Origin of the sequence: Streptomyces sp. NPDC058246 (assembly GCF_042881985.1) — a bacterium.
Lineage (GTDB): Bacteria > Actinomycetota > Actinomycetes > Streptomycetales > Streptomycetaceae > Streptomyces.
The window spans coordinates 1-55043 of sequence record NZ_JBHVWZ010000028.1; the positions used below are offsets into that span (position 1 = coordinate 1).

Annotated in this window: 54 protein-coding genes (1 of these 54 running past the window's edge); 22 read left to right on the forward strand and 32 right to left on the reverse strand. The window is 71.9% G+C overall.

Annotated features, from left to right (window positions below):
* Positions 1 to 99 precede the first annotated feature (99 nt).
* Positions 100 to 1239 (reverse strand): glycerate kinase, encoded by a 1140-nt coding sequence (locus tag ACFVXA_RS30955; protein ID WP_362025067.1) that lies wholly within the window; start codon positions 1237 to 1239, stop codon positions 100 to 102.
* Between the two features lie 194 nt (positions 1240 to 1433).
* Here ACFVXA_RS30955 and ACFVXA_RS30960 point away from each other — a divergent pair, with 194 nt between their 5' ends.
* Positions 1434 to 2510 carry an ADP-ribosylglycohydrolase family protein gene (locus ACFVXA_RS30960; protein WP_390027841.1) on the forward strand — a complete coding sequence of 359 codons (1077 nt, stop codon included), beginning with the start codon at positions 1434 to 1436 and terminating at the stop codon, positions 2508 to 2510.
* 193 nt (positions 2511 to 2703) lie between these two features.
* Positions 2704 to 3195, forward strand: a complete 492-nt coding sequence (locus tag ACFVXA_RS30965; protein ID WP_383743603.1) for an NUDIX domain-containing protein — start codon at positions 2704 to 2706, stop codon at positions 3193 to 3195.
* 134 nt (positions 3196 to 3329) lie between these two features.
* Here the strand turns inward: ACFVXA_RS30965 and pqqE are convergent, their stop codons facing one another.
* From pqqE to ACFVXA_RS30995, 6 genes are read right to left on the reverse strand one after another with little or no spacing between them, the layout of a single operon-like run.
* Positions 3330 to 4505: a pyrroloquinoline quinone biosynthesis protein PqqE gene (gene pqqE / locus ACFVXA_RS30970; RefSeq protein WP_390027844.1), complete on the reverse strand. Its 1176-nt coding sequence runs from the start codon at positions 4503 to 4505 to the stop codon at positions 3330 to 3332.
* The gene (gene pqqD / locus ACFVXA_RS30975) at positions 4502 to 4774 is read right to left on the reverse strand and encodes a pyrroloquinoline quinone biosynthesis peptide chaperone PqqD (RefSeq protein WP_390027846.1); all 273 of its coding nucleotides are present in this window, start codon (positions 4772 to 4774) and stop codon (positions 4502 to 4504) included. The genes pqqE and pqqD overlap by 4 nt, the downstream gene beginning before the upstream one ends.
* A complete protein-coding gene (gene pqqC / locus ACFVXA_RS30980) occupies positions 4771 to 5493 on the reverse strand; it encodes a pyrroloquinoline-quinone synthase PqqC (protein ID WP_362025053.1) in 723 nt (240 codons plus the stop codon). Before pqqC ends, pqqD begins: the two co-directional genes overlap by 4 nt.
* Positions 5490 to 6389: a pyrroloquinoline quinone biosynthesis protein PqqB gene (pqqB, locus tag ACFVXA_RS30985; protein WP_390027848.1), complete on the reverse strand. Its 900-nt coding sequence runs from the start codon at positions 6387 to 6389 to the stop codon at positions 5490 to 5492. The genes pqqC and pqqB overlap by 4 nt, the downstream gene beginning before the upstream one ends.
* A gap of 8 nt (positions 6390 to 6397) precedes the next feature.
* Complete coding sequence (gene pqqA / locus ACFVXA_RS30990) at positions 6398 to 6538, reverse strand: pyrroloquinoline quinone precursor peptide PqqA (RefSeq protein WP_362025047.1); 141 nt, start codon at positions 6536 to 6538, stop codon at positions 6398 to 6400.
* Positions 6539 to 6586: 48 nt separating this feature from the next.
* A complete protein-coding gene (locus ACFVXA_RS30995; protein WP_383743591.1) occupies positions 6587 to 7735 on the reverse strand; it encodes a PQQ-dependent sugar dehydrogenase in 1149 nt (382 codons plus the stop codon).
* Between the two features lie 426 nt (positions 7736 to 8161).
* Between ACFVXA_RS30995 and ACFVXA_RS31000 the strand changes: the two genes are divergently transcribed.
* The 3 genes from ACFVXA_RS31000 (at position 8162) to ACFVXA_RS31010 (ending at position 10590) form a co-directional block, all read left to right on the forward strand.
* Positions 8162 to 8569, forward strand: coding sequence for a YciI family protein (locus tag ACFVXA_RS31000; protein ID WP_383743588.1), 408 nt, complete (start codon positions 8162 to 8164; stop codon positions 8567 to 8569).
* A gap of 8 nt (positions 8570 to 8577) precedes the next feature.
* Positions 8578 to 9762, forward strand: a complete 1185-nt coding sequence (locus tag ACFVXA_RS31005) for an RNA polymerase sigma factor (RefSeq protein WP_390027931.1) — start codon at positions 8578 to 8580, stop codon at positions 9760 to 9762.
* A gap of 90 nt (positions 9763 to 9852) precedes the next feature.
* Positions 9853 to 10590, forward strand: coding sequence for an NAD-dependent deacetylase (locus tag ACFVXA_RS31010; protein ID WP_390027850.1), 738 nt, complete (start codon positions 9853 to 9855; stop codon positions 10588 to 10590).
* A 22-nt stretch (positions 10591 to 10612) separates the two neighbouring features.
* On the opposite strand, the gene ACFVXA_RS31015 is transcribed toward ACFVXA_RS31010, so the two are convergent.
* The 3 genes from ACFVXA_RS31015 to ACFVXA_RS31025 form a co-directional block, all read right to left on the reverse strand.
* Positions 10613 to 11095, reverse strand: a complete 483-nt coding sequence (locus ACFVXA_RS31015) for a methylated-DNA--[protein]-cysteine S-methyltransferase (RefSeq protein WP_362025037.1) — start codon at positions 11093 to 11095, stop codon at positions 10613 to 10615.
* Between the two features lie 17 nt (positions 11096 to 11112).
* On the reverse strand, positions 11113 to 12594 hold the full coding sequence (locus ACFVXA_RS31020; protein WP_390027853.1) for an AlkA N-terminal domain-containing protein: 1482 nt from the start codon (positions 12592 to 12594) through the stop codon (positions 11113 to 11115).
* An 82-nt stretch (positions 12595 to 12676) separates the two neighbouring features.
* A complete protein-coding gene (locus ACFVXA_RS31025) occupies positions 12677 to 14611 on the reverse strand; it encodes a heavy metal translocating P-type ATPase (RefSeq protein ID WP_389746021.1) in 1935 nt (644 codons plus the stop codon).
* Positions 14612 to 14646: 35 nt separating this feature from the next.
* On the opposite strand from ACFVXA_RS31025, the gene ACFVXA_RS31030 reads away from it, so the two are divergent.
* On the forward strand, positions 14647 to 15009 hold the full coding sequence (locus ACFVXA_RS31030; RefSeq protein ID WP_362025028.1) for a metalloregulator ArsR/SmtB family transcription factor: 363 nt from the start codon (positions 14647 to 14649) through the stop codon (positions 15007 to 15009).
* A gap of 87 nt (positions 15010 to 15096) precedes the next feature.
* Here ACFVXA_RS31030 and ACFVXA_RS31035 read toward each other — a convergent pair whose 3' ends face one another.
* On the reverse strand, positions 15097 to 16023 hold the full coding sequence (locus tag ACFVXA_RS31035; protein WP_362025026.1) for a M48 family metalloprotease: 927 nt from the start codon (positions 16021 to 16023) through the stop codon (positions 15097 to 15099).
* Between the two features lie 5 nt (positions 16024 to 16028).
* The gene (locus tag ACFVXA_RS31040) at positions 16029 to 16400 is read right to left on the reverse strand and encodes a BlaI/MecI/CopY family transcriptional regulator (RefSeq protein ID WP_362025022.1); all 372 of its coding nucleotides are present in this window, start codon (positions 16398 to 16400) and stop codon (positions 16029 to 16031) included.
* A gap of 115 nt (positions 16401 to 16515) precedes the next feature.
* Here ACFVXA_RS31040 and ACFVXA_RS31045 point away from each other — a divergent pair, with 115 nt between their 5' ends.
* The 4 genes from ACFVXA_RS31045 to ACFVXA_RS31060 are packed head-to-tail and all read left to right on the forward strand — an operon-like array spanning position 16516 to position 19933.
* On the forward strand, positions 16516 to 17187 hold the full coding sequence (locus ACFVXA_RS31045) for a DedA family protein (RefSeq protein WP_362025019.1): 672 nt from the start codon (positions 16516 to 16518) through the stop codon (positions 17185 to 17187).
* The gene (locus ACFVXA_RS31050; RefSeq protein ID WP_390027855.1) at positions 17184 to 17822 is read left to right on the forward strand and encodes a phosphatase PAP2 family protein; all 639 of its coding nucleotides are present in this window, start codon (positions 17184 to 17186) and stop codon (positions 17820 to 17822) included. The genes ACFVXA_RS31045 and ACFVXA_RS31050 overlap by 4 nt, the downstream gene beginning before the upstream one ends.
* A 60-nt stretch (positions 17823 to 17882) precedes the next feature.
* Positions 17883 to 18545 (forward strand): response regulator transcription factor, encoded by a 663-nt coding sequence (locus ACFVXA_RS31055; protein WP_362025013.1) that lies wholly within the window; start codon positions 17883 to 17885, stop codon positions 18543 to 18545.
* On the forward strand, positions 18542 to 19933 hold the full coding sequence (locus ACFVXA_RS31060; RefSeq protein ID WP_383743565.1) for a sensor histidine kinase: 1392 nt from the start codon (positions 18542 to 18544) through the stop codon (positions 19931 to 19933). Before ACFVXA_RS31055 ends, ACFVXA_RS31060 begins: the two co-directional genes overlap by 4 nt.
* Here ACFVXA_RS31060 and ACFVXA_RS31065 read toward each other — a convergent pair.
* Positions 19914 to 20753, reverse strand: coding sequence for a hypothetical protein (locus tag ACFVXA_RS31065; protein ID WP_362025007.1), 840 nt, complete (start codon positions 20751 to 20753; stop codon positions 19914 to 19916). The two genes, ACFVXA_RS31060 and ACFVXA_RS31065, sit on opposite strands and share 20 nt — an antisense overlap.
* 40 nt (positions 20754 to 20793) lie before the next feature.
* Complete coding sequence (locus ACFVXA_RS31070) at positions 20794 to 22122, reverse strand: HAMP domain-containing sensor histidine kinase (protein WP_362025004.1); 1329 nt, start codon at positions 22120 to 22122, stop codon at positions 20794 to 20796.
* Between the two features lie 183 nt (positions 22123 to 22305).
* On the opposite strand from ACFVXA_RS31070, the gene ACFVXA_RS31075 reads away from it, so the two are divergent.
* From ACFVXA_RS31075 to ACFVXA_RS31095, 5 genes are all read left to right on the forward strand, one after another.
* Positions 22306 to 22941, forward strand: a complete 636-nt coding sequence (locus tag ACFVXA_RS31075; protein WP_383907186.1) for a hypothetical protein — start codon at positions 22306 to 22308, stop codon at positions 22939 to 22941.
* 8 nt (positions 22942 to 22949) lie between these two features.
* Positions 22950 to 23675 (forward strand): ABC transporter ATP-binding protein, encoded by a 726-nt coding sequence (locus ACFVXA_RS31080; RefSeq protein WP_390027857.1) that lies wholly within the window; start codon positions 22950 to 22952, stop codon positions 23673 to 23675.
* Between the two features lie 184 nt (positions 23676 to 23859).
* The gene (locus ACFVXA_RS31085) at positions 23860 to 24528 is read left to right on the forward strand and encodes an ABC transporter ATP-binding protein (RefSeq protein ID WP_383743615.1); all 669 of its coding nucleotides are present in this window, start codon (positions 23860 to 23862) and stop codon (positions 24526 to 24528) included.
* A complete protein-coding gene (locus ACFVXA_RS31090) occupies positions 24525 to 27167 on the forward strand; it encodes an FtsX-like permease family protein (RefSeq protein WP_390027859.1) in 2643 nt (880 codons plus the stop codon). Before ACFVXA_RS31085 ends, ACFVXA_RS31090 begins: the two co-directional genes overlap by 4 nt.
* Positions 27168 to 27196: 29 nt before the next feature.
* Positions 27197 to 27946 (forward strand): response regulator transcription factor, encoded by a 750-nt coding sequence (locus tag ACFVXA_RS31095; protein ID WP_362024991.1) that lies wholly within the window; start codon positions 27197 to 27199, stop codon positions 27944 to 27946.
* A 13-nt stretch (positions 27947 to 27959) separates the two neighbouring features.
* On the opposite strand, the gene ACFVXA_RS31100 is transcribed toward ACFVXA_RS31095, so the two are convergent.
* Both ACFVXA_RS31100 and ACFVXA_RS31105 read right to left on the reverse strand, forming a co-directional pair.
* Positions 27960 to 28886, reverse strand: coding sequence for a YbhN family protein (locus ACFVXA_RS31100; RefSeq protein WP_390027861.1), 927 nt, complete (start codon positions 28884 to 28886; stop codon positions 27960 to 27962).
* 59 nt (positions 28887 to 28945) lie between these two features.
* A complete protein-coding gene (locus tag ACFVXA_RS31105) occupies positions 28946 to 30454 on the reverse strand; it encodes a hypothetical protein (RefSeq protein WP_390027863.1) in 1509 nt (502 codons plus the stop codon).
* A 181-nt stretch (positions 30455 to 30635) separates the two neighbouring features.
* Here ACFVXA_RS31105 and ACFVXA_RS31110 point away from each other — a divergent pair, with 181 nt between their 5' ends.
* Both ACFVXA_RS31110 and ACFVXA_RS31115 read left to right on the forward strand, forming a co-directional pair.
* Entirely contained in the window at positions 30636 to 31019 is a 384-nt protein-coding gene (locus ACFVXA_RS31110; RefSeq protein ID WP_362024983.1) for a BlaI/MecI/CopY family transcriptional regulator, read from the forward strand.
* A complete protein-coding gene (locus tag ACFVXA_RS31115; protein WP_384021971.1) occupies positions 31016 to 31915 on the forward strand; it encodes a M48 family metalloprotease in 900 nt (299 codons plus the stop codon). The genes ACFVXA_RS31110 and ACFVXA_RS31115 overlap by 4 nt, the downstream gene beginning before the upstream one ends.
* An 86-nt stretch (positions 31916 to 32001) precedes the next feature.
* Here the strand turns inward: ACFVXA_RS31115 and ACFVXA_RS31120 are convergent, their stop codons facing one another.
* From ACFVXA_RS31120 to ACFVXA_RS31155, 8 genes are all read right to left on the reverse strand, one after another.
* Entirely contained in the window at positions 32002 to 33123 is a 1122-nt protein-coding gene (locus tag ACFVXA_RS31120) for a HoxN/HupN/NixA family nickel/cobalt transporter (protein ID WP_384400630.1), read from the reverse strand.
* Between the two features lie 104 nt (positions 33124 to 33227).
* Positions 33228 to 34085, reverse strand: coding sequence for a hypothetical protein (locus tag ACFVXA_RS31125; RefSeq protein ID WP_390027866.1), 858 nt, complete (start codon positions 34083 to 34085; stop codon positions 33228 to 33230).
* A gap of 302 nt (positions 34086 to 34387) precedes the next feature.
* Complete coding sequence (locus ACFVXA_RS31130; protein ID WP_362024966.1) at positions 34388 to 34993, reverse strand: GPP34 family phosphoprotein; 606 nt, start codon at positions 34991 to 34993, stop codon at positions 34388 to 34390.
* 217 nt (positions 34994 to 35210) lie between these two features.
* Positions 35211 to 35513, reverse strand: coding sequence for a muconolactone Delta-isomerase family protein (locus tag ACFVXA_RS31135; protein WP_362024963.1), 303 nt, complete (start codon positions 35511 to 35513; stop codon positions 35211 to 35213).
* Positions 35514 to 35844: 331 nt separating this feature from the next.
* Complete coding sequence (locus ACFVXA_RS31140) at positions 35845 to 36354, reverse strand: O-acetyl-ADP-ribose deacetylase (RefSeq protein WP_390027870.1); 510 nt, start codon at positions 36352 to 36354, stop codon at positions 35845 to 35847.
* On the reverse strand, positions 36351 to 37760 hold the full coding sequence (locus ACFVXA_RS31145) for an NAD(P)/FAD-dependent oxidoreductase (protein WP_362024957.1): 1410 nt from the start codon (positions 37758 to 37760) through the stop codon (positions 36351 to 36353). Before ACFVXA_RS31145 ends, ACFVXA_RS31140 begins: the two co-directional genes overlap by 4 nt.
* A 382-nt stretch (positions 37761 to 38142) precedes the next feature.
* Positions 38143 to 38988, reverse strand: a complete 846-nt coding sequence (locus tag ACFVXA_RS31150; RefSeq protein WP_362024954.1) for an inositol monophosphatase family protein — start codon at positions 38986 to 38988, stop codon at positions 38143 to 38145.
* Positions 38989 to 39158: 170 nt separating this feature from the next.
* Positions 39159 to 40979, reverse strand: coding sequence for a gamma-glutamyltransferase family protein (locus ACFVXA_RS31155; RefSeq protein ID WP_383907161.1), 1821 nt, complete (start codon positions 40977 to 40979; stop codon positions 39159 to 39161).
* A gap of 610 nt (positions 40980 to 41589) precedes the next feature.
* On the opposite strand from ACFVXA_RS31155, the gene ACFVXA_RS31160 reads away from it, so the two are divergent.
* The gene (locus ACFVXA_RS31160; RefSeq protein ID WP_383743532.1) at positions 41590 to 42237 is read left to right on the forward strand and encodes a dihydrofolate reductase family protein; all 648 of its coding nucleotides are present in this window, start codon (positions 41590 to 41592) and stop codon (positions 42235 to 42237) included.
* A gap of 288 nt (positions 42238 to 42525) precedes the next feature.
* Entirely contained in the window at positions 42526 to 42789 is a 264-nt protein-coding gene (locus tag ACFVXA_RS31165; RefSeq protein ID WP_390027873.1) for an ATP-binding protein, read from the forward strand.
* A gap of 38 nt (positions 42790 to 42827) precedes the next feature.
* Here the strand turns inward: ACFVXA_RS31165 and ACFVXA_RS31170 are convergent, their stop codons facing one another.
* Positions 42828 to 43829, reverse strand: coding sequence for an XdhC family protein (locus tag ACFVXA_RS31170; RefSeq protein WP_390027875.1), 1002 nt, complete (start codon positions 43827 to 43829; stop codon positions 42828 to 42830).
* A gap of 320 nt (positions 43830 to 44149) precedes the next feature.
* On the opposite strand from ACFVXA_RS31170, the gene ACFVXA_RS31175 reads away from it, so the two are divergent.
* Positions 44150 to 44419, forward strand: a complete 270-nt coding sequence (locus ACFVXA_RS31175; RefSeq protein ID WP_390027878.1) for an alpha/beta fold hydrolase — start codon at positions 44150 to 44152, stop codon at positions 44417 to 44419.
* Between the two features lie 279 nt (positions 44420 to 44698).
* On the forward strand, positions 44699 to 45586 hold the full coding sequence (locus tag ACFVXA_RS31180) for a hypothetical protein (protein ID WP_389935735.1): 888 nt from the start codon (positions 44699 to 44701) through the stop codon (positions 45584 to 45586).
* Positions 45587 to 45978: 392 nt separating this feature from the next.
* Here the strand turns inward: ACFVXA_RS31180 and ACFVXA_RS31185 are convergent, their stop codons facing one another.
* Complete coding sequence (locus ACFVXA_RS31185) at positions 45979 to 46599, reverse strand: DUF4232 domain-containing protein (protein WP_390027881.1); 621 nt, start codon at positions 46597 to 46599, stop codon at positions 45979 to 45981.
* 451 nt (positions 46600 to 47050) lie between these two features.
* Between ACFVXA_RS31185 and ACFVXA_RS31190 the strand changes: the two genes are divergently transcribed.
* A complete protein-coding gene (locus ACFVXA_RS31190) occupies positions 47051 to 47716 on the forward strand; it encodes a hypothetical protein (protein ID WP_362024933.1) in 666 nt (221 codons plus the stop codon).
* Positions 47717 to 47740: 24 nt separating this feature from the next.
* On the opposite strand, the gene ACFVXA_RS31195 is transcribed toward ACFVXA_RS31190, so the two are convergent.
* The 6 genes from ACFVXA_RS31195 to ACFVXA_RS31220 all read right to left on the reverse strand — a co-directional run.
* Complete coding sequence (locus ACFVXA_RS31195; RefSeq protein WP_362024930.1) at positions 47741 to 49267, reverse strand: NCS1 family nucleobase:cation symporter-1; 1527 nt, start codon at positions 49265 to 49267, stop codon at positions 47741 to 47743.
* A 153-nt stretch (positions 49268 to 49420) separates the two neighbouring features.
* Entirely contained in the window at positions 49421 to 50443 is a 1023-nt protein-coding gene (locus ACFVXA_RS31200) for a TIGR03842 family LLM class F420-dependent oxidoreductase (RefSeq protein ID WP_384021989.1), read from the reverse strand.
* 18 nt (positions 50444 to 50461) lie between these two features.
* Positions 50462 to 51865 (reverse strand): dihydropyrimidinase, encoded by a 1404-nt coding sequence (hydA, locus tag ACFVXA_RS31205; protein WP_362024924.1) that lies wholly within the window; start codon positions 51863 to 51865, stop codon positions 50462 to 50464.
* 139 nt (positions 51866 to 52004) lie between these two features.
* A complete protein-coding gene (locus tag ACFVXA_RS31210; protein ID WP_362024921.1) occupies positions 52005 to 52847 on the reverse strand; it encodes a nitrilase-related carbon-nitrogen hydrolase in 843 nt (280 codons plus the stop codon).
* Positions 52848 to 53032: 185 nt separating this feature from the next.
* Positions 53033 to 54589 carry a PucR family transcriptional regulator gene (locus ACFVXA_RS31215; protein WP_383743504.1) on the reverse strand — a complete coding sequence of 519 codons (1557 nt, stop codon included), beginning with the start codon at positions 54587 to 54589 and terminating at the stop codon, positions 53033 to 53035.
* Between the two features lie 32 nt (positions 54590 to 54621).
* Positions 54622 to 55043, reverse strand: partial view of an aspartate aminotransferase family protein gene (locus tag ACFVXA_RS31220; RefSeq protein WP_362024915.1) — the final stretch only. It continues 862 nt past the right edge of the window; the window shows 422 of its 1284 coding nt (coding positions 863-1284); the start codon falls outside the window, past its right edge — the gene reads right to left on this strand; its stop codon occupies positions 54622 to 54624.

Here is a 55043-nt window from a genome sequence, read left to right on the forward strand (position 1 = left end):
GCAGGGTCGTTTGGGGTGGGGGTGTTTTAGGGGTTGGCGCGGGGGCCCCCGCCCCCCTTCAGGGGCGCGGGGAACCGCGCGGGGCGAAGAAAATCCCGCTCAGCCCGCCAGGAAGTCCCGCGCGATGTTCTCCGCGACCCGCTCCAGGATCGGCCCCGCGTCCGCGATGCACTTCGCGACGTCGGGCTCGATCTCGGTGAGGGGGTACGCACGGCGGATGCCGGCCTTGCCGAGAGCCTCCGGCCGCAGGGCGAGACGCCCGCAGACGGCGACGACCTCCTTGCCCGCCGCACGCGCGGCCGCGGCGACACCGGCGGGAGCCTTGCCATGAAGGGTCTGCTCGTCGAGCGAGCCCTCACCGGTGATCACCAGCGTCGCGCGGTCCAGCGCGGGTGCGAAGCCGAGGACGTCGAGCATGACCTCGATGCCGGGGCGGAAGCGGGCGCCGAGCACCAGGGCCCCGTACCCGATGCCGCCCGCGGCGCCCGCACCGGGCGCGGCGGCGTACTCGGCGGCCTTGGACCCGATGGTCTTCTCCAGCACCACGGCGAAGTGGGCGAGGGCCGCGTCCAGGGTGGCCACGTCGTCGGGGCTCGCGCCCTTCTGGGGGCCGTACACGGCGGGCGCGCCCTTGGGCCCGGTCAGCGGGTTGTCCACGTCGCTGGCGAGGACGAAGTCGACCGCGGAGATCCGGGCGTCGAGGCCGGTCAGGTCGGCGGTGACCACGTCGCGCAGCGCGGCCCCGCCGGGAGCCACCGGCTCACCGTCCGCGTCCAGGAAGCGCGCGCCGAGCGCGGACAGCATGCCCGCCCCGCCGTCCGTCGTGGCGCTGCCGCCGACGCCGAACACGATCGTGCGCGCACCGGCGTCCAGCGCGGCGCGCAGCAGCTCCCCGGAGCCGTACGTCGAGGACGTGAGCGGCGCGAAGACACCGGCGGGCAGCCGCTGCAACCCGCTCGCCTCGGCCATCTCCACGACCGCGGTGTCACCACGCAGCGCATACGCGGCCGTGACCTCGTCGCCCAGCGGCCCGGCGACCCGCACCTCACGCCGTTCGAAGCCGGCCGCGGCTGCCGCGTCGACGGTGCCGTCGCCGCCGTCGGCCACGGGCAGCGCCTCGACCTCGACGCGCGGTGCGATCCGGCGCAGTCCCGCCGTCACGCGCTCCGCGACCTGTACGGCCGTCAGCGATCCCTTGAACTTGTCCGCGGCGATGAGCACACGCGGGGTCCGATTCACAGCAGCGTCCGCCACCTTGCATTCCCCTTGCTTTCCGGGCCTTGCTCACGTCAAGGCAGTCGCGCCGCTGTGACCTTAACCGGAGGAAGCCCCCGCCGTCATGCCCCGCCCACTCTCCGGAACCACGCGCGGGCCGCGCCGACCGGCTCGCGGAATCCCGCGCGTGGCCGCCCGGAATTGGGTACACCGGAGCTATGACCCCTGTGGGCACTGAGCTCGCCGACCGCATCCTCGGGGGCTGGCTGGGCCGGATCGCGGGCAACATGCTCGGCAAGCCGGTCGAGCAGGGCGACCACTGGACGCGGGACCGGATCGACCGCTATCTGCGGCAGGCCGCTGCTCTGCCGCTCACCGACTATCTCCCCGAGCCCGCCGGCGACGGCGCCGCGAGCGACGAGTCCGCACTGCGTCCCGAGTGGCGGAGTTGCGTGCGCGGCCGGATCCACGGCAGCTGCCGGGACGACGACGTCGACTACGCCATCCTCGGGCTCCATCTCCTGGAGACCCACGGCTTCTCCTTCAGCACCGAACAGGTGGGCGACCTGTGGCTGCTGCGGCTGCCGTATCTGCAGACGTTCACCGCGGAGCGGGCCGCCTACCGCAACCTCGCCAATGGCCTGAAACCGCCGCTGACGGCGACGTACGAGAACCCCTACCAGGAGTGGATCGGCGCGCTCATCCGCGCCGACGTCTATGGCTGGACCTGCCCGGGGCTGCCGCGCCGCGCGGCGTCCCTGGCCCGCAGGGACGCCGTCCTCTCGCACACGGGCAACGGTGTGTACGGCGCGATGTGGGCGGCGGCGCTGATCTCCGCAGCCTTCACCGCGCCGACCGTCCGGCACGCGCTGGACACCGCGCTCACGGTCATCCCCGCGAGCTGCCGCCTCGCGCGCACCGTGCGCCGGGTGCTCACACTCCACGAGACCCGGATGACCTGGGAGGACACGCTCAGCACGGTGGCCGAGGAGACCGCGGGGCTGGGCTGGATCCACACGATCCCCAACGCCGGGGTCCTCACGGCGGGGCTTCTGTACGGCGATGGCGACTTCACCCGCACCATCACACTGACCGTCCGCGGCGGCCTGGACACCGACTCGAAGGGCGCGACCGCGGGCTCCGTCGCGGGCGTGCTGTGCGGGGCCGCGGCGGTCCCCTCGCAGTGGAAGGATCCCCTGGAGGACACCGTCCGCAGCGCGGTGTTCGGCTTCGACGGGGTACGGATCAGCGAACTGGCGTCGCGCACGGTCGCGCTGGCGGGCACCGAGGCCTAGACCGGCGCCGCTCCGTCGTGCGCCGCCGGCACCCGCAGGCGGCGACCTCGACGTGTCCTCCGTACGTCTGGCCTTGGAGGAGGCGCCCCGGCTCAGCCCGATCTGCCACTTCGCGAGCCCGGCAGCGAGTCCGAGGAACGGCTGCGGGAGCTGGTCACCCACCGTGGACGACCGCTCTCGCTACCCTTCGAGGATGAGCGCCTCAGACTTCGCCGCGTACATCGCCGGGCTGCCCCGCGTCCTCGCCGGGGCCGCCGCCCTCTTCCGTGACGCCGACGACCGTGTGCTGCTCGTCGAGCCGAACTACCGAGAGGGCTGGGCCCTTCCCGGCGGCACCGTCGAGTCGGACGACGGGGAGACTCCGCGCCAGGGAGCGCGCCGCGAGACCGCCGAGGAGATCGGCCTCGACGTCGAACTCGGACGGCTGCTCGCGGTGGACTGGGTGCACGGCACGGCCCGGCCGCCGCTGGTGGCGTATCTGTACGACGGTGGGGTCCTCGGCGAGCAGGAACTCAAGGCGATCCGGTTGCAGGAGGAGGAGCTGCTGTCCTGGCGCCTGGTGGCGCGCGAGGAGCTGGCCGAGTATCTGCCGGGTGCCCTGGGACGGCGCGTACTGGCCGGGCTCGACGTGCTGGCCGACGGCACGGGGGCGGCGGAGCTGGAGAACGGCCACCGCGTGAGCTGACCGGGCGCGGTTCGGCCCTCGACTCGGACCGCGGCGTCGCGCGGCCTGAGGTCCACCCCAGGCAGCGCGTGGTCGGGTTCGGCGACTCGGCGGAGATCACCCCGGACGGGACGCGGGTCGAACACGAGCCCGGATCAGATCGGGTTCCCGACGTTCTCGGGCCGGCCGGGTGCACGCGGCCTGATCGCCACCGTCCCGTCCGTGCTGTCGTCGGCCAGTGCCCGGATCAGCCCGTGGTCAGGGGAGAGCCGGCATGCGGGGTCCGTACGGGCGGCGTCCCCCGTGAGTGCGAACGCCTGGCAGCGGCAGCCGCCGAAGTCCTCGTCGCGGCGGGAACAGCTGCGGCAGGGTTCGGCCATCCAGCTGGTCCCGCGGTAGCGGGTGAACGCCTTGGAGTGGTCCCAGATCCAGGCCAGCGGATGGTCGCGGATGTTCGGTGGGTCCAGATCCGGCAGGGAGGCCGCGGCCGGGCAGGGCAGGACCGTCCCGTCCGGGGTGACGGTGAGCGAGACCGCTCCCCACCCGCCCATGCACGGCTTGGCGACACCGTCGAAGTAGTCGGGGACGACCCAGACGAGTTCGGGTCCCCCCGCCGGGTTCTCCTCACCTGCGGGGCCGGGGGAGAGCCTCTCGCGCCACCGCTCGACGGCGACCCGCGCCCGGGCGAGCTGGTCACGCGTGGGGAGCAGCGCGGCACGGTTGAGCAGACTCCAGCCGTAGAACTGGACGTTGGCCAGTTCGATGCGGTCCACACCCCAGGACAGACCCAGTTCGACGATGGCGTCGACGGCGTCGAGGTTCTCGCGGTGCAGGACGACATTGAGGCCGAGCGGGAGGCCGGCGGCCCGTACGAGCTCGGCGGCCCGTTCCTTCTCGGCGAAGGACCGGCGTCCGCCGATCCGGTCGGAAGCGCGTGGGTCGGCGTGCTGGACGGACAACTGGACGCTGCGCAGCCCGGCGTCGGCGAGCGCGGACAGCCGGGCCTGGTCCAGGCCTACGCCGCTGGTGACCAGCTGGGTGTAGATCCCGGCGGCCTCGGCCGCGGAGACGATCTGTTCCAGGTCTCGGCGCAGCAGCGGCTCGCCGCCCGAGAGATGCGTGTGGACGACGCCGAACTCTCCCGCTTGACGCATCACGTCCGTCCACTGCTCAGTGGTCAGCTCGCGCGAACGCCTCGTCAGCTCCAGCGGGTTGGAGCAGTACCCGCAGTGGAGGGGGCAGGCATGGGTGAGTTCGGCCAGCAGGGCCCACGGGCGGCCGGGTGCGGGGGCCGGAGCGGCGGGGACCGTCGGGTGATCGGCGGTGGTCATCGGAGCCAGCCCTCCGCGCGCAGACGCTCGAGGAAAGGAGGGACGTCGGTGGCCACGGGGGAATCGGGAAAGGCTTCGGCCAGTTCATCGACGATGTCGCGCACGCCGCGGGTGCCGTCGCACAGGTCGACGACCGGTCCGGCCCCGCCTGTCAGGACGACGACGCGTTCGGGAAGGAGCAGCAGGTCCTTGTCGCGTGCGTGGTCGTACCGCCGGACGATGGAGGGCGCCAGCACGGGCCGCCAGTCGGTGACCGCCGCCGCCCTCACAGCTGTCCCCGGCGGTCTGCCCGGTCCACGGCGTCGAGCAGCGACCACAGGACATCGCATTTGAAGCGCAGCGCGGTCACGGCACGCTCCTGGTCGTCCCGGGTGCGGGCCCAGCCGAGCACGAGGCCGAGTGCTTCGCTGCTGTCGCGCCGGCCTTGGGAGACACGGGCGCGGAAGTAGGCGAGGCCATCGGGTTCGATCCACGGGTAGTGACGTTCCAGGGCGTCTATGCGGGTGCGCATCAGGTCCGGCGCGGACAGTTCGGTCAGGGAGGCGGCGACGGCCTCGAGGGGTGAGCGGAGCCGGCAGAAGTTGACGTATCCGTCGACCGCCAGCCGTACGCCCGGCAGAACGGTGTCGGCGCACAGCAGCGTCTCGCGGTCCAGACCGGCCGCCTCGCCGAGCCGCAGCCACCGCTCGATGCCGCCCTCGCCGTCCCGCTGCCCGTCGTGGTCCTGGATGCGGCGCAGCCACATCCGGCGCAGGTCGGGGGTCTCCAGTTTGGCGGTGATGAGGGCGTCCTTGACGGGGATGTGGCGCTGGTAGTGGAAGCGGTTGGCGATCCAGCGGCGGAGCTCTTGCGGGCTGAGATCGCCGCTGTGCATCCGCAGGTTGAAGGGGTGGCGGTGGTGGTACCGCTCCTCCCCCACCGCGCGCAGTCGTGCCTCGAACTCCGCGGGGCTCCAGGGCTCCGCGAGCGGGGCGAGTGCCGTGTTCACAGCTCGATCACCATCCCGTCGTGCGCCACCTCGATGCCCAGCCGGGCGAGCCGCTTGTGCTGCGGCGCCGCCGGGTCGACGAGGGGGTTGGTGTTGTTGAGGTGCGTGTAGAGGCACCGGGCGGGGAGGGGGGCAAGTCGTTCGGCGGTGCCGTCGGGTCCCTCGATGGGCAGGTGGCCCATGCCGGTGGCGGTGCGGTCGGAGATGCCCGTGCGGCGGGGCTCCTCATCGTCCCAGAAGGTGCCGTCCACGATGACGCAGTCGGCCTCGGCGGCGGCCTGCTGGAGGCGGTCCGGCCACGCGGCCAGTGCCGGGGCGTAGAGCGCGGTCGCGCCGGAGCCGGGGTCGTACAGGCGCAGCGCGACGACCCACGCGTCGTCGTCCGGGGCGTCGGCGGCGTACCGCGGGCGCTTGCCCGACACCGGGATGCCGCTGATCTGCAGGCCCGACGTACCGCGGTCCAGCGGCTCGGCGCCGCGCCGCGGCAGCTCACGCAAGGTCAAGGAGGTGTACGGCGCCAGCACCTCGCCGAGGTGCAGGCGGCCCAGGAGGGCCTCACGGACCGGAGCCGTCGCGATCACCTCGAGGCGGTCCGCCTCTCGCAGCCGGGCGATGCCCAGGGTGTGGTCGAGTTCGGCGTCGGTGAGGACCACTCCGGCGACCGGGGTCTGCCGGGGGCCGGGCCCCGGGTGGAGTTCGGGCCGGCCCTCGATCTGGTCACCGATGTCGGGTGTCGCGTTGACGACGTACCAGCGGTCATCACCGGTCCGGACGGCGAGCGAGGCGTGACGGCGACGGCGCCGCGGGTGGGCGCGTGCCCCGGAGCATCCGGGGCACGCGCAGTTCCACTGAGGGATGCCGCCGCCGGCGGCCGTGCCGAGTACCAGCAGCAGCATGGCAGCGGCTAGCGGGAGCTGAGGGAGTAGGCGGTGACCTCGAGCGCGGTGTCGACGACCTCGTAGGCGGGTGCCTGCCAGGTGGTCTTGTCCGTCTCCCTCGTGGCGGTCCACTCGACCGGCTTCGTCTGTTCCTTGGTTTCGTTCATCGGCCGTACGTCCTTTCCGTTGGGGTCACTCGATGGGGACGCTGGGGGTCACTTGATGGGGACGCGGAGGACCTTGTCCTTGCCGTATCCGAGGTCGCTGGTGCCCAGCCACAGTTCGTTCGCGCCGGGGACCTTGGCGATGGCGCGCAGCCGGCCGTACGTGCCGGCGTAGAACTCGGTCTTCGTACCGACTCGCTCGGTGTCCCCGTCGATCGGGATGCGCCACAGCCGCTGGCCGCGGAGCGACGACACGTACATGACGTTGTTCACGATGGCGAGCTGGGCGGGCACGCCCTTGTCCGGGGTGAAGGTGGCCTTCGGGTTGGTCATGCCCTTGACGTCGCAGGAGCCCTCGCAGTTGGGCCAGCCGTAGTCGGCGCCGGGCTTGATCAGGTTGACCTCGTCCCACGTCTGCTCGCCGATCTCCGCCGACCACAGCCGGCCCTTGCGGTCCCAGGCCAGGCCCTGCGGATTGCGATGGCCGTAGCTGTAGACGTGGTTGCCGAACGGGTTGCCGGGGGCCGCGGCGCCGGTCTTGGTGATCCGGAGGATCTTTCCGTTGAGCGAGTTCTTGTCCTGCGCGAGTTTCGACTGGAGGGCGTCGCCGGTCGAGACGTAGAGATATCCGTCGGGACCGAAGGCGATCTTGCCGCCGTTGTGGTCCCCACCGCGCCTGATGCCGGTGAGCACCGGCGTGTAGTTGCTGAGTGATGTGCCGTCGTAGTCCATCCTGACGACCCGGGTCTCGCTCTGCGTGGTGTGCACGAAGAACACCTGCTTGTCCTTCTTGCCGTCCCAGGTCGGTGAGGGAGCGACACCCAGCAGCCCGCCGGAGCCCTCCTCATAGGGCTCGGGCACCGTGTAAGGCACCTCGCCGACCCGGTTCTTGGTGCCGTCGCGGTCGACGCGGTAGACCTGGTAGGACAGCCGCTCGGTCACCAGCGCCGAACGTCCGTCCGGCAGGAACGAGATGCCCCAGGGGTTGGCCCAGCCCGTGGACAACGTGCTGACGTCGGCCGGTGTACCGCCGTCGACGGCGGCGTCCAGGGCGGCATCCGTAGCCGCAGCGGTGGTGGGTGTTACTGCGGCTGCCGACACCGGCGGCAACAGGCCGGCTGCCAGCAGGGCGGCTGCGGCGGCCAGCGAGGTTATGCCGGACCGGGATCCATGCCGCACCGAGCGGCCTGAATGTGGCATATCGACACCTTTCCTTCATGGTTTCCGAGCGATCCGTGGTGGTGCGGCGTGCCCACACGCCCGTGGAAACAGTGACCTTCTGAAGAACCGCGCCGCTCTGCAATGCAGCCTTGGCGATGCACGACCGACCTGCGACCGGTGTTGCGCCACCAGGGTGAGGAGCCTCGAGGCGCGCGGGGCTGACAGTGAGTCATCCGCGGCGGTGCCCCTGCGTGACCGCGGGTCCCTCGTGCCGCGGGAGGCCGTTCGACAGTTCCTCCACGAGGGAGCCGCCTCGGCACCGCGAGACGTGTCGCTCGGGCTCACCCGGGCTCATCTACGAGGGCTCAAAAAAAATCGGACGGGGATGTCGAGAACCCGTGACTGGCTCCGTCCCCGTAGTGAACGCGACCACAATGGGTCGCATCAGCACCGAGGAGAACCACGATGGCCAAGTACTTGCTGCTCAAGCACTACCGCGGCGCTCCGGCTCCGGTCAACAACGTGCCCATGGACCAGTGGACGCCGGCGGAGATCTCGTCTCACGTGAAGTACATGCAGGACTTCGCGGCCCGGCTCGAGGGGACCGGCGAGTTCGTCGACGCTCAGGGGCTCGCCCCCGAGGGGACGTTCGTACGGTACGACGGCGAGGGTCGACCGCCGGTCACCGACGGCCCGTTCGCCGAGACCAAGGACCTCATCGCCGGCTGGATGGTGATCGACGTCGACAGCTACGAGCGCGCCGTCGAGCTGGCCGGGGAACTGTCGGCCGCCCCCGGGGCGGACGGGAAGCCGATCCACGAGTGGGTGGAGCTGCGCCCGTTCATGGCCGCGCCGCCCACCATCACGGAGTGACCTCGCCGATGAACGAGGCCCTGCTCAGGAGCCTCACGCCGAGCGTGCTCGGCATCCTCGTCCGCCGCGGAGCCGACTTCGCGGCGGCCGAGGACGCCGTGCAGGACGCGCTGATCGAGGCGGTCCGCGTCTGGCCGGCCGGCGCGCCGCGGGACCCCAAGGGCTGGCTGGTCACCGTGGCCTGGCGCCGGTTCCTCGACGCGACGCGGGCGGACGCCGCCCGCCGCCGGCGTGAGGACCTCGTCGACGAGGAGCCGGCGCCCGGGCCCGCGCCCACGGTGGACGACACGCTCCAGCTCTACTTCCTGTGCGCCCATCCGTCGCTGACGCCGTCGTCCGCGGTCGCGCTCACGCTGCGCGCCGTCGGCGGGCTGACCACCCGCCAGATCGCCCAGGCCTATCTGGTGCCCGAGGCGACCATGGCGCAGCGCATCAGCCGCGCCAAACGCACCGTCTCCGGCATGGGGGTCTCCCCTGCTCGAGCGAAGCCGAGAGCTCGGGGAAGGTTCGACCAGCCCGGCGACGTCGCCACCGTGCTGCGCGTCCTCTACCTGGTCTTCAACGAGGGCTACTCCGGCGACGTCGACCTCGCCGCCGAGGCCATCCGGCTCACCCGGCAGCTCGCGGCCGCGATCGACCACCCCGAGGTGGCGGGGTTGCTCGCCCTCATGCTGCTCCACCACGCCCGGCGCGCCGCCCGGACCGCGCCCGACGGCAGCCTGGTGCCGCTCGCCGAGCAGGACCGCGGCCGGTGGGACACCGAGTCGATCGCCGAGGGCGTCGAGATCCTGCAGGCGGCCCTCGCCCGCGACCGGCTGGGCGAGTTCCAGGCCCAGGCCGCCATCGCGGCACTCCACGCCGACGCGCCCGCCGCCGAGGAGACCGACTGGGTGCAGATCGTCGAGTGGTACGACGAGCTCGCGCGCCTGACCGACAGCCCGGTCGTCCGGCTCAACCGCGCGGTGGCCGTCGGCGAGGCCGACGGACCGCGCGCGGGCCTGGCGGCGCTCGTGGCGCTGGACGAGTCGCTGCCCCGCCATGCCGCGGTGGCCGCGTACCTGCACGAGCGCGACGGCGACCTGGCGACGGCGGCACGGCTGTACGCCGAGGCGGCCAGAAAGGCACCCAACCTCGCCGAGCGCGACCACCTGACGCGCCAGGCCGCCCGGCTCAACGCGCGTGTGCGCCCCTGACGGGGTGTGCGGCTCTGACTCGGCGGTCGGTGTGGCTGCCGCCCCCGAATCCGTTCGCCCCCGTGGGGATGGGCGTCCTACCCTCGGCCTATGGACAAGCCCCTCGTCGCCATCCTCAGTGGTGCCGGCGTCTCCACCGATTCCGGGATACCTGACTATCGCGGCCCGAACGGGCTGTGGCGGCGGGACCCGGCGGCCGAGAAGCTCGTCACGTACGAGTACTACATGGAGGATCCGGAGATCCGGCGGCGGTCCTGGCAGATGCGGCGCAAGAACCGCACCTTGCGGGCGCAGCCGAACGCGGCGCACCTGGCCGTGGCCGAGCTGGAGCGGTCCGGGGTACCGGTCCGGGTGATCACGCAGAACGTGGACGGGCTGCACCAGCTCGCCGGGATGCCCGCCCGCAAGGTGCTCGAGCTGCACGGGACCGCGCGGAGTGTGATGTGCACGAAGTGCCATGCGCGCGGGCCGATGGAAGACGCGCTGGCACGGGTCGAGGCCGGTGAGGAGGATCCGGCCTGTCTGGAGTGCGGTGGGATCCTCAAGTCGGCGACGGTGATGTTCGGCGAGCGGCTCGACCCGGTGGTGCTGGGCGAGGCGGTCGCCATCACCAAGGCCTGCCAGGTGTTCATCGCCGTCGGGAGCAGCCTCCAGGTGCAGCCCGCCGCGGGGCTCGCCGGCCTCGCCGCCGACCATGGCGCCCGGCTGATCATCGTCAACGCCGAGCCGACACCGTACGACGACCGCGCCGACGAAGTCGTACGGGAGCCGATCGGCACCGCGCTGCCCGAACTCCTGCGCAGTCTCGGCGAGCGGCAGAGCGACTGACTGGGGCCGCCGGTCGGAGCGGCTAGAAGAGAGCCGCTCCGCTCTCGAAGTCCAGCAGCCGCTTCTTGCGGTCCAGGCCGCCGCCGTATCCCGTGAGGCTGCCGTTCGCGCCGACCACGCGGTGGCAGGGCACGATGATGCCGATCGGGTTCTTGCCGTTGGCGAGGCCGACCGCGCGCGAGGCGGCCGGATTGCCGAGCGACTCCGCCAGTTCACCGTACGAACGGATCTCGCCGTACGGGATCTGCCGGAGCTGGTCCCAGACGCCGCGCTGGAAGGGCGTCCCGTCCATGCGCAGTTCGAGGGTGAACTCCTTCAACTCGCCCGCGAAGTAGGCCCGTAGCTGGTCGATCGCCTCGCCGAAGGGCGTCTCGTCGCGTTCGCCGAAGGTCTCCTCGGGCGGGCGATGGCGCTGGCCGACCATGTAGAGGCCGGACAGGACACCGTCCGTGGCGACGAGGGTCAGAGGTCCGTACGGGCTGTCGATGACCGTGTGCTGTTTCACTGAACGTCCTAACGTCCCTATACCGGGAGGAAGTTGATCGGGTGACTGTCGGTCGCCCACAGGTACTGGACGGCGTACGCGCGCCAGGGGCGCCAGGCCGCGGCGCGTGCCGTGAGGGCGGTCGGGGTGGACGGGAGCCCCAACTCCTGTGCGGCACGCCGGATTCCGAGGTCGGTGGGGAGGAAGGCGTCGGGATCGCCGAGGGCGCGCATGGCGATCACATCGGCCGTCCAGGGGCCGAACCCAGGAAGCGCCAACAACCGGGCGCGCGTCTCCGTCCAGTCGCTCTCCAGTCCCAAGTGGAGAGCTCCGTCGGCGAGTTGGCGTACGAGGGTGGTGAAGGTGGTGCGCCGAGTCTGCGGCATGGCGAGGGACTCGGGGTCGAGCGCGGCGAGCGCCTCGGTCGAGGGGAAGAGATGGCTGAGGCCGCCCTCGGGGTCGTCGACCGGTTCGCCGTGCGCGGTGACCAGTCGGGCCGCGTGGGTGCGGGCCGCGGCCGTGGAGACCTGCTGGCCGAGCACGGCGCGTACGGCGAACTCCGACTCGTCGACCGTGCGCGGCACCCGGCGGCCGGGCGCCTTGTCGACGAGCGGGGCGAGCAGCGGGTCGGTGCGCAGCTGCTCGTCGACCGCCACCGGGTCGGCGTCCAGGTCGAGCATGCGGCGGCAGCGGCTGATGGCGACGGGCAGGTCGCGCAGGTCGCTGAGGGTGAGGCGGCAGGCGATGTGGTCCGCCTTCGGGGTCAGGGCGACGATTCCGTTCCCGTACGGCAGCCGCAGGGTCCTGCGGTACGCCCCGTCGCGCCACTCCTCCACACCGGGTACGGCGGTCGCCGCGAGGTGGCCGAAGAGGTTGTCGGGGTTGAGCGGGGCACGGAAGGGGAGCCGGAGGCTCAGCACGCCAGGGGTGCCCGGGGCACTCTTCTTCGGAACCCTGGTGCGCAGCTCGCTCGGCGCCAGCGCGAAGACCTCGCGCACGGTGTCGTTGAAGGTGCGGATGGAGGAGAACCCGGCGGCGAAGGCGATCTCCGCCATCGGGAGCGGGGTGGTCTCGATGAGCAGCCGCGCGGTCTGGGCGCGCTGGGCGCGGGCCAGCGCCAGCGGTCCTGCGCCGAGTTCGGCGAGGAGCTGCCGCTCGATCTGGCGGGTGCTGTAGCCGAGCCGGGCGGCCAGACCCGGTACGCCCTCGCGGTCCACGACGCCGTCGCCGATCAGCCGCATCGCGCGGGCCACCAGGTCGGCGCGCTGGTTCCACTCGGGCGAGCCGGGGCTGGTGTCCGGTCGGCAGCGTTTGCAGGCCCGGAAGCCGGCCTGCTGGCAGGCGGCCGCGCTCGGGTAGAAGGTCATGTTCTCCGGCTTCGGCGGCACCACCGGGCAGCTGGGCCGGCAGTAGATCCGTGTGGTCACCACCGCCGTGAAGAACCATCCGTCGAAGCGCGCGTCCTTCGACCGGACGGCGCGCACGCAACGCTCGATGTCGGTGTGCATCCCGTTCTGCATGCCTCAAGCATCGGGCACGTCCAGGGGTGGGGCTGGCGAGAAAACGACATCTACCTGGCCGGACCGGCGGCTGGGCCGCGCCCTACTTCCGCCACGCGGATTCCCGGAGCAGCCTAAGTCCGTTCAGGCCGACCAGGACGGTGGAACCCTCGTGACCCGCGACGCCGAGCGGCAGCGGGAGGTGGCCGAGGAGGTCCCACAGGACGAGGGCGGTGATGAACGTACCCGCGAGGACCAGGTTCTGGGTGACCAGGCGGCGGGCGGCGCGGGAGAGACGTACGACGGTGGGGATGGCCGCGAGTTCGTCGCGGACGACGACGGCGTCGGCGGTGTCCAGGGCGAGGTCGGAGCCGGCGCGGCCCATCGCGATCGACGTGTGGGCGGCGGCCAGCGCGGGAGCGTCGTTGACGCCGTCGCCGACGAACAGCACCTTGCGGCCCGTCTGCTGGAGGTGCCGTACGGCGTCGGCCTTGTCCTGGGGCAGCAGACCGGCGCGTACGTCGGTGATGCCGGTGGCGGTGGCCACCCGGGCGGCGGCGCGCGGGTTGTCGCCGGTGAGCAGGACGGGTGTGGCGCCCGTCAGGGCGGTGAGCGCGGCGGCCGACTCGGGGGCGTCGGGGCGCAGGCGGTCGGTGAGCAAGAGGCTGCCGACGGAGGTGCCGTCGCGTGCCACGAGGACGACCGTGGCGTCCGTGTCGGAGTGCGTGTCCGGTCGGCCGACCGTGATGGCGTGGCCGTCGATCGTAGCCGTGACGCCGTGGCCCGGCTGTGCCGTGAAGTCGTCGGCGGGTGCGAGGCGCAGGCCGCGGGACCGGGCGGCGGCGACGATCGCGCGGGCGAGCGGATGTTCGCTGGGGTGCTCCGCGGCGGCCGCCAGGGCGAGCAGGGCGTCCTCGTCCAGCCCCGAGTCCGGCGCCGGACGTAGGGCCGTCACCTCGGGCGCGCCCTCGGTCAGGGTGCCGGTCTTGTCGAGGGCGGCCAGGTCGATCTCGCCGAGGCGTTCCATGGCGACGGCCGACTTGACCAGGACGCCGTGCCGTCCCGCGGTGGCGATGGCGGAGAGCAGCGGCGGCATGGTGGCCAGGACGACCGCGCACGGGGAGGCGACGATCATGAAGGTCATCGCCCGCAGCAGCGCGCCGGTGAGGTCCGCGCCGAAGGCGAGGGGCACCGCGAAGACGGCCAGGGTCGCGGCCACCACGCCCACCGCGTACCGCTGTTCGACCTTCTCGATGAACAGCTGGGTCGGCGCCTTGGTGCGCGAAGCCTCCTCCACGAGGGTGACGATGCGGGCGATCACCGAATCGGCGGGGTCGCGTTCGACGCGCACGCGCAATGCGCCGGTGCCGTTCAGGGTGCCCGCGAAGACCTCGTCGCCGGGGGTCTTGAGGACCGGCAGCGGTTCGCCGGTGATGGTCGCCTGGTCGGCCTCGCTGATGCCGTCGAGAACCCGCCCGTCGGCTCCGACGCGCTCCCCGGGCCGGATCAACAGCACGTCGCCGACGGCGAGTTGACCGGTGGGGACCGACTCCTCCCCCTCGGGTGTCACCCGCGTCGCCGTGGCGGGCGCCAGGTCGAGCAGTCCCCGTACGGAGTCGGCGGTGCGTGCGGTGGCCAGGGCCTCCAGCGCGCCGGAGGTGGCGAAGATGACGATCAGCAGGGCGCCGTCCAGGACCTGCCCGATCGCGGCGGCGCCCAGGGCCGCGACGATCATCAGCAGATCGACGTCCAGGGTCTTCTCGCGCAGCGCGCGCAGTCCTTCCCGGGCGGGCTCCCAGCCTCCGGCGGCGTACGCGATCACGTAGAGCGGACCGTACGTCCACCCCGGAGCGCCGCCGAGGTGCAGGGGGAGCGCGAGGAGGAAGGCGACGGTCGCGAGGAGCGCCCAGCGGGCCTCCGGCAGCGCGAGGGCGCGGGTGCGGCGGCGTGGGGTCGCGGGGGCCGGCCGGTCGGTGACGGGGGCCGGGGCGAGAGTGGGAGACACACGGCCACCATACAGGAACGCATGAAGACTCATTCATATCTTCATATGCGGTGGGTAAGATACGGCCCATGGGTCATGGAGCCGTCACCGCCGCGCAGGACGCGACCGAGCGCGTACGTCTGGACGCGGCCAACGTCGCGAAGGTGGCGACCACGCTCCAGGCACTGTCGACCCCGTCCCGCCTGCTGATCCTCGCCCGGCTGCGCGAAGGGCCGCTCCCGGCGACGGAGTTGGCCACGGCGGTGGGCATGGAGCAGTCCGCCTGCTCGCACCAGCTGCGACTGCTGCGCAACCTGGGCCTGGTGGTCGGCGAACGGAGCGGACGCTCGGTGGTGTACGCGCTGCACGACCACCATGTCGCCGAACTCCTCGACCAGGCGGTCTACCACGTGGAGCATCTGCGCCTCGGGCTGAGTGACACGCCCGAGTGATGTGACGCCATCGGCGCCACCGCTACCCGTCCCCTCCTTACGGGGCTCGGGTTCTCCCCGTCCCTGTCTCGGGCCCGGGCCCTTCCGTCAGCGGGGCTCCTCGCCCTGGGCCACCTCCACCTCGTGATGGAAGGCGAGGACGCCTGCCGCCGAGGCGCCGGCCGAGACGGCGGCGCAGACGGCGAGGAGCAGGGCGATCCAGGAGGCGGCCCGGTGGCGCGGGGGCGAGCTGAGGAGGGCGGCGACACGCTGGGGGACGGGGCCGGTGGTGGCCGCGGGGGCGAAGTCGGGGCGGACGGAGTGGGACGCCCGGGTGGCCAGGGCGGCACGGGCGATGGCACGGGCGGTCAGGCGCCGGTCCCCCACCGCGGCGGCGGCGGCCTCGTCGGCGGCACGCTCGGCGGCGAGCGCGATGACCGGGCGGACCGGGCGCAGGCCCGGGTGACAGTGGGCCGCGAGTTCGGCCGCGACGAGGAAGCGGTGGTGGCCGCCCGCGTTGTGGGCCCGCTCATGGGCGAACAGCGCCTCGCGTTCATCGGCCCCGAGGCTGCGGAGCATCGCGGTGGTCACGACGATGCGGTTCGGGCGGCCCGGCAGGGCGTACGCGTCAGGGTGCGGCGACTCGATGACGCACAGGTCGCCCGCGGCGGGCCGACGGTCGGCCTGGGTGCGGGCGGCGCGGAAGGCGCGCAGCTGATGCAGGGCCGAGCGCACGAGGGTCCAGGCACCGACGGTGAGGACGCCGGTGGCGGCCGCCGCCGCGGGCAGCACGACCAGGTCGGAGAAGGTACGCAGGGGGTGGATGAGGTCGCCGACACCCGCGAAGACCGGCAGCTTGAGCAGGCCCGTCAGGACCAGCGCGCCGAGCGCGGCCACGGAGGCTCCGGCGAGCACCACGACGGCGAGCGTCAGCGCCCACAGCGCGGCCACGGGCGCGAGACGATCGAGGCAGCGCCGGGCCAGCACCGGCACCGCGAAGGGCACCAGCAGCGGGATCAGCAGCAGAGCCGTCATCGCCGTCATTCTTCACCGGATTCCAGCAGATCGCGCAGCAGACGCTCGTCGTCGGGGCTGAGCTGGGCGACGAACCGGGCCAGTGCCGTCTCACGGTCTTCGTCCCGGTCGAGTTCGCTGTGCATGCGCCGGGCGGTGAGACCGTGCGGATCCTGCACGGGGAAGTACGCGTAGCCCCGGCCCTGCCGCTCCCGGCCGACCACGCCCTTCTCGTGCAGCCGGGACAGGATCGTCGTCACCGTCGTACGGGCCAGGCCGGAGTCCAGTTCCCGCTGTACGCGCCCGGGGGTGAGCGGTGCGCCGGCGGCCCACAGAGCGGCCATCACACTGGCCTCGAGCTCGCCCGCCGGTCGGCGTTCGTCCTTCGCGCTGGTCATGGAACGATCCTCACCCCGCCATCGTCTACAGTGCAGTAGACCGTCTACAGGATTGTAGTCACTCGGGTGCGTCTCGACCGTACCCGCCCCGTCCAGTATGAGAGGGCCCACGCCGATGGCCGCACCTTTGTTCGCAGCGTCACAGCTCGCCGTGAATATTCTGAGCGCCCAGTCCCTGCTCGCCGCCTTCGGTGTGCTGGGCGTGGGCGTGGTGATGTTCGCGGAGACCGGCCTGCTGATCGGCTTCTTCCTGCCCGGTGACTCCCTGCTGTTCACGGCGGGCCTGCTGTGCACCGGATCGGGGCACGGCGGTCTGAAGCTGTCGCTGGCCCCCCTCCTGGTCGCCGCCGCCGTGGGCGCGCTGGCCGGCTCGCAGACCGGCTATCTGATCGGGCGGAAGGCGGGCGGCGCCCTGCTCGCCCGCAGCAGCTCGCCCCGGCTGCACGCGGGCGCGAAGCGCGCCGAAGAGCTGCTGGAGCGCTACGGATACGCGAAGGCGATCGTGCTGGCCCGCTTCGTGCCCGTGGTGCGTACGGTGCTCAACCCCATGGCGGGCGCGCTGCAGGTGCCGGTGCGGACCTTCACCCTGTGGCAGGTGATCGGCGGACTCGTCTGGAGCCTCGGCCTCACCCTCGCGGGCTACGCGCTGGGCTCGTCGATTCCGAACGTCGACCGCTATCTGCTCCCGATCATCGCGGTGATCGTCATCGTCTCCCTGATCCCGCTCGCCGCCGAGCTGTACCGCTCCCGTCGGGCGGCCGCCGCGGAGAAGGGGGTCCAGGGATGATCCTCGCCTTCGACGGCTCCTCGATCGACGGCTCCGCCTACACCTATGTGGTGGATCTCGCGCAGGACTCCCCCTCGTGGCTGGACAGTCTGGTGTCCGCGTGGTCGACGTACGGGCTCGGGCTGTTCGCGGTGCTGATGCTCCTGGGCTGGTGGCAGGCGCGGCGGGTGAGCGCCCGGGCTTCGCTGATCGCGCTCGCCGTCCCGGTGATCGTGGTCGTGGCGTACGCGGTGGACTCGGTGTTCAAGTCGCTGGTCCGCGAGGACCGCCCCTGTCAGAGCCTGCACGTGAAGACGCTGGAGGCGTGTCCGGCGCCGGGCGACTGGTCGTTCCCCAGCAATCACACGGTCATCGCCGCCGCGGCCGCCGTCGCCCTGCTCTTCGTCTCCCGCCGCCTCGGCACGGTCGCGGTGGCGGCCGCCTGCGCGATGGCCGTGTCCCGCGTCTGGGTGGGCGTGCACTACCCGCACGACGTGGTGGCCGGAATGCTGATCGGCACGCTGATCGCCATGCTGCTGACGGCGGGGTTGCGGCGGCTCCCCGAGACCCTGGCGCGCCGCCTCACGGGCTCACGGCTGAGGCCCCTGCTGGTCGCGCCGCACCTCGCAGAGGCGACGACGTACGAGACCAGGTGACGTACGAGACCAGGTGAGGCGCGAAGCCAGGTGACGTACGAAACCGGGTGAAGGAGAGGCATGCGGCACAGGATCCTGGTCGTGGAGGACGATCACGCCCTGCGTGACGTCCTGCTGCGCGGCCTGCGGGACGAGGGCTTCGACACCGTGCCCGCCCGGGACGGCGCGACCGCGCTGCGGCTGGCCGGGGACGACGTCGACGCGGCGGTACTCGACGTGGGGCTGCCCGACGCGGACGGCCGTGACGTCTGCCAGGCGATCCGGGCCAACGGCTTCCTCTCCCCCGTCATCTTCCTGACCGCCCATCACCACCTCACGGACCGGCTGGCCGGCTTCTCCGCCGGGGGCGACGACTATCTCCCCAAGCCGTTCCATCTCACGGAGCTGGCCGCCCGGCTGCGGGCGGCCCTCAAGCGCTCCGGCTCGGTGCCGACGGCGACGACCGGTGACGTGGTCCTCGACCCGGTCGGGCACAGCCTGACCGTGCGAGGCACCGAGGTCAGCCTCACCCCCACGGAGTTCCGGCTGCTGGCGGCGCTCATCGCGGCGTCCGGGGACATCGTGCGCAGACGGGAGCTGATCAGGGCGGGCTGGCCCGAGGGAGCCCAGGTCAGCGACAACACGCTCGACCAGTATCTGACCCGGCTGCGTCGCAAGCTGCGGGACAGCGGCAGCGAGCTGACCCTCACCACCGCGCGCGGTATCGGGCACCGCCTGTCATGAGGGCGTTCCTCTCGCGGTGCTGGCCGCGCACCCTGCGCGGCCGGCTCTCCCTGGTCGCGCTGACCACCGCCACGCTGCTGATGGTGATCCTCACCGTCGCGTTCAACACCGTCGTACAGCGGCACCTTCAGCACCAGGCGGACGACGAGCTGCGCACGCGGGGCGCCGCCGTCGCCGCGACCGTCGACACCAGCGGACCCCGGGTGCGCATCCTGGAGACGCCGGGCGAGGAGCTCCTCGACACGAACGTGTGGATCTACGCGGACGGCCGGCTCCTCGAGAAGCCCCCGTCCGCCACGGCCACCGGCCCGTTGACCCGCGCCGCCGACCGGCTGGCCGCGCAGGGCGGCCGGAGCTGTGTCACCACCCACAGCCACGATCCGGTCCGGCTGTGCTCACGGCCGGTGCCCGGCGACAAGGGGGCGGCGGTCGTCGTGACCGCGCTGGACCTGTCCCCCTACCGCAGCTCGGCCGACACCCTGCTGCTCGCATCGCTGGCACTCGACGCGGTCATGCTCGCCTGTACGTACGCGCTGACGCGCCTGGCGGTCCGGCGCGCGCTGCGTCCCGTGCACACCATGACCGAACACGCCACCCAGTGGAGCGCCATAGCCTCCAAGGAGCGCTTCGGGAGCGTGGCCCGGCCCACCGAACTCGCCCAGCTCGGCGGGTCGCTGGACGCGCTCCTGGACCGTATCCGCGCGCTGCTGCGGCATGAGCAGCAGCTCACCCGGGAGCTCTCGCACGAGCTGCGCAATCCACTGGCCCGGATCATCGCCGAGCTCGACTGGTGGCAGGCCCGCCCCCGTTCCGCCGCCGACACCCGGACCACGCACGAGGCCATCGCCGACGCCGCCCAGTCCATGCGCACGATCTGCGACACCCTCCTGGACGACGCCCGCGACGGCGCGGACGCCGCCCCGGGCACCAGCGACGTGCTGCCGGTACTGCGCCGGCTCGCGGACCGCGCCGCGACAACGGAGAAAGTGACGACGGAGAAAGTGACGACGGAGAAGGTGGAGGTCGTCGTCACCGGACAGGACGACGGGCTGTCGGCCGGGGTGCCGGACGCGCTCCTGGAGCGCATCGTCAGCCCTCTGCTCGACAACGCGGTGCGGCACGCGCGGGCGCGGGTCGAGATCCGGGCCCGCGCGCGCCCCGGTGGCGTACGCGTCGATGTCACGGACGACGGCCCGGGCGTACCCGCGTCGTTCGCGCCGCAGCTGTTCCAGCCGGGGCGCCGCGCCGATCCCGGGGACGGACACGGCGGAGCGGGCCTGGGGCTGCCGCTCTCGCGACGCCTGGCCCGCTCCGCCGGCGGTGAGGTGCACCACGAGGAGCGGCACGGCTCGGGCGCGACGTTCGTGGTCAGCCTTCCTGCGGGGTGAGTTCGGCCTTGATGACGTCCCGGCGGGTCACCGAGAGGTAGACGACCAGGCCGAGGATGACCGCGAGGAACAGCACGCTGGTGACCACGGTGCCGAAGCCCAGGCCGCCGTCGCCGGTCGGCTGCGACAGGTAGTCGCCGATCGAGGCGCCGAGCGGGCGGGTGAGGATGTACGCGATCCAGAAGCTCAGCACCGCGTTCAGGCCGAGCGCGAAGTGCGCGACGGCGATCGCGGCGATCGCGAGGCCGAACAGGACGGCGGAGACCCAGTAGCCGAGGGCCATCTTCTCGGCGACGAGGTCACCGGCCGCGGTGCCCAGCGCGAAGGTGAACAGCACGGCCAGCCAGTAGTAGGCCTCGCGGGACACCGTGTCGATGCTGTGGATGGACAGGGTCTTCTCGCGGCTGTACCAGACGCCGAAGACGACGGCGAGGGCGACGGCGAAGACCGCGGTGCTGGTCTCCAGCGGCACGCCCATGTTGTCGGTGAGGTTGTCGCTGATCAGGGTGCCGACGACGCTGATCAGGGCCACGGCGAGCCAGTAGACACCGGGCCGGTAGGCCTTCGTGCGGAACTGGACGACGAGGACCACCACCAGCAGCGCGCTCATCAGCAGCGACACACCGGTCAGGCCCAGGCCCAGCTTCTCGTTCAGCATGTCCGCCGCGGTCTCGCCGACCGTCGTGCACAGCACCTTGATGATCCAGAAGTACGCGGTGACTTCGGGAACCTTGTTCCAGCGGATGCGGGGGCCGGGGGCGGCTTCGGCGCGGCCGTACGCCGCGGTCGCCTCGGCAGTCTCAGAAGTCTCGTATGTCATGCGACGGGACCCTGCCAGCCGGTCCCTGAACACATCCTGACTACCCGAGCGGCGGTCCCGACTGCCCGGCGGGCTCCTCCTGGCGGACCGGGACGAGGAGGGTGAACGTGGTGGGGTCGCCGCCGGCCAGGAACAGCCTGCCGCCCAGGGAGACGGCCAGGTCCCGGGCGAGGGCGAGGCCGATGCCCGTACCGCCCGTGCCGGCGCCCGTGTGCCCGCGGGCGAAGAGGCGGGCCGGTCCGGTGCGCAGGGTGCCCTCGTCGGCGACGTCGAAGGCGAGGGCGTCGTCGAGGTCACGGACGGCGACGCGGACGCTGCCGTGTCCGTGGGTGCGGGCGTTGTCCAGCAGGACGCCGAGGATCTCCGCGACGGGCCCGCCCGGGACCCGTACACCGGCGGGGGCGTCCTGGACGGCGCAGTCCAGGCGTCTGCCGTCCTGGGCGAAGAGCCCGTGCCACCGCTCCTCGGTCTCCTCCAGGAGCCGGGCCACCGGCCGGTCCGGCACCGTCCGGTGCGGCGGGCCGGGCGAGCCGGCCAGGCGCAGCACCTCCTCCACCGTGTGGTGCAGGCGGCGGGTGGCGGCCAGTGCCTCCTCCAGGACCGGCCGCAGCCGGTCGTCGTCCTGTGCGAGGCCCGCCTCCAGGGTGAGCTGGAGACCGGTCAGCGGGGTGCGCAGCTGGTGGGAGGCGTTGGCGGTGAAATCCCGCTCGTGCCGCAGGAGTTCGGACAGGCTGTGCAGCATGTCGTTGTGTGTGCGGGCGACCTGGTCGATCTCGGCGATGGTGCTGGGGGCCGCCCGGGCGGTCAGATCGCCCTCGGTCACGGCCCGGGAGTGCCGGGACAGGTCCTCCAGCGGCGCTGCGAGCACCCGGGCCTGACGACGGGCGACGAGGACGGCGACGGTGAGCGCGAGCACGGCCGCGCCGAGCAGCGCCGCCCAGCCGAGGAGGACACGGTCGCGGACGGCCGACACGGCGGAGGAGACCCGGACGACGCCGATGACCTCCTCGGCGTGGGACACGGGGACGGCGACGACGAGTTCGCCGCCCGTCCGGTCCCGTGCGATGACCCCGCGAAGCGCGTGGCGGACCGCCGCGTCGCCGCCGCGGGGGCCGCCGCCCGCGCGCAGGGCGAGTTCCGGGTCGTACAGGCCGAGGCGTTCGCCCGCTCCCGGTGACGGCAGTTCCGCCGGGTCCCCGGTCCGGTAGTCCGGGTTCACGCGGACGGCGGCCGCCAGGGCCGCCCGTTCGAGGGTGTCCCGCTGGTCGGCGTACAGGGAGGACCGGATGGCGAGGGCCAGCGGGATCGCGAGGAGGACCAGCGCGACCAGCACCGCGGTGACGGCCACCCGCACGACGCGCTGTCTCATGCCCTCATCATGCGGGCCGCCCACCCGTTCGCGCGCCGCCCGCCGCGCGCTTTTGCCGTCGTCTAACCCTCGCCGGGCCGGGCGTTAACCGGCCGGATCCTAGCGTCGGTGCCATGACCGTCCGGTCGGCTCTCCAGGTTCTCGGAGGGTCGGCCCACCAGGGTTTTCAGGAGGGCAGTGGCCATGGCACGCGTACGTACCATCGGTGTCGTCGGGCTCGTACTGGCGGCGACGGTGACCGCCGGGTGCTCCGGCGCGGGCGCCGCGTCGAGGAACGGGTCCGGGTCCGGGTCGGCAACCGGCTCGGGAACCGCTTCGACCACCGGCGCCGCTCCGGCACCCACCGAGTCGAATCCGCCCGGGGACATCCCCGACAACCAGGCCTACGTCGCCTACCAGCCGTCCGGCGGCGGCTTCACGGTGAAGGTGCCCGAGGGCTGGGCCCGTACCGACAAGGGCGGCACCACCGTCTTCACCGACAAGCTGAACCAGGTCCGGATCTCCGCCGCGACCGCCGCCACGGCGCCCACCGTCGCCTCGGTGAACTCCAAGGTCGTGCCCCAACTACGAGGGCAGGTACCGAAGTTCGGCAATCCACAGGTGTCGCAGGTGACCCGGCACGCGGGGCCCGTCGTCCTGCTGAAGTACCAGGGCGACTCGGCCGCGGACCCGGTCACCGGCAAGGTCGTGCGCGACGCGTTCGAGCGGTACGCGTTCTACCGGCAGGGCCACGAGGTGGACCTCACACTGTCCGGGCCGGTGAACGCCGACAACGTGGATCCCTGGCGCATCGTCAGCGACTCGTTCGCGTGGAAGTGATGGTCGTGATGGCGAGCACCACGCGCGATCCCGCGACTGTCGGGCGCGAGTCCGCCGCGGAAACCGAAGACGCCCTCTCCGCACGGGAGTTGTACCGCTTCTTCCGGGCCGGCGAGGAGGAGACGCTCGCGCTGCGCGGGGTGTCACTGCGGGTGCGGCGCGGTGAGACCGTCGCCGTCGTCGGGCCGTCCGGAGCGGGCAAGTCCACGCTGCTGTCCTGCCTGGCCGGACTCGACGAGCCCTCGGGCGGCGAGGTGCGGGTCGGGGGCGTACGCATCAGCCACCGGCCCGAGACCGAGCGCGCCCGGCTGCGGGCCCGCCACATCGGCGTGCTCCTGCAGACGCGCAATCTCGTCGCGCATCTCAGCGTGCGCGACAACATCAGCCTCGCGCACAGTGCCGTGCGCGGCCGGCCGGCCGCGTCCACCCGGGACTTGCTCGACCAGGTCGGGCTGGCGGGGCGCGCCCACGCGCTGCCCCGGCAGCTCTCCGGCGGGGAGGTGGCGCGGGCGGGACTGGCCGTCGCCCTCGCCAACTCCCCCGACGTGCTGCTCGCGGACGAGCCCACCGGCGAACTCGACGGCCACACCGAACGCCTGATCCTCCAGATGCTGCGCGACCGTGCCGCCGTGGGCTGCGCGGTCCTCATCGTCACGCACAGCGCGGAGGCCGTCCGGGTCGCCGACCGGGTGATCACCCTGGACGACGGAAGGACCAGCGATGTCTCCGCGTGAGCCTGGTGTGACGTCTTCGCCGAGCGAGGGCGAGCCCACCACGGCACCCCAGCACTCCGCCCCGCCCTCCGACGGGCCCACCACGGCACCCCAGCAGCCCGCCCCGCCCTCCGACGGGCCCACCACGGCAGCGCGGCACTCCGCCCCGCCCTCCCACGAGTCCGCGGCGCCGCCCCCCGTCGACGTGCTCGTCGCCTGCCACGACGTCGCTCTCACCTTCGGGCGGGGCGCGAGTGCCGTGGTGGCCGTGCACGGGGTGAGTCTGGAGGTGCGGGCCGGGGACCGGCTCGCTGTCGTCGGACCCTCGGGTTCGGGCAAGTCGTCGCTGCTGCATCTGCTGGCCGGCCTTGAACAGCCCACCAGCGGCACCGTCAGCCGGCCCGCCCTGGGCGGTGCGCGCGACATCGGTCTGGTGTTCCAGGGCGACAGTCTGATCCCGGCCCTGGACGTCGCCGAGAACACCGCGCTGCCGCTGGTGCTCGCCGGGATGCCGGACGCCCGCGCCCGCGCGGCGGCCGTCGAGGCGCTCGCGCTGGTGGACGCCGCCGAGCTGGCCGACCGGCTGCCGGAGGAGATCTCCGGCGGTCAGGCGCAGCGCGTCGCCGCCGCCCGTGTGCTGGCCCAGGCTCCCCGGCTGATCCTCGCCGACGAGCCCACCGGCCGGCTCGACCACACCACCGGCGGGCACGTCCTGGACGCCCTGCTGACGGCGGCCGGACGTACCGGCGCGGCCCTCGTCGTCACCACGCACGACCCGGCGATCGCGGCTCGCCTCACCACCCGACTGACCATGCGCGACGGCCGGTTGCTGAGCACCGCGGCGAACGCCACGGAACCACAGGAGGCGTCATGAACACCGCTTGGGCGCGCGGCCTCGCCCGACACCGCACCGGACGGCTCGTCGCGGCCCTCGCCGGGATCGCCCTGGCCGTCGCCCTCGTCGCCTCACTCGGTTCCTTCCTGACCGCGTCGAAGGCGACCATGACGCAGCGCGCGGTGCGGTCGGTCGCCGTGGACTGGCAGGTCGAGGTGCAGCCGGGCGCGGACCCGAACGCGATGCTCTCGCTGGTGCGCAAGACGCCCGGCATCCAGACCGCCGTCCCGGTCGGCTTCGCCCACAGCAGTTCGTTCGCCGCGCACGTACAGGGCAGTACGCAGACCACCGGGCCCGGCGTGGTGCTCGGCCTTCCCGACCACTACCAGAAGCTCTTCCCGGGCGAAGTGCGTCCGCTGACGGGCAGCACCAGCGGTGTCCTGCTGGCCCAGCAGACCGCGTCCAACCTGCACGTCGCCCCGGGTGACACCGTGGGTATCCAGTTCCCCGGGACCGGCGCGCGCCAGGTCCGGGTGGCCGGAGTCGTCGATCTCCCGCAGGCCGACTCGCTGTTCCAGAAGGTCGGCGCCCCCAGCCAGACCCAGCCGACCGCGCCGCCCGACAACGTGGTGCTGCTCCCGGCCGCCGACTTCGCCTCCCTGACCGGGCACGCCACCGGCGTCACCACCCAGATCCACGCCGCCCGGGACGCCACGCTGCCCACCGACCCGGCCGCGGCCTTCACCGCCGTGACCGGCTCCGCCCACCATCTGGAGGCCCGGGCCTCGGGTGGCGCGATCGTCGGGAACAACCTCGGTGCCGCTCTGGACTCCGCCCGCCAGGACGCGCTGTACGCGCAGATCCTCTTCCTGTTCCTCGGTGTGCCGGGCGCGGTCCTGGCCGCCGCGCTGACCGCCTCGGTCGCCGCCGCGGGTGGCGAACGGCGCCGCCAGGAGCAGGGCCTGCTGCGCCTGCGCGGACTGCGGCCGCGCCGGATCGCCTCCCTGTCCGGCCTGGAAGCCGCGCTGGTGGGCGTCACCGGCGGCCTCGCCGGCCTCGGCATCGCCGCGCTGACGGGTCGTATCGCCTTCGGCTCGGCCTCGTTCGGGACCAGCGCGGGCCAGTGGATCCTCTGGTACGTCCTCGCCTTCGTGCTCGGTGCCGCGGTGGCCGCGGGCGCCGTGCTGATACCCGCGCTGCGCGATCTGCGCACTGTGACCGTCGCCGACACGCGCCGGGCCGAGCGCCGTACCGGCTCCCCGTGGTGGATGCGCTACGGGCTCGACTTCGCCCTGCTGATCGGCTCCTGGCTGGTCTTCCGGGCCTCGTCCGGCAACCAGTACGCCCTCGTCCTGGCGCCGGAGGGGGTGCCGAGCATCTCGGTGTCGTACTGGGCGTTCCTGGGCCCGGCGCTGCTGTGGCTCGGCGCGGCGCTGCTGCTGTGGCGGCTCACACTGCTCGCCCTCACCCATGGCCGTGGCGTCCTGACCCGGCTGTCGCGTCCGTTCGCCTCCCACCTGGCGGGGACGACGGCCGCGGTGCTCTCCCGGCGCCGGCGACCGCTGGCCCGTTCGGTGGTGCTGCTCGCCCTGGCGGTGTCGTTCGCCGTGTCGACGGCGACCTTCAACGCGACGTACAAGCAGCAGGCCGAGGTCGACGCGCGGCTCACCAACGGCGCCGACGTCACGGTCACCGAGCCGCCCGGAGCGCGGACACCGCCGAGCGCGGCGAGCGCCCTGAAGGTCTCCGGCGTCCACCATGTCGAGCCGATCCAGCACCGGTTCGCGTATGTGGGCTCCGATCTCCAGGACCTCTACGGGGTGCGCCCGGACACGATCGCCTCGGCCACCTCGTTGCAGGACGCGTACTTCTCCGGGGGCAGCGCCGCCACGCTGATGAAGCGGCTGGCGAACCGGCCCGACGGGCTGCTGGTCAGCGCGGAGACCGTCAAGGACTTCCAGCTCGCGCCCGGCGACACGGTCAATCTGCGGGTCCAGGACGCCCGCACCAAGGCGCTGCGCACGGTGCCCTTCCACTACGTGGGCGTCGCCAAGGAGTTCCCGACCGCGCCGAAGGACAGCTTCTTCGTCGCCAACGCCTCGTACGTGGCGAAGGCGACCGGCAGTGACGCGATCGGCGCGTTCCTGCTGGACACCGGAGGCACCCACCAGAAACAGGTCGCGGCCCGGCTGCGGCACCGGCTCGGCACCGGTGCGACGGTCACCGACCTCACCCAGACCCGTGGCACCGTCGGCACCAGTCTGACCTCCGTGGACCTGGCCGGGCTCACCCGGATCGAGCTGGCCTTCGCAGTACTGCTGGCCGCCGGGGCGGGTGGCCTCGTGCTCGCGCTCGGTCTGGCGGAGCGCCGCCGCACCTTCGCCATCGCCACCGTGCTGGGCGCGCGGCCCCGTCAGCTGCGCGGCATGGTCCTCACCGAGGCGCTGCTGCTGACCGCGGGCGGACTGGCCGGTGGCGCGCTGATCGGCTGGGCGTTGTCAGAGATGCTGGTCAAGGTGCTGACCGGGGTGTTCGACCCACCGCCCGCCGGCCTGTCGGTGCCCGGCGCCTATCTGACGCTGACCGCCTCCGCCGCGGCGGTGGCCGTCCTGGCCGCGGCGCTGAACGGGGTCCGACGGGCGGCCCGACCCGCCGTCGAGGAACTCCGCGATCTGTGAACAGCCGGTCCCGCTCTACGCTGCCCCCCATGCGCACGCCCGCCGCTCCGGACTCCGCCCGATCCAGTCGCATCCAGGTTCTCGTCGTCGAGGACGACGACACCATCGGGCGGCATCTGGAGACCGGCCTGCGCGGCAACGGCTACGCGCCCGCGTGGAGCAGGACCGGCGCGGGCGCGCTCGCCGAGGCCGCGCGGTCCCCGTACGACGTCCTGCTCCTGGATCTCGGCCTGCCCGACATGGACGGGCTCGACGTCGCCCGGACGCTGCGCGCCCGCTTCCCCGACCTGCTGATCGTCATCCTCACCGCCCGCACGGACGACATCGACGTCATCGCGGGGCTCGACGCGGGGGCCGACGACTACCTGGTCAAACCGTTCAGCCTGACCGTGCTGCTCGCCCGGCTGCGGGCCCATCTGCGTCGCCGAGCCGTCGACTCCCCGCCCCAGGAGCCGATCCGGCTCGGCGACCTCGTCATCGACATCACCGCGCGCCGGTGCACGCTGCACGACCAGGAAGTCGACCTGCGGCCCAAGGAGTTCGAGCTGCTCGCCGTGCTCGCCCGGCACGCGGGCGAGGCCGTGTCCCGCGAGACGCTGATGGCCGAGGTGTGGGACGAGAACTGGTTCGGCTCGACGAAGACGCTCGACGTGACGATGGCCGGGCTGCGGCGCCGTCTGACGGACGCGGAACAGCGGCCGTACGGGGTGGCACAGCCGTACCGGGTGCCCCGGATCACGACATTGCGGGGGCACGGCTACCGTCTCGAACCCACATGAGCCGTACGGCGGTTCACAGCACCCGGCGGCGCACCAGGACGCCCAGTGCCACCAGCCCCGGGAGCAGCGGCAGCCACACGGTCAGCAGGCGGTAGCCGAGGACCGTGGACGCCGCCGCGCTGCCCGGCGCGCCCGCCAGGGTGAGGGCCAGCGCGAGGGCGGCGTCCAGGGAGCCGATGCCGCCGGGGGTGGGCAGCAGGACGGCGGCGCTGCTCGCGGCCAGGTACGCCAGTGCCACCTGGGCCGGGGGCAGCGGCAGGTCGATGGCCTGGGTGACGGCGATGACCACGGCGGCGTGCAGCGAGGCGAAGGCGAGCGAGCCGCCCCACAACGCGACTGCCCGCGCGGGGACTTCGTGCACGGCGCGGACGTCCGCCAGCACGGCCCGCAGCGCGCGCCGCAGCGGCCCCGCCACAAGGACCACGGCGGCGGCGACCACCGCGACCGTCACCGCCCACGCCGTCGTGGAGACGTGCGGAATGCGGAGCGTGCCGGGACAGGCCAGCGCGAGCACGGCGATCAGGCAGCCTCTGACCACGCTCCCCGCGGTGGCCTTGACCGCCAGCGCGGTCGCCGACCGGGTGACGGGCAGCCCGCACCGGGTCAGGAAGCGCAGGTTGACGGCGCCCGCCCCGAGACCGGCGGGCAGCACGTGGTTGGCGGCGGAGGCCGCGAACTGCACGGCGACCAAGCGCCCGGCGGGCAGCGACCGGGCCACCGCGCCCTGCTGGGCGAGGGCCGAACACACCCAGGTCGCGACCGTGGCGACGGTCGCCACGAGCAGCCATCCGCGGTCGGCGGCGGCGAGCCTGCCGGCTCCGGTCGCGATCACCGGCCAGTGGCGCCGGGCGAAGTACGCCGCGCACAGCACCACGACAAGGCCGATCCCGGCGTGCCAGGGGATCCGTCGCCCGACGGGAAACGGGCTGCCGACGGACATCGGGCCGCTGGTGGGCGCCGGCGCTTCGACGGTTGTCGGGGGGTGACCGGGCGGGTGGCTCATGCCGCTCCGCCCGCCGCGCCGGGGGCGACATAGGCGAGCCGGTCACCCACGCGGTGCGGGGTCCAGTCGCGGGCGTACGCGGGCGGCCGTCCACCCTGGGTGATGAGCACGGCGACCGGCTCGCGCTGTCCGGCCCGCACGATGGCCGACTCGGTGGTGTTGGCGTTGTGGCCACCCGTCGCGACGGATGAGCAGCCGGTGTAGAAGGCGATCGGGACGGCCTCGTATCCGGTCAGCAGGCAGGGCGACCGTACGCCGAGCCGGTGCAGGTCGGTCGCCATGGCCGCCCAGTTCCGGTGGGAGGCGGTGGTGCGCTGCACGGTGGCCTGAAGGACCGCGAACTGGACCGCCACATGCCCGGCGAGGCCGAGCGCCACCAGGGTCACGGCCATCGGGCGCCAGGCCCGGTTCGGGGCGGCGACCAGGTGGACGAGCGCGTCGGCGACCGGGATCGCGAGGAGGGCGTAGACCGGGAGCAGGAAGCGCGGAGCGGCGTAACCGATCATGAACAGATACGGGACGCCCGCCGTCGTGGCGCAGGCCAGGAGCAGCAGTGTGCTCGCCGTGCGCCGGGCCTTGACGGCGATCACCAGGCCGAGGACGGCGAGCACCGGCAGCGCGAACCACCACACCATCACCAACGGGTTCGGCATCGCCCCGGTGCACGGACGGCACAGGGCGCGTCCGCCGAGGCTGCGCAGTTGGTCGCCGACGGCGAAGTTCCAGCCCAGGCCGCCCTGGATGCGGGAGCCGTCGGAGAGCCGTTGGGCCAGGCCGCCGTAGCTGACATACGCCTCGACGACCCACTCGCCCGCTCCGGCCATCAGGCCCGCGACGAGCGCGACCAGCAGCCGGGGCCGCCGCCACCGGCGGGCGGCCACGACGAGGACGAGGAGCGGCAGGGTCGCCCAGACCGCGTCAGTGGGCCGCATCCACGCCATCAGCGCGGTGCTCAGGCCCACTCCCCACAGGGCCGCCCGGTCGGCGCGGTCCGCCCGGGCGCGCAGGAAGCAGCCGACGCAGGCCAACGCGCCGATCGCGACCCAGTAGTTGGGCATGGCCTGGGGGCCGTAGAACAGGGTCACCCACAGCGTCGCGAACAAGGCGCCCGCCGAGGCCAGCACCCGTACCGGGAACAGACCCCGCCAGACGCGCAGCGCCAGGTACAGGCCGAGGCCGGACAGCACGGCGAGGTAGACCCGCAGCAACGCGGTGGACGACGACCAGGAGGCGATCGGTGCGACGAGCAGCGGGACGCCGCGGGCGCGCGGCGCGCTGAAGAACGCCGCGGGGGCGTGCGGGCTGACCTGGCTGACGTAGACGGTCTCGTCCCAGCCGAGGCCCATTCCGGGGCGTACGAGGAGGAGTTGGGCCAAGGTGAAGGCGGCGGCCACCAGCGCCAGTGGGATCCAGGACTCGCCGCCGGGGCGTCTCGACGCGCGGGCAGCCGAGGGCGGTCCGTGGCGCCTGGCGCCGACGAGCGGGACGTTCAAGGTCTTGGCCATCGTCCACCCTTCACCCCTACAAGCTGTAGGGTTCCTTCACCCTACAAGACGTAGGGTGAAGGAGGGAGTCGGGAAAACATGGACAAATTAACGCGAATCACTCGTGAGTGCAGGCCGGGGGTGGCATCCGGGTCCGACCGGCCCCGATTTGCCTGCCCCTACGCGCTGTAAGGTGGCGGACATGGCTGGCACAGGCCCCCACGGCAGAGCGGAACGGCGCAGCGCCGGCGAGTTGGAGAGCGAAGTGCTGGCCGCCCTGTGGGCCACCGACGACGCGCTGACCCCCGCCGAGATCCAGGCCGAGATCGGCGGCGGCCTCGCCTACAACACCGTGCACACCATCCTCAAGCGCCTGTACGACAAGCAGTTGGTGCTCCGTGACGTGGCCGGGCGGCGCGGCGCGTACCGGCCCGCCAAGAACGCGGCCGAGCTGACCGCCGACGCCATGCACGAGGCGCTCGACCGCGGCCCCGATCCGATCGCGGCCCTCCAGAAGTTCGTCACCGGGCTGAGCCCCCAGGAAGAAGAGGCCCTGCGCGACCTCCTCGCGGGGAACGGGCCATGAGGATCGACGTCTACGTTCCGATCGTCCTGTCGCTGCTGCTGCCAGCGCTCGCGCCGCTGGTGGGCCGGCGCGTGTCGCCGGCACTGGCGGCCCGCGTGCTGACGGTTGCCGGTGTGCTGACCGCGGCCGCCTCGACGTGGGCGCTGTTCCTGCTCGCCGCCACGCTGATCGGCCGGGCCCCGTCCGTGGCCGCGGAGGCCACCGAGGACGGGCGCGCGCTGCCCGAGCCCGTCCCGGAGACCATCGCGGTGGTGGCGGTCGCCAGCCTCGGCGTGATCGCCTACCGGCTCTTCCACGTCGTACGAGCGCACTACGCGACCCGCCGGATCCTGCTCCGGCTGTGCGAAGGCCATCCGCCCGACAGCGAGCTCATCGTGGCCGCCTCCTCGACCCCGCACGCCTTCGCGATCCCCGGAACGCCGGGCCGGATCCTCGTGACGGCCGCGATGCTCGGCGCGCTGGAACCCGCGGAGCGGCGCGTCCTGCTGGCCCACGAGCGAGCCCATCTCGCCCACCGCCACTCGGCGCTGTCGACCGCCGTCGCCCTGGCCGCCGCGGCCAACCCGCTGCTCGTGCCCGTACGCGCCACCGTCACCTTCCTGCTGGAGCGCTGGGCCGACGAGGAGGCCGCGGGGTCCGTCGGCGACCGTCGCACCACCGCGCGTGCCCTCGCGCGCGCCGCCCTCGTCTCCCAGCGCGCCCGGCCGGGCTGCGCCCTGCACTTCTCCGAGCACGCCGTCAGCCGCCGGATCGCGGCGCTCCAGACCGCTCCGCCGCCCAACCTGTGGCCCATCGGAGCCGCCGTCCTCGCCCTCGGGGCACTGCCCGCGCTCGGCGCGGTCGACGCCACCGGCGATCTGCTGCGACTGCTGGCCGAGACGCTGCCCGGCTGGTAGGTGGATGGGTGGGCCTCCGGGAGCCGGGGGGCCTCCGGGAGCAGGGGGCCCTCCCGGGAGCCGGGGGTCCTCCGTGAGCCGGGGGCTCAGTCAGCGGTCTGCTCGGCGGGGCGAGGCAGACCGGCCGTCTGCTCGGCGGGGCGACGTAGACCGGCGGTCCACTTCTCCTCGATGCGGCCGATCTTCCACACCATCAGGGCGAGGACCCAGGTGGCGAAGAAGAGGCCGACGATGACGAAGCCGATGACGTTCAGGTCGAGGCCGCCGACCCAGTCCCAGAACGCGCCGTGCAGACGCAGCTTCTGCGCGAGCAGGCCGAGGAGTTCGACGGTACCGATGATCAGGGCGACGGCGACCGACAGACCGGTGATGGTGAGGTTGTAGTAGACCTTGCGCACCGGCTTGGAGAAGGCCCAGCCGTACGCGAAGTTCATGAACGAGCCGTCGATCGTGTCGAGCAGCGACATGCCGGCCGCGAACAGCACCGGCAGGCACAGGATCGCGTACCACGGCAGCCCGGACACGGCACCCGAACCCGCGAGAACCAGCAGGGCGATCTCGGTGGCCGTGTCGAAGCCGAGGCCGAAGAGCAGGCCCAGCGGGTACATCTGCCAGGGCTTGGTGACCGACTTCATGACGCGCCCGAGGAGGCGGTTCATGAAGCCGCGGTTGTTGAGCTGCTCCTCCAGGGCCGCCTCGTCGAAGTGGCCGGAGCGCATCTGCCGGAAGACCTTCCAGATGCCGGCCAGGATGACGAGGTTGAGCGCGGCGATGACGTACAGGAAGGTCCCGGAGACCATCGTGCCGATCAGCCCGGTGACCTCGTGCAGCTTCGAGTTGTCGTCGCGCACCGGCCCGGCCAGTGTCCTGACGCCCAGGGAGAGCAGCAGGGTCAGTCCGAAGACGATGCTGGAGTGGCCGAGCGAGAACCAGAAGCCGACCGACAGCGGGCGCTGTCCCTCGTGCATCAGCTTGCGGGTGGTGTTGTCGATGGCCGCGATGTGGTCTGCGTCGAAGGCGTGCCGCATGCCCAGCGTGTACGCCGTGACGCCGATCCCCACGCCGAACGACTTCGCGCCCAGGCTGTAGTGCTCCGGCGCGACGACGGCGACCAGCGTGAACCAGCCGATCACGTGCAACGCGAGAATGAAGGCGCCCATCCCGCCGAGCCGGCCCCACTCCTGCCGCGTGAGCGACGTACGACGCATGTTTCGAGCCTTCTTTCGGGTGGGAGCCGCGCACTCCCACCCTGATGCCACGATGTATCACCTGCAATCTATTCGCAGTAAAGCTTCGGTCGGCGCTTGACCAGCTACGACCGCCGCTCCTTGAGGCGGGCGTAGCCCATGAGGCCGACCAGGAGCGCCAGCAGCACGGCCGAGGAGCCCGCGGTGCCGAGGTCGAGGCCTCCCTTGGCGACCGGCTTGGTCAGGAAGTCACCCGCCGTGGCGCCGAGCGGCCGGGTGAGCACGAAGGCGAACCAGAACAGCAGCACGTTCGGTACGACCGGCACCCGGGTCAGCGCGAGGAGGAGCACGAGTACCCCGCCCACGAGCAGCGCGCCGCCCGCGTAGCCGAGGCCGGAGCTGTCGGACAGGAAGTCGCCCATGGAGGTGCCGAGCGTGTTCGACACGAGGATCGCCGCCCAGAAGAGGGACTCGCCGCGGAAGGTCACGATGTCGCGGATGACGAACGTCTGCCCGGTCAGCTTCCAGGCGGCGAAGATGGCGATCAGCAGCGAGATCAGGATCGCGGCGCCCACCGGGTAGCCGAGCCCGAGACCCTGGGGCCCCCAGCCCAGCGAAGTGGCGCCGCCCGAGAGGTACTTGGCGCTGGCGTCGCGGTTCATGAAGTCGGACATCGTCGTGCCGGCCATGCTGGTCGACAGGATGACGGTCCAGTAGAAGAACGGGTTGTACTGACGTGACATGAGCTGCACGACCAGTGTGATCACGAAGATCAGGAACAGCAGGATGGTGGTCAGGAAGTAGCCGAGCTTGAGGGTCTGGGCGAAGAGGTCGCCCGCCGTCTCACCGAGTGTCGTCGCGGCGATCTTCATGACCCAGAAGGCCAGAGTCACCTCCGGCAGCTTCTTCATGACGTAGGTGCCGGGGTCCGCGACATCCAGAGCGGCGGCACCGGGATCCGTGACGAGTTCCGACTTGTCCATTGTTCAGTTCTCTCGTGGGGGTTCAGGGCTTATGCCGGGAAAGGCATGATCATCAACGTGACAGCCCCAACCTGAAGACTTCCTGAACGCGTGGATCATCCCTGCTCCGGCACCCGAACAGCCTCGTACTCGCCCGTACTCGCTCGTACGACCTCGCGTGGCCCGCGCGAAGGCGTGATCGACGCCATGGCCGACGCCTGACCGATCAGCGGACGTCCACGTCGACGGCGACGACTGCTTCGGCTTCGGCTTCGGCTTCGGCGCAGGCTTGAGCGGCCGTGGTGAGGTCACCGGTGGTGAGGTCACTCGCCTCGCCAGATGTTGTCGAAGGCCGCGTCTTCGATGCTGCGCCGCTGCCGTACGGCTTCCAGTTCGGTGACCGCGTCGCTCACGGCGGCCAGTACGGTGACGACGGCGTCGTCGACGAGGCCGACGGACTCCTCGGCAGGCGCGTCGTGTATGCCCGCGGCGGTCGCGAGGCCGACCAGGACGGGCTCACCCGACGCCCAGCGGTCGGCCGCGTGGCGTCGGGCCGGTGCGTCGCCCCCGTCCGGGCGGCCGCTCCGCAGGGGATTCCAGCGGTGGCGTCGCCGCGTGTCCGGCGCTTCCGCCTCCAGGGCGGCTACATAGGCCGAGGCCAGGCCCCGTCCCCGGCGCCACAACCAGTCCTCGACGGACTCGTACGGGATCTCCCGGATGAGCGACGACACCGCCCCGTCCAGCATGCGGTCATCCGTGGTCCCCTCCGGGCCGGGCACAATGCGGTCGCCTTCCAGGGTGAGCGCCTGGGCGTCGAGGAGGTCGATCAGTTCGGCTCCCGCGAGGGCCAGCGACAGGTCGCCCTGACCGACGGGACGGCTGGACGCGACGTCCATGGCGGTGATCAACAAGTCCTGCGGTGTGGTCATGACGGTCTCCACGTCGGAAGCATCGCCGGCGAGCGCCGTTCCCGTTCCACTACCACCATGTGGTGCGGGAAGCCGATACGCAGCACGACGGCGGCCGTGGCGGCCCCGAGCACCACGACGGCGGATTGGGCCACGAAGCCTCAGGGCGAGTGGAGCGGGACGCCGCCTCGGGCCGAGAAGGCGCGCAGGGGTCGTACGGTCGACGAGGCGTCTGCCCTCATGAGGTCGCGTCGGTCCGTCCCGGGTCGTTGGGGTGAGATTCGAGTGCGGTGACGGTGAGGTTCATCCACGGGCGCAGCGGCAGGGTGCCGAGCACCTTCTCGTGCAGCTCGTCCTCGTCGGCGGCCCGCCAGACGCCGATGCTGCGCATCTCCCCGACCGGGCGCCACAGCCGCGCCAGGTTGCCGGTGGCGGCCAGTTCCCTGGCGCGGACGGCTTCGGCGGCGCGCCGCCGGTCGACCTCGTCCTGGCTGGTGCCCTCGGGGACCGTGGTGGTGATCTCGACCAGGAACTCTCTCATGATCCTGCTCCGCTCGACGGGGCATCCGGAGAGGACCGGAACGCCGCGGGTGCTGGTGGTGTCCTGGGCTTTCAAGGCGGCGGCCGACGGCGGTCGCGGGCCGCGGAACCTCGTCGGCCGTGTCGACCCTGTCGGTCCTGTCGACCCTGTCTGTCCTGTCGACCCTGTCTGTCCTGTCGACCCTGTCGGTCCTGTCGGCCGTGTCGCTCCTGTCGGCCGTGTCGGCCCGGTGGCCGGCCGCGCCCCGGGCGTACTGCAGGTGGCGGCAAGGGCCGGTGCGGCACCGCTGCGGTCACCTGTCCTGGGGCTTCCATGCCTCCATGGTCCCCGGTCAGCGGACCCGCGCGTCGAACGCCTCGTACGCCGGCTCGTCGAAGAGGACGAATCTGACCTCCTCGACCGCGGTCTCCGTATCCCGGACCGTCTCCACCGCGATACGGGCGGCGTCCTCCATCGGCCACCCGTAGATACCGGCGGAGACTGCGGGAAACGCGACCGTACGGGCGCCGAGTTCGTCGGCCACTCTCAGTGATTCGCGGTAGCAGGAGGCCAGCAGCTCCGAGCGGTCCTCGCTCCGGGCGAACCGCGGACCGACGGTGTGGATCACCCAGCGCGCGTCCAGCTCGCCCGCGGTGGTGGCGACCGCCTTGCCGGTGGGCAGGCCCTTGCCGTAGTGACCGGCCCGGAGCTTGCGGCACTCGGCGAGGATGTCGGGGCCGCCTCGGCGATGGATGGCTCCGTCGACGCCTCCGCCGCCGAGCAGCGAGGAGTTCGCCGCGTTGACGATGGCGTCGACGCTCTGCCGGGTGATGTCGCCCTGGACGAACGTGATGGTGGTCATGACTGTCGCAGCCTCCTCCAGACGGCCTTCGCCGCGTTGTGCCCCGCCATGCCGTGCACGCCTGGCCCCGGCGGAGTGGCGGCCGAGCAGAGGAAGACGGCCGGGTGCGGGGTGCTGTACGGGAACGCGGACACCTTGGGGCGCAGCAGGAGCTGGAGCCCGGAGGCGGCGCCGCAGGCGATGTCGCCGCCCACATAGTTGGCGTTGTGTGCGGCGAGCTCGGGCGGCCCCGCGGTCGCGCGGGCCAGGACGCGGTCGCGGAAGCCCGGCGCGAACCGCTCCAGCTGTCGCTCGATCGGGTCCGTGAGGTCCCCTGTCCAGCCGTTCGGAACGTGTCCGTACACCCAGAAGACCTGCTTGCCGTCGGGGGCCCGGGAGGGGTCCACGACGCTGGGCTGCACGGTGATCAGGAAGGGCACGTCGGGCGCCCGGCCCTCGCGGGAGGCCGCCCTGAGCGCAGTGCTGATCTCCGCGCGGCTCGCCCCGAGCTGCACGGTCCCGGCGGTGCGCGCCTCCTTGGCCGTCCAGGGCACGGGGCCGTCCAGCGCGTAGTCGACCTTGAAGACACTCGCTCCGTACCGATAGCGCTCGTAGTACCGCCCGAAGCCTGCGATCCGGGCCAGGGCGGTCGGCGAGGTGTCGAAGACGTACGCGCGAGCGGGCGGCAGGTCGTCGAGGCGCTTGACCTCGTACTCGGTGTGGACGGTGCCGCCGAGGTCCTTGAGATACGCGGTGAGCGCGTCGGAGATGGACTGGGAGCCGCCACGGGCGACCGGCCAGCCGCCCGCGTGCGCGGCCAGCGCGAAGACCAGGCCGACGGCGCCGGTGGCGATGCCGTCGAGGGGGGCGATGACATGAGCCACCAGCCCGGCGAACAGCGCCTTGGCCCGCTCGTCGCGGAAGCGGCGCGTCAGCCACGTCGACGGTGGCAGTCCGGCCAGGCCGAAGCGGGCGAGGGTGACCGGGTCGCGGGGCAGCGCGGTCAGGGGCAGCGACATGAAGTCGCGCACCAGCGTGTCCCACTTCGGCAGGAACGGCGCGACGAGTCTGCGGTAGACGCCGGCGTCCCGCGGCCCGAACGAGGCGGCCGTCTCGGCCACCGAGCGCGAGAGCACCGCCGCCGTGCCATCGGGGAACGGGTGCGCCATGGGCAGCTCGGCGTGCAGCCACTCCAGGCCGTACCGCTCCAAAGGCATCGCCTTGAACGCGGGTGAGTTGGCGCCCAGCGGATGCGCCGCCGAGCACGGGTCGTGCCGGAATCCGGGCAACGTCAGCTCTTGGGTGCGCGCTCCCCCGCCCACGGTGTCCCGCGCCTCGAACACAGCCACGGAGAAGCCGCGGCGGGCCAGCTCCACGGCAGCCGTCAGTCCGTTCGGCCCCGCACCCACCACGACCACATCGAGCATCGACGGCACCTTCGGACTCCTTTGTCAGCCGATGGCCACTGAGGATCAGGATATGCCGCGGGACTGACAACCTTGGCGACGCGGGGGGGTTGGGGGCGGGTACCCGGCCGGGTACGGGCCACCGCTTCGGACCGAGACCCCGGGCGCGTGCCGGTCTCTTGATCAGCTCGATCGCCGTCTGAGCCTCTCGGTCACCGTCTCGTCAGCTCGATCGCCGTCTGAGCCTCTCGGTCACCGTCTCGTCAGCTCGATCGCCGTCTGAGCATCTCCGTCACCGTCTCGTCAGCTCGGTCGCCGTCTGAGCATCTCCGTCACCGTCTCGTCAGCTCGGTCGCGTCTGATCATCTCGGTGAGCGTCTGAGCAGGCGCGCCCGCCGTCCGATCAGGCTCCGGCCGTCAGCAGGTCCACCACCCGGCGGGCCGTGGCCGCGTCCCGCGCCGCCGTGAAGGGCAGCGCGTTGCCCCCTGTCACGCGGAACGGCTCGCCCGTGAGAGTCAGATGAGCGCCGCCGGCCTCCTCCACGAGCAGCAGGCCCGCGGCGTGGTCCCAGGCGGCCTCCCAGGAGAACGCCGTCGCGTCCAACTCGCCGCGGGCGATGGCGAGATACTCCAGGCCCGCCGAGCCGCACGCGCGCGGCACGACGCCCTCGACGCTCAGGCCGAGGAGGGCGCGCTTCTGCTCGTCCGTGGTGTAGTCCGGGTGGGACGTGGCGATGTCGAGGTCGCGGCCGGGCTCGGGCGAGCCGGAGCGCAGGGGCACGCCGTCGAGTACGGCGCCCCGGCCGCGTATCGCGGTGGCGAACTCGTCGCGCGCCGGAGCGTATGTCCACGAGGCCCGCACGACGCCGTCCAGCGCGAGCGCGACCAGCGTGCAGAAGCCCGAGTCGCCGTGCACGAACTGCCGCGTTCCGTCGACGGGGTCGACGATCCAGACCGGCGCCGCGCCACGGATCGCCTCGTAGGTGACCGGGTTCGCGTGCACCGCCTCCTCGCCGACCACGACCGAGCCGGGGAGCAGCTTGGTGAGGGCCTCGGTGAGGTACTCCTCGGCCTTGCGGTCGGCGTCCGTCACCAGGTCGTGCGGGCCGGACTTCTGGTCTATCTCGTGCGCGGCGAGCTGCCGGAAGCGCGGCATGATCTCGGCGGCGGCCGCCTGCCGAACTGCTTCTTCGACGTCGGACGTGCGGTGGGCGAGAAACTCGTCGATGGTTTCGATGTCTTCGATCATGGCTCCATGACAGCACGCGCCACTGACAATCCCCACCCGCCCGGTGTACTCCGGGTGGAATCGCCATGAATTCGGGGGGCGTGTGGATCACTGGCCGCCGAGGGTGACGGAAGCCGGCGCCAGACCACCGGGGTGCGGACATCGCCGTCCGACCGCCGGGGTCTCGGAGGTCAGCGTCCGACCGCGTACCCCTGCATGCCGCGCGGGTTCGCCGCCGCCGACAGCACTCCCGTCTCCGGGTCCCGTGCGACCGCGCACAGGCGCCCCTCGGACCAGGCGTCGTCGACCAGGACGTCATGGCCGCGGCGGCGCAGTTCCGCGACGACCGCCTCGTCCGTGCGGGACTCGACGGTGAGGCTGCCGGGGCGCATGCCGCGAGGGTAGAAGGAGCTGGGGAAGCTGTCGTTGTGCCAGTTCGGGGCGTCGATGGCGCCTTGGAGGTCGAGGCCGCCGCGCACCTCGGAGCGCAGCGCCACGGACAGGAAGAAGTGCGTCTGCCACTGGTCCTGCTGGTCGCCGCCCGGGGTGCCGAAGGCCATCACCGGCACGCCGCCGCGCAGCGCCAGGGAGGGGGTCAGCGTGGTGCGCGGACGGCGGCCCGGCGTCAGGGAGTTGGGCAGGCCCTCCTCCAGCCAGGCCATCTGGAGCCGGGTGCCGAGCGGGAATCCCAGCTCGGGCACGACCGGGTTGGACTGCAGCCAGCCGCCACTGGGGGTGGCGGCGACCATGTTGCCCCAGCGGTCGACGACGTCGAGGTGGCAGGTGTCTCCCCGGGTGCCGCCATCCGGTGTCACGTGGAGCTCCCTGGCCGCCCGGGCCACGGTGGGTTCGCCCGCGCCCGGTGCCGCCAGCGCGTCGAAGCCCGGCTCCCCCTCGGCCGGCACGCGCGCGTGCCGGCTCATCACCGGAGTACGCCCTCCGGGGCTGCCGGGGCGCAGTTCGTACGACGCCTTGTCGCCGACGAGGGCGCGCCGCTCGGCGTTGTACGTCTCCGACAGGAGATCGTCGAGAGGCACCTCGGCCGCGTCGCCGTACCAGGCCTCCCGGTCGGCCATGGCGAGCTTGCAGCCCTCGACGAGAAGGTGGACGTAGTCGGCGGACCCGTGACGCGGCAGCTCCGGCGGGAGCAGGGCCAGCTGCTGGAGGAGGACCGGGCCCTGGCTCCAGGGGCCTGCCTTGCACAGGGTCCAGCCCCGCCAGTCGTACGTCACCGGGGCCTCGTAGGTCGCGGACCAGGCGGCCAGATCCGCGGCCGTCAGGGTGCCGGTGTGGCGCTCGCCGCTGGTGTCCATGGTGGGCCGCCCGGACTGGCGCACCAGGGCCTCGGCGATGAAGCCGGACCGCCAGACCCGCCGCGCGGCTTCGATCTGCATCCCGCGGTCCGTCTCCTCACAGACCTCGGCGAGCAGCCGTCGCCAGGTCGCGGCGAGGGCGGGGTTGCGGAGCAGCTCGCCGGGTCGGGGTGCCTTGCCGCCCGGCAGATACACCTCCGCCGACGAGGTCCACTCCGTCTCGAACAGCTCACGCACGGACTCGACCGTCTCACCGACGCGCTCCACGGGCGGGTGCCCGTCCTCCGCGTACCCGATGGCGTACTTCAGGACGTCGGCGAGTGACTTGGTTCCGTGATCGCGCAGCAGGAGCATCCAGGCGTCGAACGCACCCGGCACGGCGGCGGCGAGCGGCCCGGTACCGGGTACGAGATCCAAACCGAGTCCCCTGTAGTGCTCGATCGTCGCTCCCGCGGGCGCGACGCCCTGCCCGCACAGCACCCGCACCTCGCCGCCCGCCCGGGCGAGGATGATCGGGACCTCGCCCGCGGGTCCGTTGAGGTGAGGCTCGACGACGTGCAGGACGAAGCCCGCGGCGACAGCGGCGTCGTACGCGTTGCCGCCGTCCTCGAGGACGGCCATCGCCGACTGCGAGGCGAGCCAGTGTGTGGAGGACACCATGCCGAAGGTGCCCTGGAGGGTGGGGCGGGTCGTGAACATATGGCCTCTCACCTCGCTGTTTCCTGGCGTCGGCCCGTCCGGTCGGCGCTCAGGACTGCTCCTGGGGAGTGTCTGGGGAGAATGTCCAATGTCTGGACAGCTCGGGCCAGAGCTCTCCTCCATCCACTCCCCAGCAGGCTATCGATCGCCCTGCGCCCCTCACATGGGGCGGCCATCGGGCCGCCCATGACCACCAGGACCACCATGTCATCCGCCGTATCCGGCACCCGGGCGCCCGCCCAGGTCCGGCAGACACGAACCGGCAGCCCGGCCGCCTCGACCGCAGCGCCGATGGCGTGAGGCCCTACGAGACTTCGAGGCCAGGTCAGGTTGTATTTGCCATCTCATTCCCGCTGGCGTCCCCGCATGTGCGAGCACTCCGACAGAACGGCGGAGTTCCGGTGGTCGACATCGCCGTTCGCGGGTTCCTCTGATTTACGAGGCCCGAGCCTGAGCGTCTGATGAGACCGACGGGTGGTCGAGGAGTATCAGGGCCAAGCTGAGCTGCCGGGCACCGGACGACGGAATCCGGACCGGTCCTGGACACAGCGATGAGTTTTCGCGGCCTGGAGAGTCTCATCACCGTCATCGACCACGCAGGAGGAAACACGTGGCTCAACTACTGAGAGTCCAGAACTTCAACGTCTCAAGTGACGGCATCGGTGCCGGTGAGGACCAGACCTTCGAGAATCCGTTCGGCCTCGCCGTCGATCCCGCGAAGCTGTTCGCGTGGGCTGGCGCCACGGCTAGCTGGCCCATGCGCACGGACCCCGGGGGCAGCCGTGGCCTCGACGACTACTTGACGCGGGACTACGCACGCAACATCGGCGCCGAGATCATGGGCCGCAACAAGTTCGGGCCCCAGCGCGGTCCCTGGGAGAACCATGAGTGGTGCGGCTGGTGGGGTGACGAGCCCCCGTTCCGCACTCCGGTGTTCGTCATGACCCACCACAAGCGTCCTTCGTTCACGCTCTCCGACACCACGTTCCACTTCGTCGCCGGCGATCCGGCCACGGTCCTTGAGCAGGCACGGGAGGCGGCTCAGGGCAAGGATGTCCGACTCGGCGGCGGGGTCACCACCATCCGGCAGTTCCTCGACGCCGACCTCGTCGACACCATGCATGTGGCGGTCTCACCGGTGAAGCTCGGATCCGGACTGCGGCTCTGGGACTCCCCCGATGAGTTGCTCGACCGGTTCCACCTTGAGGTCGTGCCCAGCCCGAGCGGCGTGACGCACCACCTGTTCTGGCGAAAGTGACACGAGGACTCCGCGACGTGCCCTCTTTGGAGCATCGATCCAGCCCTTGGCCGGATCCAGGACCGTGTCCCTCGGCGCCGGAGGATGCGACCGCGCCGCGCAAGCAGAGGCACACCGCCCGCCGGATCCATCAGCGTCTGGCTCAGGAGTACGGCTTCGACCAGGCGTCGTATACTCCACGGTCTGCGACTACGTCCTGGCCAGACGCCCGCAGACGAAGCAGAGGTAGAAGCAGAGGTACTGGAGGGCCGTCGGCACCTGGCCGGCATGGTCCCGCAGGTCCATCGCATGAGCCCGACCGACACCACGGCCCAGGTTCCTCCGCCCCGCCGGGAGATGGGGCCGGAGGAGGTCGTGGACACGGCCATCGACGAAGCCTGCCGGGCCCTGCACCTGCCGACGATCCGCCGTCGGATCCAGGAGATGGCCGCCGACGCCATGCGCCAGCGGTCCAGCTACAAGGACTTCCTCGCCCACCTGCTGGAAGCCGAGTGCGCCGAACGCGAGGAACGGCGCAAGCAGCGGCTGGTCAGGGACGCCAACTTCCCCTGACCCAAGCGGCTGGAAGACCTGCCTCCGGGCCACCCCGGTCAGGCGTTGATCGGCCCGGCCTCCTCGTGCAGGACCCGGCCCTCACGCCCGTCGAGAGCGGCGAGTACCTCGGCGCAGACGGCGAGCGCCGTCTCGGCCGGTGTGCGGGCGCCCAGGTCGAGGCCGATCGGGCCATGGATGCGCCCGATGTGTGCCTCGTCGAGACCGGACTCGGCGAGGGCTTGAGCGCGACGGGCCTGGGTACGCCGTGAACCCAGCGCGCCGACATAGGCGATGCCGGTGGTCAGCGCGGTGTGCAGAGCGGGGATGTCGACGTCCGGTTCATGGCTGAGCACGATCAGGCAGGCGGCGGCCGGACGGTCGGCGAGCAGCTTGACGGCGTCCTGGGCGGCGGGCGCCACAGTGGCCTGCGAGCCCAGCAGGTGGGCCTGTGCGACGAGGAGCTCGGCGAGTTCGCCCCCTCCGGCGATGACCAGGTGGGGTACGGCCGGGAAGGACTCGATGAGGACGAGTCCGTCGTCCGTGAAGCGGGTGTCGCGGCCGGCCCGACGGCGGCCGAGCAGTTCCCGGGCACGTTCGACGGCCTGGCCGGGCCCCTCCGCACCGACGCCGTCCTGCTGCTCCGGTGTCGCGACGATGCTGACGGCGTGTGTCCGGCCCTCGTCCAGCCGGGTGACCAATGCCGCGTCGGCTCCCTCTCCCAGCAGGGCCCACCAACGGGCGGGAATCGTATCGAGCGGTTGCAGCAGGAGCTCGGCCTGCCCACCGCAGGTCAGGCCCGCCTGCTTCACCTCGTCGTTGTGGACGGACACATCGCAGACGCGCGCCGTGTGCCCCGCGGTCAGGGCAGCGGCTTGCGCGGCGAGGTGCTCGTCGAACACTCCGCGGTACAGGGTGCCGTGGCAGTTGCCGTCCTCGTCGATCAGGACCGCGTCGGCGGGGTGCCGGGGGCCGAAGCCCTGCTCGGTGATGGGGCGGGCGAGTACGCCCGTACGGCCCTGGGCCGCCCACTGCCGTGCCGTGTCCGCCAGATCGCGCATGATCGCGGCCCTCCTCGTTCCGGGCGTCGGCGCCGGGAATCCGCCTGGAGGCGAGGGCACCGTGACCGGAATTCTAGTGAGGAGCGGCTCGCACACACACCGAGCCCGGCCTCGGCCGCACCGCGCGTGAGCGCCTGGGATGCACGGGGGAGGTAGCCGTGACCAGGACGCAACCGGAAGATGGGACCCTCCGCGTGGCAAGCGACCGACCCCGCCAGGAGCGGGAGTGCGACGGACCGCACTTGCCGACTTCCTGGCGCTGTCCGCCGACAGATCAGCTACGCGGCAGATCAGTTACGCGGTCCGCTGAGCGGGCGACCATGGCAATGGCAGATGTGCCCACGCTGTACGTCTGGAGCACGGAGGACACCGCGTTCGGCCCGGCGGCCGCAAGGGAGACCGAGCAGTGGGTCAACGGGCCGTACAGGTTCGAGGCTCTCCAGGGCGTCAGCCACTGGATCCCCGAGGAGGCACCCGAGACGCTGAGCCACCTGCTGCTCGAACATCTGCGAGCGCACGGCGAGTACGGAACCACACCGAGCAGCCCGTCTGTCGACTTTCGGGGCGACGGTACGCGGAGCACGGACTGAGCGGACGCGCCGGGTACTTCGCCTTCCGGAGCGCCGCCTGTCGGTCGAGCATCCCGTCGCTTCCCGAGCTGCGAGCGCGAGTTCGATGCTTGCCGGGGCGTCCGGCGCCCGGACGCGTGCGGCACACACGCGAGGGGCCCGGAGAATCCGCACAAGAGCGCCACACAGACTGCACACAGGCTTTCGAAAGCCTCGTTAGCGTTGCTGGCTGCTCGATTCCACGTGCGAATGTGACCAGGCCCGGCGGGGCGACGGCATGTCAACTCAGGAAGACCGCAAATGGACTACTGCTCCTCGTGTCGCCGGCATCTCAATGGCGCCCTGGTGTGTCCCGGGTGCGGTGCCTACGCTCCGGACATCGCACCGGCCACCGCCGACGGCGGCATCGTCCCGGCCTGGGCCGGCATGGAGACGACAGGCACGGCGACGACGGGCACAGTGACGACGGGCACGGCGGTGAACGCGTCGGTGCCGTGGGAGTACACGGTCTCGGACACGTGGCACGACGGCCGTCTTCGTGACGAGGCAGCGGTCGCGGTCGGCCTGGAGGAGGCCCCGCAGGACGACCCGTACGGCGACCTCGAGGGCGCGACGCCCGCACCGCAAGGACGGGCCGCGCGGCGTCGCCAGCTGGCCCGCTGGAAGAAGAACCAGCGCCGGGCCGTGGTCGCGACTGCCGTCGCGCTCGTCGGAGGCGGCCTGACCGTCGCCGCGATGGACCGGCACTCCGCCGACGGAGCACAGGCGGCCACAGCGCCGGACGTCGCGACCATGGGCACCGCAGACGAACAGCCCGCTGAGCAGCCCCGCCCGTCGTCGACACAACCCACAACTCCCGTGTCTTCGCACACTTCCCCCGCGCAGTCGCTCACGACCGACCTTCCGCGCCGGCAGTCCGCCGCTGCCCAGCCCCGCGTCGCGTCGCCGAGCGCTCGGCCGTTCGCCGCCGCCTCCCCTCATCCGACGGCGACGTCGGCGGCCCCACTGCCTCGGACCGCCTCCCCGTCCTCCGTCGGGACGGTGCCCGACCGCACCAGTACGGCGGCGAAGGAGACGTCCGCGCCCGCCGGCACCGGTGGCACGGCCTCGGGAGCACCCCAGGCGAACCCCGCGCCGACGGCGACTTCGCCTGCGCATATCTGCCTGCTCGTGGTGTGCCTCGGTTGATCGCGCCGTGCCGCACCACCAGCGTGCCTGGGCTGCGCCGAAGCCGCATAGCAGCGTGGATCCCCAGATGCATGGCGATGGCGGCGAGTACGAGGGCGCCTGCGGGGACGTCCGATGACAGCGCCAGGGGAAAGAGCAGTTCGACGGCGAGGGTGTAACCGCTCATCAGCGCACACAGGGTGCGGTGTCGAGCGACCCACCAGGCGACCGGGGCTTCGCGCCAGAGATGGTTGTCCACGAGGTAGGCGCGGAGCGGTTCGCCGGTCGCCCAGCGCAGTCCGGTGTTGCGCAGCTTCGCGAGCCCGGCGGCGCGCGAGGCGGTCATCGAGCGGATGATCAACTCGTTCCCGGCGGGTACGGGCTGACGGACGGCAAGGTGACAGTTCGGGGCCCTAGGACTCCAGGGCCCACGCCGTCGTCCCGAGGGTGTTCTCCGGGCCGATGTCGAGGGGCTCCCGCGGGCGTACGTTGACGGCGTCGCTCACCTCGTCCGGCGCGACGCGCAGGTAGGTGCCGTGCTCGGCTGCCATCCGCCAGTACAGGGTCGCGTGCGCGGTCTCGCCGGGACGGAGCTTGAACGGTTCGGGACGAGGACTGTCGGGCGCCATGAACACCTTGCCCGTCCCCTCGGCGGTGTGTACGCCGGTGAGCGGGGCGCCGGTCTCGTCGAGGACGCGGACGGTGGGATAGCCGTTCATCTCCCGTGTCCGCTTGCCGCAGTTGGTCAGGGTGAGCGTCATGGCGCGCAGCCCCATGGCCCCGTCGACCGAGCCGGTGCCGACGCGCAGGCCGGACGGCGGGCAGCCGTGCTCCCGCTGGACCGCTACGGCCGGTGAGGGCTCGGGGCTCGTCGGCGCGGGTGGCGGTACGGCGCGGGTCTTCGTCGGGGTGGGCCTGCGTTCCGGATTGCGCTCGCGGTCCAGTTCGGCGGAGAGCCCGCAGCCGCCGGCGGTCAGCGCCAACAGGCAGACGAGGGCGGCGGTACGGGTCCACCTCGGGCGTATCGCGATCACGGCCCGATGATGGCACGGGGGCTCGGCGGAATCCGTCACTCCGCGTACGACGACGAGGAGCCCACACGCCGTCACCGGGCCCGACTTGAGCGAGGCAGCGAGAGCGAGGCAACGGGAGCAAGGCAGCGAGAGCAAGGCAGCGGAAGCGAGGCAACGGGAGCAAGGCCGCGAGAGCAAGGCAGCAGGAGCAAGGCACCGGAAGCGAGCCGTCCGGACGAGACGGATCGCGGTGTCCGCCTCCGGCCGGCTGAGTGGCCGGTGACATCGGGGGCGGCCGCGAAGGTCGCCGCGAGGTCGCCGCGCGGCGGTCCACAGCCCGTCAACAGTGAGCCACTGTCACCACGCGGGCACGGAGCGAGTTGGCCCTTCCGCCCCACAGGGACTCATGTGAGACTGGCGTCCCGTCCGCAGTGCGGACCCCCTCCGCCCCGTCCCCCACGAGAAGTGCGCCTTGCGTTCTCTTCCTCTGCCGCTCGCCCTCACCGCGCGCCTGCTGCCGGTCGCCGTACTCGCCTCGGCGGGCTGGGCTCTGACGTCCGGTCCGTTCGCCGCGACCCCCACCGCCGAGCACAAACCGACACAAAAGACGACGGACACGCCATCCGCACCGTCGACCTCCGCCGCCACCAAGACGTACGCCACCTCGCCCGCACCCTGCACCGGTGTGGCGGAGAAGACGGTCAAGTCGCTGGTCCCGGGCGCCAAGACGGCCGGTCAGGAGATCGCGTCGACCGACAAGTCCGTGCGCCGCACCTGCTCCTGGAACGCGCTGAAGGGCTTCGACTACCGCTGGCTCGACGTCTCGTACGAGATCAAGGACACGGACGCGGCGGCGCAGAAGTCGTACAAGGAACGCATCGCGGACAAGAGTGGCGGAGGGGCGGTTCCCGGACTCGGCGACGAGGGCTACTCCGTCGTGAACCTCACCACGGAGAACAAGCAGCAGACCCGCGAGGGGGTGGTGATCGTCCGCGCGTCCAACGCGCTGGTCGTCATCACGTACAACGGCAGCGACTTCGAGACGAAGAAGGCGCCCGGCACGGACGAGATCAACAAGGGTGCCATCAAGGCCGCCAAGGACGCGGTGGCCGCGCTGGCGGACGGCCAGAAGAGCTGACCGTCCTCCCAGCTCCTTCAGATGTCAGGCGGCCGCCTTCCCGCGGCCCCGCGACAACGTCAACACCACGTACAGGACCATCGACGTACCGAGCCCGACCGCCCATCCGTAGTCGGCCAGCGATTCGAGGGCCGGAATGGGCCGTCCGTCGATCAGCGGATGGAAGTCCGCGCCGCCGATGGCCAGGACGCCGCCGGTGACGAAGGCGACGACGGCCCGCCAGTTCCAGCCGCCGTCGTACCAGTAGCGGCCGCCCGTGCGGTACAGGTCGGCCAGGTCGAGCTTGGTGCGGCGCAGGATCCAGTAGTCGGCGATGAGGATGCCCGCGACCGTGCCGAGCAGACCGCCGACCAGCCCGAGCCAGGTGAAGATGTAACCCTGCGGGTCGGAGTACAGCTTCCAGGGGAAGATCAGCACGCCGAGGACGCAGGTGGCGAGCGCGCCCGTACGGAAATTGATCTTCCGGGGTGCGATGTTGGAGAAGTCGAAGGCAGGCGAGACAAGGTTGGCCGCGATGTTCACGGACAGGGTCGCGACCAGCACGGTGACCAGCGCGTAGAGGAGGCCGAAGACGTTGTCGGTCTTGGCGGCCAGCTGGACCGGATCCCAGATCGCCTTGCCGTACACGGCCTGCGAGCCGGATGTGACCATCACGGACAGGAACGCGAACAGCGTCATCGTGGTGGGCAGACCGAGCGCCTGGCCCCAGGTCTGCGCCTTCTGGCTCTTGCCGTAGCGGGTGAAGTCGGGGATGTTCAGCGACAGTGTGGACCAGAAGCCGATCATGCCCATGAGCGAGGGCCAGAACAGCTTCCAGAAGTCGCCGCCCCAGCCCAGCTTGGAGGGCTGGTCGAGCAGCGGCCCAAACCCGCCCGCCTTGCTGCTCATCCACCACAGCATCACGCCCGCGCCGACGAGCACGAAGGGCGCGGCCCAGTTCTCGAAGCGGCGGATCGTCTCCATGCCCCGGTAGATGATGGCGACCTGGAGCACCCAGAAGATCGCGAAGGACAGCCACATGGTCCACGCGTAGCCGCCGACCTCGGAGGCGTTCGCCCAGCCGTCGCCGAAGAGCTTCCCGGCGAGGAAGTAGATCGCCTCACCGCCGATCCAGGTCTGGATGCCGAACCAGCCGCAGGCCACCAACGCCCGCACCACAGCAGGCAGGTTGGCGCCCCGGACGCCGAAGGAGGCGCGGGCGAAGACCGGGAAGGGTATGCCGTACTTGGGTCCCGCGTGCCCGGTGAGCAGCATCGGGACCAGCACGATCAGGTTGGCCAGCGCGATGGTGAAGACGGCCTGCTTCCAGTCCATGCCGACGGCTATCAGACCGGAGGCGAGGGTCCAGGAGGCGGTGTTGTGGGCCATGCCGACCCAGAGCGCCGAGAAGTTGTACGTGGTCCAGGTGCGCTTCTCCACCGGGACCGGCAGCAGGTCCTCGTTGGCGTAGGGGCCGCTCGGCGCGGGCGCGCCGGGGGCGATCTCCACCCGGCCGTCGGGAAGCGTGACCTGGGCGGCGGGCGGGCTGTCCGTGGGGACGGTCTCGGTCATGGGCAGGCCAATCAAGTGAGGAGTGACGGGAAAGGCCGTGCGGGCTTCTGGGGGGTACGCGGGGAGCGTCCTGGCCCCCTTCCCGGAACGCTGGGAAGGGGAGAACGGGGAGAGGGCCTCAAGGGGCCTTTCAGCAAGGTTGCTTACGGTGTGTCACTGAGCGTTGACGGCCGGGATGACCTTCGCGCCGTAGGCGTCGATGGTGGCTTCCTGCGCGTCGTGCATGTCGTACAGCGCGAACTGGTCGACCCCGAGCGCACGCAGCTTGTTCAGCTTCTCGGTGTGCTGCTCGGCCGTGCCGATCAGGCAGAACCGGTCGACGATCTCGTCGGGCACGAACTTGGTGTCGGGGTTGCCGCTGCGCCCGTGGTGGGAGTAGTCGTACCCCTCTCGGGCCTTGATGTAGTCGGTGAGCTCCTCGGGGACGGCGGCGGAGTGCTCGCCGTACTTGGTGACGAGGTCGGCGACGTGGTTGCCGACCATGCCGCCGAACCAACGGCACTGCTCGCGCGCGTGGGCGAGCGCCTCGGCCGAGTCGTCCTCGGTGACGTACGCGGGCGCGGCGACGCAGATCTTCACCTCGGAGGGGTCACGGCCCGCCTCGACCGCCGCGTCCTTCACGGCCTTGACCATGTACTCGGTCAGATAGAGGTCGGCGAGCTGGAGGATGAAGCCGTCGGCCTCCTCGCCGGTCATCTTCAGCGCCTTCGGGCCGTACGCGGCCATCCACACCGGGAGTTCGGCGCCGGGCTTGACCCAGGGGAACTTGATGACGGTGCCGCCGAGGTCGGCCTCGTCGCCGCGTCCGAGGGCCCGGATCACCTTCATCGCCTCGCTGATGCGGGCGAGGGTGTTGGGCTTGCGCCCGGCGACGCGCATCGCCGAGTCGCCGCGCCCGATGCCGCAGACCGTGCGGTTGCCGTACATGTCGTTGAGGGTCGCGAAGGTGGAGGCGGTGACCTCCCAGGTGCGGGTGCCCGGGTTGGTGACCATCGGCCCGACCGTCAACTTCTCGGTGTTCGCGAGGATCTGACTGTAGATCACAAAGGGTTCCTGCCACAGCACGGCCGAGTCGAAGGTCCAGCCGTACGTGAAGCCGTTGCCCTCGGCCCGCTTCATCAGGTCGATGACGCGGGAGGCCGGGGGGTCGGTCTGCAGGACGAGTCCGAAGTCCATGGCGCCACTCCTAGTCGCTCAGAGAAGGTACTGACAGGTGGAGCGGGGGGTGTAGACGCCGTGACCCGCGCGTCCGGTGAACTCCCGCTCGGTGATGACCGGTTCGCCGCGCGAGAGCACGGTCTCGACCTGCCCGGTGACGCGCTTGCCCTCGTACGCCGAGTAGTCGACGTTCATGTGGTGCGTCTCGACCGACATGACCTGCTCGGCGTGCGGGTCGTAGATGACGATGTCGGCGTCGGCGCCCGGCGCGATGGTGCCCTTCTTCGGGTACAGGCCGAACATCCGGGCCGGGGTGGCGCAGGCGATCTCGATCCAGCGGCGGCGCGAGATGTGTCCGTCGACGACGGCCTGGTGGAGCAGGTCCATGCGGTTCTCGACGCCGGGGAGGCCGTTGGGGATCTTCGAGAAGTCGCCCCGGCCGAGCTCCTTCTGGCCCACGAAGCAGAAGGGGCAGTGGTCCGTCGAGACCACCTGCAGGTCGTTGGTGCGCAGGCCGCGCCACAGGGCGGCCTGGTGCTCCTTGGGGCGAAGGGGCGTGCTGCACACGTACTTCGAGCCCTCGAAGTCCGGTTCCGCGAGGTTGTCGGTCGACAGGAACAGGTACTGCGGGCAGGTCTCGCCGAAGACGTTCAGGCCCTCGTCGCGCGCCCGTGTCAGCTCGGCCACCGCCTCCTGCGCCGAGACGTGCACGACGTACAGCGGAGCCCCGGCGACCTGGGCGAGCTTGATGGCGCGGTGTGTCGCCTCGGCCTCCAGCAGGGCCTTGCGCACCTCCCCGTGGAAGCGCGGGTCGGTCTCGCCCCGGGCCAGCGCCTGCTCGACCAGCACGTCGATCGCGATGCCGTTCTCGGCGTGCATCATGATCAGCCCGCCGTTCTCGGCGGAGCGCTGCATGGCGCGCAGGATCTGGCCGTCGTCGCTGTAGAAGACACCGGGGTAGGCCATGAACTGTTTGAAGGAGGTGACGCCCTCCTCCACCAGCAGGTCCATCTCCTTGAGCGTCTCCTGGTTCACATCGGAGACGATCATGTGGAAGGCGTAGTCGATGGCGCACTGGCCGTCGGCCTTGGCGTTCCAGGCGTCGAGGCCCTCGCGCAGCGAGTGGCCGACGCTCTGCACCGCGAAGTCGACGATGGTGGTGGTGCCGCCCCAGGCGGCGGCCCGGGTGCCCGTCTCGAAGGTGTCGGAGGCGAAGGTGCCACCGAACGGCAGCTCCATGTGGGTGTGGGCGTCGACGCCGCCCGGGATGACGTACTTGCCGGTGGCGTCGATGGTCTTCTCGGCCGTCCACGACTCGGCCGCCGGGGTGCCGGTCGCGGCGAGGGCGACGATCCGGCCGTCCTCGATCAGGACGTCGGCATGGATCTCGTCGGACGCGGTGATGACGAGGCCATTACGGATGACGGTACGGCTGCTCATGCTCCCTCTCTCCTGCCGTGCGCTGAGAACTGCGGGTCACTCGTGGCTGGTCGCGCCCGCGCGGCGGAGCCGCGCAAAGGCACAGCCCGCGCCCCTTCGGGGGCGCGGGAACCCCGGCGGACTCCAGGGCGCCGCCGGGCTACGGCGCGGTCAGCGGCTCGTACGCGTCGGGGCGGCGGTCCCGGTAGAACTGCCAGCGGTCGCGCACCTCGCGCAGCTTGGCCATGTCGAGGTCGCGGACGACGAGTTCGGTCTCCTTGTCGCTGGCCACCTCCCCGACGAACTGGGCCTCCGGGTCGACGAAGTAGGACGTTCCGTAGAAGTCGTTGGGTCCCAGCTCCTCCACGCCCACGCGGTTGATCGCGCCCACGAAGTACTCGTTGGCGACGGCCGCCGCCGGCTGCTCCAGCTGCCAGATGTAGGAGGACAGGCCGCGCGAGGTGGCCGACGGGTTGAAGACGATCTCGGCGCCCGCCAGACCCAGCGCACGCCAGCCCTCCGGGAAGTGCCGGTCGTAGCAGATGTAGACGCCGATCCTGCCGGCAGCGGTGTCGAAGACCGGCCAGTCGGCGTTGCCCGGACGGAAGTAGAACTTCTCCCAGAAGCCCTCGACCTGCGGGATGTGGTGCTTGCGGTACTTGCCGAGGTACGAGCCGTCCGCGTCGATCACGGCGGCCGTGTTGTAGAGGACGCCGGGCTGCTCCTCCTCGTACATCGGCAGGACGAGGACGATGCCCAGTTCCTCGGCCAGCGCCTGGAAGCGCCGCACGATCGGGCCTTCGGGGATCTGCTCGGCGTACGCGTAGAACGCCTTGTCCTGGACCTGGCAGAAGTAGGGTCCGTAGAACAGCTCCTGGAAGCAGAGGACTTGGGCGCCCTGCGCGGCCGCGTCGCGGGCCGCCTGCTCGTGGACCTGAATCATCGATTCCTTGTCGCCGGTCCACGCGGTCTGGAAGACGGCGGCGCGGATCACTCTGCTCATCGGGACCTCCGGTCGCTCGGTGTGCTGGGGCAGACGGCGCTTCCGGCGCCCGCCCCAGGAGCCTAGAAAGCCCGGAGGGCGGCTTTGAGTTGCACGGTGTCACGTCTGCGGACGCGCGGCGTTGCACGGTGTCACCCCTGCGTCGGTCCATGTTTCACCCCCGTTCTCCCACGTCGTCGCATGTGTCATCTCTGTTGCGCGTCGTGCGCCAGTAGCGCGATGTGCACGGACGCCGCCTGCTCGAAGTCGTCGAGGTCGACGCCGAGCCGGGCCTCTATGGCCTCCAGACGCCGGTACAGCGCGGGCCTGCTGACATGGTGGAGCTGTGCGGTGCGCGACTTGTTGCGGCCGGTGGCGAGATACGTCCGCAGCACGGGCAGCAGCTCCGACTCCGCGTCCGCCCCGCACAGCAGCCCGTCCAACTCCCGCTCGGCGAAGGACTGGACGTGCGGATCGTCGCGCAACAGCCGCACCAGGCCGCGCAGATGGACGTCCCGCAGGCGTACGAGCACCGGCTGGTCCTGGTCGGCGGGTGCGTCGGCGGCAGCCTCGGCGACGTGCAGGGCCTCGCGCAGGCCGCCGGGTACGTCGTCCCAGGCGGTACGGGCGGAGGCCGCGGCCACGGTGGTACGGGCGCCGGTCTCGTGCCGCAGTCGTACGGCGAAGTGCGCGGCCAGCGCCTCGGCGTCCTGATCTCGGGCGAGGCTGAGCAGCACGGCGGTGGCTCCGTCAGCCAGCTCGGCGACCAGTCCGGGGAGGCCCAACAGGCGCAGTACACGGTCGAGTTGTGTCGGGACGCCGTCACACACCACCAGCGGCACGAAGGCGCGCCGGTTGACGGGCAGCCCGGCCGCCCGTGCCCGCGGCAGCAGCTGCCGGGCCGGTACGACCCCGCTCACCAGGTCGGTCAGCAGGCTCTGCGCGGACTCCTCCTCCCAGGTGTGCGCGGAGCCGCCGAGCATCCGGTGCAGGACCAGGGCCTCGGCGGCGCGGTCGGCGAGCAGCCGTCCGGTCGCGGCGTCGCCGCGGTACCCGCACAGCACGATCCGGCCCCAGCGCTCTCCGCGTCCGCCGAGCTCGGCGCGGATCCATCCGTCGCCCTCACTGCCGCCCGCCTGCCGGGCGATGCGCTCCCAGTCACGCAGCACGTCGTCCACGGCGGGCCGCTCCCCCGCCGTGGCGAGCACCCGGTGGGCGAGGTTGGTGACGACCACCGGACAGGCGGCGTGCCCGGCGATCTCGTCGAGCATCCGCTGCAAGGGGGCGCCCGAGGTGATGAGCCCGGTGAGCGCGCCGCGCACCGTCTCGGAGAGACTCACGGCCGCGAACTTGCTTCGGACCAGCCGGGACTGCACCTCTTCCGTCAACTCGGCGAACGGGAAGGGCCGGTGGAGCACCACCATGGGCAGCCCGCAGCGATCGGCGGCCCGCCGCATCACGTCCGGCGGGGTGGGGAAGGCCCGGCCGAGTCCGAGGACGACGGCCGCGGCCTCCGCGCGGTGCAGCGAACGGATGTACTCGGCCTGTGCGTCGGGGTCGCCCGCGAGCAACACCCCGGTGGTGAGGACCATTTCACCGCCGGTGAGCATCACGCCCACGTCCGCCGCCTCGGCGACATGCACCCACCGCACGGCCCGGTCGAGATGGCCCGCCCCGGCCACCACCTCGGGCTCTCCGGCGAGCACCCGGTCCAGGGTGAGGACCTGGCGTACCGACAGTGCGGGTTCCGAGGCGGCGGTCATGGCGACGTTCCCTTGCTCAGGCGCTACTGGTCCTAACGGGCACACCTCAGCGCGTGCTCCATGATCGCCGCGCCCTCCTCCGCCTCCGCGACGGTGAGGGAGAGCGGGGGTGCGATGCGCAGCACGCTGGTGTTGTGACCGCCGCCCTTGCCGATCAACAGGCCTTCTTCGCGGGCCGCTTCGAGCACGGCTGCCGCTGTCTGCGGACTGGCTTCGTCCGTGCCGGGCTCGACCAGCTCGACGCCGATCATCAACCCGCGCCCGCGTACCTCTCGTACGCCCGGGAGCGCCACCGCGATCGCCCGGAGCCGCTCGATGAGCAGCCCGCCGACGCGCCGGGCGTTGCCCTGGAGGTCGTGTTCGAGGAGGTACGTGAGGTTCGCCAGGCCCGCCGCCATCGTGACCGGTGAGCCGCCGAAGGTCGAGATGGAGTTGGAGTCCAGGCAGTTCATGA

Bases quoted from the DNA above. Each gene is read 5' to 3' on its own strand.
- ACFVXA_RS30960 (WP_390027841.1), top strand. From the start codon at position 1,434: ATGACCCCTGTGGGCACTGAGCTCGCCGACCGCATCCTCGGGGGCTGG.
- ACFVXA_RS30965 (WP_383743603.1), top strand. From the start codon at position 2,704: ATGAGCGCCTCAGACTTCGCCGCGTACATCGCCGGGCTGCCCCGCGTC.
- pqqE (WP_390027844.1), bottom strand. From the start codon at position 4,505: ATGACCACCGCCGATCACCCGACGGTCCCCGCCGCTCCGGCCCCCGCA.
- pqqB (WP_390027848.1), bottom strand. From the start codon at position 6,389: ATGCTGCTGCTGGTACTCGGCACGGCCGCCGGCGGCGGCATCCCTCAG.
- pqqA (WP_362025047.1), bottom strand. From the start codon at position 6,538: ATGAACGAAACCAAGGAACAGACGAAGCCGGTCGAGTGGACCGCCACG.
- ACFVXA_RS30995 (WP_383743591.1), bottom strand. From the start codon at position 7,735: ATGCCACATTCAGGCCGCTCGGTGCGGCATGGATCCCGGTCCGGCATA.
- ACFVXA_RS31000 (WP_383743588.1), top strand. From the start codon at position 8,162: ATGGCCAAGTACTTGCTGCTCAAGCACTACCGCGGCGCTCCGGCTCCG.
- ACFVXA_RS31005 (WP_390027931.1), top strand. From the start codon at position 8,578: ATGAACGAGGCCCTGCTCAGGAGCCTCACGCCGAGCGTGCTCGGCATC.
- ACFVXA_RS31010 (WP_390027850.1), top strand. From the start codon at position 9,853: ATGGACAAGCCCCTCGTCGCCATCCTCAGTGGTGCCGGCGTCTCCACC.
- ACFVXA_RS31020 (WP_390027853.1), bottom strand. From the start codon at position 12,594: ATGCAGAACGGGATGCACACCGACATCGAGCGTTGCGTGCGCGCCGTC.
- ACFVXA_RS31025 (WP_389746021.1), bottom strand. From the start codon at position 14,611: ATGAGTCTTCATGCGTTCCTGTATGGTGGCCGTGTGTCTCCCACTCTC.
- ACFVXA_RS31030 (WP_362025028.1), top strand. From the start codon at position 14,647: ATGGGTCATGGAGCCGTCACCGCCGCGCAGGACGCGACCGAGCGCGTA.
- ACFVXA_RS31035 (WP_362025026.1), bottom strand. From the start codon at position 16,023: ATGACGGCTCTGCTGCTGATCCCGCTGCTGGTGCCCTTCGCGGTGCCG.
- ACFVXA_RS31040 (WP_362025022.1), bottom strand. From the start codon at position 16,400: ATGACCAGCGCGAAGGACGAACGCCGACCGGCGGGCGAGCTCGAGGCC.
- ACFVXA_RS31045 (WP_362025019.1), top strand. From the start codon at position 16,516: ATGGCCGCACCTTTGTTCGCAGCGTCACAGCTCGCCGTGAATATTCTG.
- ACFVXA_RS31050 (WP_390027855.1), top strand. From the start codon at position 17,184: ATGATCCTCGCCTTCGACGGCTCCTCGATCGACGGCTCCGCCTACACC.
- ACFVXA_RS31055 (WP_362025013.1), top strand. From the start codon at position 17,883: ATGCGGCACAGGATCCTGGTCGTGGAGGACGATCACGCCCTGCGTGAC.
- ACFVXA_RS31060 (WP_383743565.1), top strand. From the start codon at position 18,542: ATGAGGGCGTTCCTCTCGCGGTGCTGGCCGCGCACCCTGCGCGGCCGG.
- ACFVXA_RS31065 (WP_362025007.1), bottom strand. From the start codon at position 20,753: ATGACATACGAGACTTCTGAGACTGCCGAGGCGACCGCGGCGTACGGC.
- ACFVXA_RS31070 (WP_362025004.1), bottom strand. From the start codon at position 22,122: ATGAGACAGCGCGTCGTGCGGGTGGCCGTCACCGCGGTGCTGGTCGCG.
- ACFVXA_RS31075 (WP_383907186.1), top strand. From the start codon at position 22,306: ATGGCACGCGTACGTACCATCGGTGTCGTCGGGCTCGTACTGGCGGCG.
- ACFVXA_RS31080 (WP_390027857.1), top strand. From the start codon at position 22,950: ATGGCGAGCACCACGCGCGATCCCGCGACTGTCGGGCGCGAGTCCGCC.
- ACFVXA_RS31090 (WP_390027859.1), top strand. From the start codon at position 24,525: ATGAACACCGCTTGGGCGCGCGGCCTCGCCCGACACCGCACCGGACGG.
- ACFVXA_RS31095 (WP_362024991.1), top strand. From the start codon at position 27,197: ATGCGCACGCCCGCCGCTCCGGACTCCGCCCGATCCAGTCGCATCCAG.
- ACFVXA_RS31100 (WP_390027861.1), bottom strand. From the start codon at position 28,886: ATGTCCGTCGGCAGCCCGTTTCCCGTCGGGCGACGGATCCCCTGGCAC.
- ACFVXA_RS31105 (WP_390027863.1), bottom strand. From the start codon at position 30,454: ATGGCCAAGACCTTGAACGTCCCGCTCGTCGGCGCCAGGCGCCACGGA.
- ACFVXA_RS31110 (WP_362024983.1), top strand. From the start codon at position 30,636: ATGGCTGGCACAGGCCCCCACGGCAGAGCGGAACGGCGCAGCGCCGGC.
- ACFVXA_RS31115 (WP_384021971.1), top strand. From the start codon at position 31,016: ATGAGGATCGACGTCTACGTTCCGATCGTCCTGTCGCTGCTGCTGCCA.
- ACFVXA_RS31120 (WP_384400630.1), bottom strand. From the start codon at position 33,123: ATGCGTCGTACGTCGCTCACGCGGCAGGAGTGGGGCCGGCTCGGCGGG.
- ACFVXA_RS31125 (WP_390027866.1), bottom strand. From the start codon at position 34,085: ATGGACAAGTCGGAACTCGTCACGGATCCCGGTGCCGCCGCTCTGGAT.
- ACFVXA_RS31130 (WP_362024966.1), bottom strand. From the start codon at position 34,993: ATGACCACACCGCAGGACTTGTTGATCACCGCCATGGACGTCGCGTCC.
- ACFVXA_RS31135 (WP_362024963.1), bottom strand. From the start codon at position 35,513: ATGAGAGAGTTCCTGGTCGAGATCACCACCACGGTCCCCGAGGGCACC.
- ACFVXA_RS31140 (WP_390027870.1), bottom strand. From the start codon at position 36,354: ATGACCACCATCACGTTCGTCCAGGGCGACATCACCCGGCAGAGCGTC.
- ACFVXA_RS31145 (WP_362024957.1), bottom strand. From the start codon at position 37,760: ATGCTCGATGTGGTCGTGGTGGGTGCGGGGCCGAACGGACTGACGGCT.
- ACFVXA_RS31150 (WP_362024954.1), bottom strand. From the start codon at position 38,988: ATGATCGAAGACATCGAAACCATCGACGAGTTTCTCGCCCACCGCACG.
- ACFVXA_RS31155 (WP_383907161.1), bottom strand. From the start codon at position 40,979: ATGTTCACGACCCGCCCCACCCTCCAGGGCACCTTCGGCATGGTGTCC.
- ACFVXA_RS31165 (WP_390027873.1), top strand. From the start codon at position 42,526: ATGAGCCCGACCGACACCACGGCCCAGGTTCCTCCGCCCCGCCGGGAG.
- ACFVXA_RS31170 (WP_390027875.1), bottom strand. From the start codon at position 43,829: ATGCGCGATCTGGCGGACACGGCACGGCAGTGGGCGGCCCAGGGCCGT.
- ACFVXA_RS31175 (WP_390027878.1), top strand. From the start codon at position 44,150: ATGGCAATGGCAGATGTGCCCACGCTGTACGTCTGGAGCACGGAGGAC.
- ACFVXA_RS31180 (WP_389935735.1), top strand. From the start codon at position 44,699: ATGGACTACTGCTCCTCGTGTCGCCGGCATCTCAATGGCGCCCTGGTG.
- ACFVXA_RS31195 (WP_362024930.1), bottom strand. From the start codon at position 49,267: ATGACCGAGACCGTCCCCACGGACAGCCCGCCCGCCGCCCAGGTCACG.
- ACFVXA_RS31200 (WP_384021989.1), bottom strand. From the start codon at position 50,443: ATGGACTTCGGACTCGTCCTGCAGACCGACCCCCCGGCCTCCCGCGTC.
- hydA (WP_362024924.1), bottom strand. From the start codon at position 51,865: ATGAGCAGCCGTACCGTCATCCGTAATGGCCTCGTCATCACCGCGTCC.
- ACFVXA_RS31210 (WP_362024921.1), bottom strand. From the start codon at position 52,847: ATGAGCAGAGTGATCCGCGCCGCCGTCTTCCAGACCGCGTGGACCGGC.
- ACFVXA_RS31215 (WP_383743504.1), bottom strand. From the start codon at position 54,589: ATGACCGCCGCCTCGGAACCCGCACTGTCGGTACGCCAGGTCCTCACC.